Raw genomic sequence first — 49158 nt, forward strand, 5'->3', positions numbered from 1 at the left:
ACCATGGCGATTCCCAGTCAGAAAGGCAGTAAGTGTAAACTTACCTGCCAGGCGCAAAAATCGTGCCAAAACCGGGTTTTTGGGACCGCGCCACCCGATAGGGTCCAGAATAGGTGGCATTGGGCTCACGCCACCGGCATCCACTCTGCCGGCCCTCCGGGCCTGAAGGGCTTCGCCTATCCGGCAAAATCAGGTACATAGAAAACGTTAGAGTCAGGAGATTTGAGATTTGAGATTGCCCAAATGCATTTCAACGAGATGCCTTGATCAGCCACCTCGATCTCTCCCTTCACCCGATCGCCGCAGTTCATCCGGCACCCATCATCCGGCACCCATCATCCGGCACCCATCATTCTGCCCCGTATCATTCTGCCCCCCCATCATTCTGCCTCCCATCGTCTTGCCCCCATTGTCTTGCCCCCATTGTCTTGCCCCCATCACCCCGCCCGCATCGTGAATGTTTACGTGAACAGTTTTGTTGCCGTTCCCTTGTGTTGATTGACCTTGATGTCGTACTTGTTCTGCTTGCCGACCGCTGCCCATCGTTCGGCCGTTCCGGTGCTTTGCCAGGCGATCAATACCTGCCGCGTTTCGCGAAACCAATGCCCGAGGTTTTTCGCACCGGATTCAATTCGATCCGATGCCGCTTTTGGGGCTTTGGAGGTCCAACGCACGCGTCCGGATGTGTCGAAACGATAATATTCCGTGCGACCAAAGTACTCGATCTTCCACCAGCCTTGAAAATGGTCGGCATCGTTGGCCACGCGGTCGCCGGCGGTGAAGTGGATCAACGTGTACGCGTAGCGACCGTCTTTCAGCCACCACTCCTCGTTCTTGGGCAAGTGCTGATGGCGGCAGATGGTGTGGCAAGCGATCCGGCCGACGCCGCTGGAGTCGATGCCCAGGAACAGCGTGCTGTGGGTGTAATCCGCCTTTCCGCCGTAGTCGCCCTGGGGATCAATATTGAAGTAAACGATCACGTCGCCTCCCTTAAACACTCCCAGGTCGATGATCTGCTGAGCGGCGGTGCGGGACAGTTTCATCCCCAGCGTCTTGACGTCCGATTGCGCCCGCAGTTTTTTGACGAGTTTCGGCACGGACATCTCGTGGACGCTGACGTTGCCCGTTTTGAGACACTGGCAGATGTAGTGTGCACAGTCCGCCAAACCGTCCCAGCCGTGGATCAAGATTTCGTCACCGTTGGGTTTCTGGAAAACCGCAGACTCACCGACCATGTGACCATCACTGGAAAACTCGGGAACGAAGCGTGCTTCCCAACCGTCACTTTCCGGGGCCTTCAGTTCCTTGCGTTTTTGACTGATCCGGACTGCCTTGTCGCTCAACATGAAGTAGCCGTCGCTGCACGGCTTGTTCCAATATTTCGCGGCGTATTCCAGCGCCGCCGAACGATTCAGAGCCATTGTCGTTCTCCGTGTCGAGTGTTGAACATGCACGAACGTTTTCGGAAGCGTCACCCCCTTCTGTGATCGTCTCCAGTTGCGGAATGTTGTCTGATCCAGCGAAGGAATCGCAAACTTTTCGGTCGCTCGGCTGATTATCAGCCGTTTGACGCGAGCCTACGGGCCCTGCGCTGGTCAAAACCTTTTCGATATAGCGGTATTGGGCGTAAGCCCCTCCCGAATGGCGGACACGTCCGCCGATGCGTTCAAACGTGACCGCATATTGGTCCGGCGTGTAGCGATAACCGTAATCGGGGGCCTCGTTGCGAATCATGTCGTAGATGCCATTTCGCTGCGGATAGCGACCGGTCAGCAGGCTCGCCCTGGACGGTGTGCACGCCGGCCAAGCGACATAGAAGTTCGTCAGCCGAGTCCCCTCCGTCGCGATCCGGTCCAGATTCGGTGTGATGATCCCATTACCGAGCACACCCAAGTCGTTGTATCCCTGGTCGTCGGAAACGATCAACAACACATTGGGCTGTTCTGCGAGAGCGATGTTGCCGAACAGGATTCCAGAGAGCAGCCATAAATACAGACGATTCATCTTCAAGTGATGCTTGTTGGGGAAGCGGGACGAAGGATTTCTTTTCGCGGAGGTCGTGTTACCGTTTTCGGATTGCGGTCAACGTTTTTCGTCGCGGCTTGTTTATAACCACCGCCCCGCCATGAGTCTTCGCTGCCGGCGACATTCCGTCTGAAAACCATCGGCGAATTGATCCACGGGGATTCATTTCAACACGCGGCGTGAGCCAGTGGCCAGTGTCGGGTTGCGAGGTCAACACGCGCCGGTCGCTGACGCTTCCCGCTGGGATGCCGGTCGCTGACGCGTCCCGCTGGGATGTCGCTCGCGGGCGTCTCGCGTGTTACGCCAGGATCGGTTTGATCACGTGGCCGTGAACATCGGTCAGACGACGCTCGATGCCGTTGTGGTAATACGTCAGTCGCGTGTGATCGATGCCCAGCAGGTGCAGCGCGGTGGCATGCAGATCGTAGCTGTAGGTCGGGTTTTCGACCGCTTTGAAACCTAACTCGTCGGTTGCCCCAAATCCGATCCCTCCCCGGACACCGCCCCCGGCCAACCATGCCGTGAAGGCTCCGGCATTGTGGTCGCGCCCCAGGCCATTGCCCTGCGCCGCCGGCTGACGTCCGAATTCGGTCGTGCAGATGACCAACGTCTCGTCCAGCATGCCACGCTGTTTCAGGTCCTGCAGCAACGCCGAGGCGCCGCCGTCCAGAACGGCGCCCCAGTAGCCGTGGTCGCGGGGCAAGTCTTCGTGGCTGTCCCAATTGGGACGGATCTTCTTGGCCGTCGTGTTCTCGGCCCCACAATAGAGTTGGACAAATCTCACGCCGCGCTCGACCAGTCGTCGCGCCAACAAGCACTGCCGTCCGAACGGACCGATGTCTGGATGATCGGTCTGGTAAAGGTTTCGCGTTGTTTGACTTTCCCGGCTCAGGTCGGTCGCTTCGGGAGCACTCAGCTGCAACCGGGCCGCCATTTCATACGCCTTGATCCGCGCGTCCAGCTCCGTGTCGCCGGGTCGGGTTTGGCGGTGCAGTTCATTCAACCGCTGCAGAAAACTCAACCCGGCTCGATCGCCGGCCGGCGAGACCTGGGCAAAGTCCTTGGGCGGAAACAGATCGGCGATCGGGTGTTGTGGGTAGGTGGTGTCCAGCGTGGTCGCCTGATGTTGCGCCGGCAGGAACCCCGCACCCCAGTTGATGATCCCGCCGGGCGGCAGCCCGCGCGGATCGGGCAACACCACAAACGCAGGCAAATCCTCGGCTTCGCTGCCCAGGCCGTACGTCACCCAGGCACCCATGCTGGGAAAACCGGGCAACGTGAATCCCGTATTCATCATGAAACAGGCCGGGCCATGCAGTGCCGTCTTGCTGTGCATGGAGTAAAGAAACGCCATGTCGTCGATGCAGGTGGCCAACTGTGGAAACAGATCGCTCATCCACAGTCCGGACTGCCCGTGACGGCGGAATTTCCAGTGGCTGCCGCGACAGTTGCCCGGCTTGGACGCAAAGAATTGCAACTGACCATCGGGATCGAACGCCGATCCGTCGCGTTTGTCCAGTTCGGGTTTGTAGTCAAACGTGTCCACCTGACTCATCCCACCCGGACAGAAGATCTGGATGACACGCTTGGCCTTGGCCGCATGATGCAATTGACCGTGTCCTGCGCCGTGTCCTTCGCCGGCGAGCATGGCCGTCAGCGCCAGCGAGCCGATTCCACCGGCCGCCGATTGCAAGAACTGGCGGCGCGAGTGGTTCGGAAGCCTTAAAATCGCGTCATGATTGGGGTCAATCGACATACACGAACTCATTCAAATTAAAAATCGATCGACACAGGGCGAACAAGCCTTGCCGATCAACAAACTCCGTCGCCCATCGGGCCTCCTGTTGCGACGGCTGCCGTCCCAGCGCGAGTGCGAAGGCGTGGTGAACCTGTGCCGCCGGGTCGCTTCCAGCCTCGCGGCCGATCCGCTCGGCAAAATAGCGAGCCTGCCGGAGCATGAAGTCGTTGTTGAACAGGGCCAGCGATTGCAGCGGGGTGGTGGTCGTGATCCGCTTCGGTGTCAGGTTGGCCGGATCGGGACAGTCGAGCGTGGTGAGGAATCGATCGGGGGTTGTCCGGACGATGTAACGATAGATGCTCCGTCGCCACAATTCCGGACGGTCGGCGGTGGTGTAAGTGTAGATGGGTGCGTAGGCATCCTGGTATTGAAAATCTTCGAATCCCGGTCCGCCGCGGCGATCGTTCAGTTTGCCGCTGACAAACAACACGGCGTCGCGAATCGCTTCCGCTTCGATGCGTTGGCGATTCTGTCGCCACAGCAGTCGATTCTCGGCGTCAACATTGGCCGCCGGTTCGCGGTACCGGCTGGACTGTTTGTAGGTGTCGCTGGTCACGATCAATCGGTGCATGGCCTTGAGCGACCAGTCATGATGCAGCAATGCTTCGGCGAGCCAATCGAGCAGTTCGGGATGCGACGGACGACCTCCGCCGAAGCCAAAATCACTGGGCGTGTCGACTAAACCTTGACCGAAATGCCAGTGCCAGAGTCGGTTGACGATGACGCGTCGCACAAGGGGATTGTCGATCGACGTGATCCATCGCGCCAGTGCCACCCGACGTTGCCCTTCGTCCGTCGCGATCGTCCCGAGTTCAGGATTTAACATCGCTAGAGCCGACAAGGCGGCCGGTGGCAGCACGTCACCGCTGGGGGTTTCCGGATTGCCGCGAATCAACAAACGCACCTCCGGCAAGCCTTTTTCGGCGACCACCCCATAAAATCGCGGCGGTGGGCCGAGTGCATCCAGTTCTGCTGTGACCACGTTGCGTTTGCTGCGGAGCGTTTCGATGCGATCGACCTCGGCATCGGAGCGAGTCGGCGACGTTTTCGGGCGGATGCGCGGGTCACCGAAACCGATCTGATCATGCCCGATTCCGTTGCCGCCGTCGGTCGAAACGAGTGTCAGAAAACGGACCTCCGGGGACAGCTCGATGTCGATGGGCTGTAAACCATCGTCGCGGCCGAGTTGTTTGAACTCCGCCACGATCTGTCCGTCGACAAAGACCCACACGTCGGCACGATGCGAACCGGAGGCCCCGAAGTAACCGAGTTGTGCGGTGAAGCGAAGCGGCGTTTCGGCACTCTTGCCGGCAGCGTCATCCGCCAGACTCTGGCGGATCGCGGAAAGGTCGAACGTGATCCCCGCGTTGGCATGCAATCCCAGCAGGCTGTGACCGTCCTGGGTGAAATCGATTCCGTCGAGTGAGGGGGAATGCTGGCTGGCGACAGGACCGTTGCGAATCATGTCCCAGGCTTCGCCAGACGTCGTGGGCAAGCCGTTGAGGGTGATGCCCGTCGAGGAGACGGGAATCTTGGCCCGAGCCTCCTCGCCGTCGGGGACAAAGACGCCATCGACAAAAGTAAAGTCTGACGCGGCGAATCGATTGGTCACGACGTTGCCAAGTCTTCCAAAGTCGCGGGTCTGCACTTTGGCATTGCGGACGTCGATGCCCTGGCGAAACGCCCCGGTGCCGCTTCCGTTTCCACCGCCGACGATGTCGGCCAGGTCGAGTCCATCACCTTCAAGCCGGGCGAGTTCAAAGTCGATCTGGTTGCGACGTCGGACCAATTGCTGCTTTGCCGATTCGTAGGCCTTCAGGGACGAATCGCTGACGACGCGTGCTTCTCGCCGCACGCCGGCGAAGACGGATTGCAATTGGTAATATTCACGCTGCGAGATCGGGTCCAGCTTGTGATCGTGGCAGCGGGCACAATTGACCGTCATCGCCATGGTGGTGGTCATGACCTGCGTGGTCATGTCATCCAAGTCCAGCACGCGAGCCGACCGGCGCAGTTGGTCGCTTTTGGTTTCGACTTGCCCGACATAGTCCCAGGGACCGGCGGACAGAAAGCCGGTCGCGATTACCGCCTGATCGTCGTCCGGCCACAAGACATCTCCCGCGATCTGTTCTTGAACAAAGCGGTCATACGGTTTGTCTTCGTTGAACGATTCGATCACGTAGTCTCGATACCGCCAGGCGTTGTCGCGTCGCATGTCGCGTTCAAATCCATGCGTGTCCGCGTAGTGCGCCAGATCCAGCCAGTGCCGTGCGTACCGTTCGCCGTAATGGGGTGACGCCAACAATCGATCGACCAGTTTTTCATAAGCCATCGGGTCGGAATCCTGGACGAACGATTCCACGTCTCGCGGTGTCGGCGGCAATCCGATCAGATCGAACGTCACGCGTCGAATCAGCGTGCGGCGGTCGGCCGGCGGATTCATCTCAAGTTGTTTGTCGGCGAGCTTGGCGCGAATAAACGCGTCGATCGTGGCGGGGGAACGGGGCGCGTCGGAGATGTTCGAATCCGACGGCATACGTTTCGCGACACGCAGCGGTTGCAGCGACCACCATGTCTCATCCGCCTTGGATTGCTCTTTGACGACAACGTCGCTCGGCCACGCCGCCCCCTGAACGATCCATTGCCGAATCAATGCGACTTCGGCATCCGATAGCGGATTTGACTCCTGGGGCATCGCAGCCGGTTGGCCATCGGTCGATGTGATCAATTCCAGCAGATAACTGCTTGCTGGGTCACCCGCGATGACGTACTCGTTCGCACGCAAATCGTCGCTCGTCGCCAACGAAAGTTCACCCTGGTTGTTGTTCGGCGAATGACACCGAATGCAGTGACGCTGCAGAATCGGCGCGACCTGCGACTGAAAATCCAACGGTGAGTCAGCGCCGCGCAAGGAGGAACTCACCGCCAGCAACACCATCACGATCGCCGGCAGTCGAATCCGCAGCATCTTCTTCGCTCCAAAAACTATCGCTGCCAATCGATCCGCGCCTTTCGGTTGGCCAAATCGACCCAGACCGATGCGTGTTCAAATTCGCGTGTGGCGGTCAATCCCTGCCATGTGGCATCGGCCTTGGGAGGACCCAGCGGACGCTCCAGCTCCGGATACGAATCCAGCATGCCGTGGGAGTGGGTGTAGCCCCAGGAATAGCAGAAGTGCGATCCGGGTTGCGCGGCGACCAAGTAACACGCCAGCGGGAACGTGATCCGTTGTCGCGCAAGTTCCAACAGTTCGTCATGGGGGCGGTTCATCATGTCTCGATCCAGCCAGTTGAATCCCGGCCAACCTTTCAGGACAACAAACTTGCCCTTGGCAGCCGCGATCGCGATCGAGTCCAGGTCGGCCTTCAGATCTTCCGGCTCGGCGGTCTTGAACGCGCCGAAGTGTTCGATCATCACGCCGTCGATTCCGTCCCAATCCAGGATTTGGCGGAAATCCGTGGTCCGTATTCCGTTGACCAGGACAATCTTGTCGGGGCCGAGTTTGCGTTTCGTCAGCCTGATCATTTCGCGGAGTCCGTGCACGACCGCGCAGGCCTTGGCGTCACCGACTTGCTGTGCCAGGCCGGGCGAAAGGGCTTGTGGCAGCGCGTCGATGAAGACACCGCCAAGTGGGGCTGAACGGTTGGCCGAGACGACGACATCGGACCACCACTTGCGAAACTCGGCGTTGGACGGATCCGGCCGCGGGGTACCGGAAGGGTGTTTGACGATTTCGCCGTCCGCCGTTCGCAGTGTCCACTCGGGGCGATAGGTCTCAAACGCCTCGTAGCCTGGCCAGTTGATGAAGGCGTTGAAATAAAACAACACCTTCGCATCGGGGTTGCGTGCCGTGATGCGTCTGGCCGTGTCTGCGATCCCCGCCTCGGTGCTGCCATGGACGCGAGCCCCGTGACTTTTTTCCAAACAGATCAACCGACTTCGACTGGCCACAAAGTTGATTTCCGAATCGGTCAAGTCCGTCGTTCGTTTTCCGAAGTGAAGGTTCAACGGCACGCGATCCCAGCTGAAACCGGGAACGGTAGCGACGGTAGCGGACGTTTCGGGGACCGGTTCCGTTGCGACGGTGATGGCCTGGGCCGAAACAATCAACATGGCGGCAAACAAACGGGCCGAGCGTTTCATCAGGTGGAGTCCGTTATCGCGGGAGATCACAGTGGTCGGACGACCGAGGTGCTGCGGTAGTAATCCATCAGCGTTTCGAACGACAGCACGCCGCCGCCCATTCCGCTCAGGTTCACACCGCCGTAGGGAACCCCGTGAGCGAACACGTTGTGGGCATTGATCCAACTGTTGCCCGCGATCATCGACTCGGCAACCCGAGCGGCACGTGCCAAGTCAGACGTCCAGACGCTGTTGGCCAGTCCGTAGTGGGTGTGGTTGGCCATCTCGATCGCTTGGCTTTCGGTTTGAAACGGTGCTAGATAAGCGACCGGCCCAAAGATTTCTTCCTGGGCGGCGACGTTGTCGAGCGAACCGGCAAGCAGGGCTGGTTTGACGAAATGACCGTCGTACCCTTCCACTTTGGCGGCACCACCGGGCAGCAGGCATTCGGCGCCTTCGGATTGCCCCTTCTCCAGGTAGCTGAGCACGCGTTGGCGTTGTTTGGCGTTAACGACCGGTCCCATTTGCGTCTGGCCGTCGAGCTGGTAGCCGATTTTGACTTGGGAAAGTTGGTCCACGCATTGATTGACGAATTCGTCGTAGATGTCTTGGTGCACCAACCAACGTGTCGCGTCGCAGCAGACCTGTCCGGTGTGGAACGTGATCGCACCGGCCAGCTTTTGCGCCGTATCGGCGACATCGACGTCGTTGAAAATCACCGCGGCTCCCTTGCCGCCGAGTTCCAATTTGACGGGAACCAGGTTGCGTCCGCAGGCTTCGCCCACCAGTCGTCCGACCTCGGGCGAACCGGTGAAGGACATGCGTTTGATTTGGGTGTTGCCTGAAAGTGCCGACCCCACCGTGGCGCCTCCGCCGGTGACCACGTTGATCACGCCGTCGGGGATACCGACTTCTTTCGCCAATTCCGCCAGATAGATCGCCGACAAGGGCGTGTCTTCGGCGGGCTTGATCACGACGGTGTTGCCGGCAGCCAGCGCGGGGGCGATTCCCCAGCCGATCAACAGGAACGGGAAATTCCAGGGAAAGATAAACGCGCAAACACCCCAGGGCTGACGCACCGTCCACGCTTCGTGGGCTTTGACCGCCAACGTGGTGCGGGGATTCACATGCTGGGCCATGTCGGCGAAGTAGCGAATCGTGTCGGCAAAGTTTTGGACGTCGCCTTGAGCCTGAGACTGGACCTTGCCGGCGTCGAGCGATTCGATTTGGCCGATGATCGCTTTGTGCTTCTCGACCGCGTCGGCCAAGCGGTGCAGCAACGCGGCGCGCTCGTTGACCGGCATCGTTGCCCACGACGATTGCTTGAACGCGGCATCGGCAACGCCGACCGCCTCCTCGACCTGCTCGGCAGTCAACTCGACCACGTCGGCGAGTTTGTCGCCGGACCCCGGATCGGTCGTCGCGATGCTATTGTCGTTTTCCGAACCCATCGTTTTGCCGCCGACGAAGCTGGCCAAACGCCCTCGTCCCAAGAACGCTTCGACTTCGGGCAGGAGTGAAGGTTTGATGGCGGTGCTCATGGAGGGCCTCTCGAAAAAAAGGGGGACGGTTGTGTAGGCGCGAGATCAGGCGATGAATGCCCGTTCGGTGCTGGTTCATTCCTCGTTGCAGTTTAGCAGGATGGCAGACAACGCGTTGTGTAACCTGTCAAAAACCGACGCGGCGCGATGGGAATTCGCGATCGTTCGCGGGCGCAGCGTCAACCCTTGCGCCCGCCTGGACGGGATCGTTGGCCTAGGGGATCTGGAAAAACAGATCCAACGGCAACGGTGGACAACTGAACTTCAGGGGAGTTGTAAGGGGCAAGTGCTTGACAATGCCGAGCCGGTAATCGACGATGCAGGACTTCGTGGCGGTCGGCTTCTACCTCTGTGTCGCAGTTGCCGTCTCCCTTTGTTGTCATTCACCTTCCGCTAGATCATTTGAACCGATCATGAAACGCACCCTCTCTCTCTCCTTGTTTGGTTTGTTGTTCGCTACTGCCATCTCGATCACCGGCTGTGGTGGCGGTGGCGAAGCGGAATTCACACCCACCGATGCCCAAACCGCGGACGAACTTGCCGAAGAAGAAGCTTACGACAAGGCAATGAACGCAGCCGCTCAAGAAACGGCTTCGCAAGGCAACTAAGTCGTCTGCGGCGACTCGCGTTTCGGGTAGGCGGTAGTGGACGAGGCGACGAGTCCTGTGCCAATACGCCCACTGCAGAGGACTCGTCGCCTCGTCCACTACCCGAACGACGGAGGGCCTCTCCGCGAGGCCTTCCATGTTTCGGTGGTTGCAGCCCCCGCCATCCACATTTCACCTTGAAAAAACCTTCACAGCCCGCGAGCCCTCCGGTGTTTCGGGAACGATGAGGGACCGGAAGGCTCGCGCCTTGCCGCTATCCAGAAACGCCCCGTTTGGCTCGTCAGTGTCGGCCGGGTTTGCCCGATGCCGTCCCCGCCGGTCCAGATACGACCGAATTGTGATCCATCGGACGTCGAAACCATTCGACACGCCCGTAACACCGCAGTGTGCATTTCGGATCCATAAAAGTTGGCACAGTGGCGTGGATTGTAGTTGAATCTGCCGACTTGCTCCCATAGACTCTACCCTTGGTGGCGATAGATTTGTAGATCGGGTGGGGCTCACCCGGCACGCTTCGCTCTCCTGTGCGACGCGGTACAGTCGCGTCTCTCTCATCCTCATTCCCGGAGTTTTTTTATGATTGGAAGCCGTAGTCGGCGAGCCGGTTTTACGCTCGTCGAGCTTTTGGTGGTGATCGCCATCATTGGAATTTTGGTCGGCTTGTTGTTGCCGGCCGTCCAGGCTGCCCGTGAGGCGGCACGACGCATGAGTTGCAGTAACAACTTCAAGCAAATCGGCTTGGCGTTGCACAACTATCACTCGGCGTACAAGAATCTGCCGATGAACGCAGGCGGAACGTACAACAACAACCTGCCGAACAATGGGAATTTGAACAATTCTCACTGGCTCAGCTGGATGGTGGGTGTGTTGCCGTTCATCGAGCAACAGGGTCTGTGGGATCAAATCTCCAACCCGTTCAACAGAGACCGAGCCGGCAACGTCATCAACCCGCCGTTCGCGGCAATGGGACCGCGTCCCTGGAACCAGAACTATCAGCCTTGGCTGACTCAGGTTCCCGGGTATCGTTGTCCGAGTGATCCGACCCAGCCGGTCAACAACCGAGTCGCGTTTACGAATTACTCGGCCTGTATCGGCGATGCAATTTTTGAACAGCAGCACGGTGGGGTCAACGACCGGGGTGTTCCCAACGGCAGTGGGACCTGGGGTGATGAAGCCGGTCAACGATGGGCCCGAGGGGTCTTCCGAGCTCGTCACTTCACCAAGTTTCGTGACATCAAAGACGGTCTTTCCAACACCATTGCGTGTGGCGAGAACGTCGTTGGTGATCGAACCAACTTGGCCAAAGCCACGCTCATCGTTCGAAAGAACAACGTGTGGGATTTGCCGCCGTCGCAAGGCCGAGCGTTCCTGGACCCCGAGCGTCCGCAGTACGTTAACACCGACACCAACAACGGCGGTCTGCCGCCTTGTACCGGTTGCTGCGGTAGCGGCATGGGGCCGGACCCGTGTTACGATCAATCGGCCAACCACCAACGCGGTCGTCGTTGGTCCGATGGACGGCCGATGTTCAGTGTGTTTACCACGATCTCGCCGCCCAACAGCTACAACATGCAGCGTTGGCACGGTGGGGGTGGTGTGATGAGTGCCTCCAGTTTCCACCAAGGTGGTGCTCACGTGCTGATGGCCGATGGAGCTGTCGTGTTCATCACGGACTCGATCGAGTCGGGTGACCAGAACCACGTTCCCTACGGTCGCGACAATGGTGACGGCCGTGGTGCCAACGGTGGTGCAGGTCGGGAAAGTCCCTACGGTCTGTGGGGTGCTCTGGGTACCAAGGCAAGTGCCGAAACGATCCAAGAGCAGCTGAACCAGTAAGGATTTTCAACGTCCGTTGAAATCAATGCCTGCGGGCGTGGTCACTCGACCACGCCCGCTTTTTCAATGAAGGAACGGGCATGCGTGTTGGTGTGCAGGCTTTAGCCGCCCACTGTCGCTGCGTCGCAGCGTCCAGGAATCGCCAGCAGGCTACACACCAACGGTAGCTGAATTTATTTTACTTTGACCTACCCGCGTTTCCGCGGCACCCTGATCCCCATGACTGACCCTCGGCACGTCGTCTTCCTGTTTATCGCGACCACGCTCTTGTTTACCGCGTGTGACCGCACGGCGGTCGATCCGACCGAACAAGCGCCGCGAGAACAGATCAGCGATCGCGAGACCGAAACGCAAGCCGAGGTTCCGTCCCCGCCGCCGGTCGAAAAACCGTTCGATCGCGATCAGGCGATTGATGCCGCACTAGCGTTGATCCAAGCCGGCAAGGTGGACGCGGCTGCGGCGGAGTATCGCAAGGTGCTGATGACCGACCCCAGCGACGCGGAGGTCTTGTTTCGATTGGCCCGGTTGAACGCCGATCGCGGGAATCTTGTCGATGCAGTCGAATACCTGGACTCGATCCCGGTGACTGATCCGGAAGCCGGGCTACCGTCGCTGGGACAGGCAGCCGATTGGTACATGCAGTTGGAACGATATGACGAGGCTGAATCGAGGTATCTGAAGGTCCTCGAATTGGCCGGCGATGTCCCGGTCGCCCACCGACAACTCGCGTACCTGTACAACCGTCAGGGGCGGCGACACGAAGCGGCGGATCATTTGCATGCGCTTTGTCGCTTGGGCAATATTCAAGAAGACGAGTTGCATGCGTTGATGGTGTTGGGGCACGCGATTTTTGACGACCCGAACAAGCCTCCGCCGCGTCCCCGTCCCAACTTCCCGATCGGTCCGGCGGCCACCGCGCGGATGCTGTTTACCGCCAGCCGAAACGTCGAGGCGGTCGAGGCCCTTGATGAAACGGTGCGCGCGGGCGAAGCGGTTCCTTCGATCGTCGCCTTTTACGGGTTGCTGGCGATCGAAGCCCAGGACAACGAACGTTTTCAGTGGTGGCTGACCCAAGCCGACCAACCGGTTCAAGAATTTGCCGAATATTGGGCCGCGATCGGAGCCTATTTGGTTTCGGAACGACGGTTCGAGGAAGCGGTCCGGGCGCTCGGCGAAGCACTGGCACGCGATCCCACCAATGTCGGCGCGATGCGGCGAATCAACCAGGCGTTGACGGCGCTCGGCCAGACCGAACAAGCTGGACGTTGGGAGAAGCGATACGACACCATCAGGGATGTCGTCTCGGCCAGTAACGCGATCGGAAAATCCCAGACGCCCGAATCGGCGCCGATCGACAACTACGCCACCATCGCCGACGGTCTGGATCAGCTGCATCGCCCGCTCGAAGCGATGACGTGGCGGATCTTTGGGGCCTTCCATCGCAAGGCTTCGCAGGAAGAGATCGAGTCATTGAACGAGCGCCGCGCGGCGCTGTTTCGTGCGCCCGATGCCTTCGCTAGCCGCCAAGAACGCGTCTGCGGGCTCGACCTGGCCGAGTACCCGCTGCCGAAATTGGAGATCCCCGCCGCGATCGATGTTTCACCGCCACAAACCGCTCCATCGACCGATGACTTTCACATCCCCGCGTTTGAAAACATCGCCGAATCGGTGGGGCTCAACCACACGTACTTCGTTGCCAGTGAGCCACAGCCGTTTCGGTTCGCGCTCTACCAGTCTCTCGGTGGCGGCATCGCTGTGCTGGACTACGACCTGGACGGTGCCGTCGATCTTTATCTGGCCCAAGGCGCCGCCGACGTCCCGTCCATGGTGGGTGAACGATCGAACCAGTTGTATCGCGGCGTCGACGGCAAACTCGTCGACCGGACGCAGTCCGCCGCGGTGACCGACACTCGCTATTCGGTCGGTCTGGGCAGCGGAGATTGGAACCAGGACGGGTTCGCCGATCTTGTCGTCGCCAACATCGGCAATAAGGTGTTGCTGATCAACAATGGCGACGGCACGTTCCGGCGCCAGGTCTTTGACGAAGACCCCGGGCACCAAGTGTTGACCAGTTCGGTGGCGTTGGGCGACATCACCGGAGATGCGTTGCCGGATCTGTATGCGTTGCACTATGTCGAAGATCCGACGATGGTGAACCGTCCGGAAATGAATGAAAAGGGCGAGATCCTGACCATCTCGCCGGCCTCGTTTCAGCCCGGGATCGATTCCATTGCGGTCAACGATGGCCGCGGCGGCATGTTGCATCAACGGGTCAGCGACTCTCAAGGCGACGCCAGCACGGGCCTGGGCGTCGTGATCGCTGACTGGGACGGCCGACCCGGCAATGACGTCTTTGTCGGCAACGACATTCGCGCCAACCAATTGTGGACACGGTCGCCCGACCAGGACCGATGGATCGATGTCGCGGCGGTCCGCGGTTGCGCGCTCGGCATCGGCGGAGTCGAAACTGCGTCGATGGGGATTGCGGTCGCCGACTTCGATGGCAACGGGATGCGGGACATTCACATCACCAACTTTTACCTGGAACCGGTCAGCCTGTTCATGAATCAAGGCGGCGTGTTCGAAGACCGATGCGTGCAGTATCGGCTGCACCGCGACAGTTCCGACGTGCTCGGATTCGGTTGCCAAGCACTCGATTACGACCTCGATGGGCGTCCCGATTTGGCGGTCACCAACGGCAATATCGAAAAAGCTCCCGGGGAACCGTTGGAGCAGTCGCCGCAGTTCTTCGTCAACCTTGGCCGCCAATTTCGCCTTTCACCGGTCGATGATGCCTCGAATTACTGGACCGGAAAATACCTCGGCCGCGGTCTGGCGCGTTTGGATTTTAATGCCGATGGTCGACAGGACATGGTGATCTCGCACATCGGATCGCCGTCGGCACTGTTGATCAATCGCACCGAGACCTCCAACCATTGGTTGACGTTCCAATTGGTGGGCACCGAGTCGGAACGTGATGCCATCGGCGCGCAGGTCGAAGTGCATCAGGGACAGCGCACGTTGACCAATTGGATCGTCGGCGGAGATGGATACCTGTGTCACAACGAATCCACCGTGTCATTCGGGTTAGGCGAGTCCGGCGATGACGTCCGCGTGACCGTCAGCTGGCCGAGTGGAACGCGGCAAGAGTTCGAGGGCATCGGAGTCGATCAACGACTGTTGCTGGTCGAAGGCCAAGACGAGCCGATCACCCAGCGGGTGCCACCCGGTCGCTAGTGCTTCGGCACATTTAATGTTGGGGTTTTGACCGGGCTAACGATCGAGAATGATACCCACCGATAGCAGCGCGAACCCACGGATGACAGGGTGTAATCATCCGTGGGTTCGCGCTGCTATCGGTGGGCTCAGCGGGCACTTCATCGCTCCGCAAGTTACAGCCAGAATGTTGTGCATGGCCGTTGGCCAAAGTTTACCTCATTGCGATGCGGTTCCTGGGGCGGCGCAACCCTCGCAAATGCTCGGTTTGCTTGCCCCAGGCTATGGATATGCATGCCCTTTGGGCAAAAAGCGACTTGCGTAGATACCAGGGCCCTGGCAGGGAGGGTCGAGCGCGGCGAGGGGAGGGGCGCCGGTCATCGCTGACCACGAGTGAGAGCAGACCCGTCGACGAGGCCGCGAGACTTGGAGGCGGGCCTCGCAGACTGTTTTGGGAATCTTCGACGTTCGCCGTCGGGTTTGGATCCCGAATTCGAGAGGCGAGGGTTACAATGGAGGCGCAACGACTGGAAGCCCCGAGTTCAATGTGGATCGGTTGTTTGTCGTGGATCCGGGTGGCCACCAACCCGAAACATGATGTAGCAAATCGATCGCAGTCGCCCCCACCGACGTCGGGCTTGCGTGTTGCCCCCGCCTGATTTGTCCCCCGCCTGTCCATCCCCAGACCGTCGATGCGTTTGTTGTTTTTTGTCGCACTGTTGATGTGTTCTGTTTCCCTCGTTTCGGGTGCCGAAGATCTGGAGGGAGCGTTTGACGGTACGGTTCGTCCGTTTCTGAAGACCTATTGTGTGTCCTGTCACAACGCGGACGATGCCGAAGGGGATTTGGACCTGGAGTCGGATCGTGATGTCACGTCGGTCGTGACCCATTTCAGAAAGTGGATGGTCGTGATGGATCGTCTGGAGGCGGGCGACATGCCGCCCGAAGACGCCGAGGCGCATCCCACACCGGAGGCTCGCAAGCGTGTCATCGAGTGGATCGCCGGCGTGCGGCAAAAAGAGGCGAAACGCCGGGCGGGCGATCCCGGGATCGTCTTGGCTCGCCGACTGAGCAACGCAGAATACAACTACACGATCCGAGACCTGACCGGATTTGACTTGCAACCGGCCAAGGCGTTTCCGATCGATCCGGCCAACCAGGAGGGGTTTGACAACTCGGGCGAATCACTCGCCATGTCACCTTCGTTGCTGAAGAAATATCTGGACGCGGCACGTCACGTTTCCGAGCATCTGGTGCTGACACCGTCCGGTATCGATTTCGCCCCCCACCCGGTGATCACCGAAACCGACCGCGACAAGTACTGTGTCAACCGGATCATCGATTTCTATCGGCGACAACGTTTGCAGTACGTCGATTTCTTTTACGCCCTCTGGCAATACCAACTGCAACACACAGCCGGTGATGCCGAAACACGTTCGCTGCGTGAATTTGCATCCAGCCAGGGATTGAGTCCTCGGTACATGGAAATGCTTTGGAACATCTTGAACGTCGACGCAGCGCAAGACCAAGCGACAGACCAAGCCGCGGACGTTGGTCCGCTGGCGGCACTGCGGATCATGTGGCGTCGATTGCCCAGCGGCAATACGCCGGACGATGCCGATCAAGCCAAACGTCAATGCCAGCGGATGGAGGATTTTGTGCAGACGCTCCGTGGGCGTTTGGTCCCCGAAGTCGAAAACCTGACGACGCCCGAGGTCCACCAGGGTTCGCAGCCGTTGGTGTTGTGGAAGAATCGCCAATTCGTTGCCAACCGTCGTCGTTACGCCGGAGGGATCTCCGACGTCGGCGATCTGGGATCGTTGCTGGAATTGAAGCCGGGTTCGGCCGAGGCACGTGCGATGGCGTTGCCGGACGACGAGCCTCGGTTGCAAGGGTACGAGCGGACGCTGGAAACGTTCTGCTCGGTCTTCCCGGATACCTTCCTCGTTTCCGAGCGGGCGCGTGTCTACTTGGACCCCAAGGAAGAGAAGGAGCGCACGGGGCGGTTCTTGAGCGCCGGATTCCACAGCCAGATGGGATACTTCCGTGACGACGGCCCGCTGGTTGAGTTGATCTTGAGCGACGAGGAGCGGAAAGAACTGGATCGTTTGTGGCTGGAGCTCGATTTCGTGACGTCGGCGCCGATGCGTCAGTACGCCGGGTTCATCTGGTTCGACCGCACCGATTCTCGTTTCATGCGTGATTCGCAATTCGATCGATTCCGTGCCGAAGACAAAGATTGCACGTCGGAGGCCAAAGTTCGGGCGCTGGCGGAAGCCTATTTAGCCAAAGCGGAACGTGTCGGCGGCAATCCCCCAGCCCTCGAAGCGATCGCGTTCTACTTCGAGGACCTGTCGCGAACATTCCGTCGTTTGGAACGCCTGAAGCGAGAATCGGAATCGGTTCAGTTGGATGCCGTCGTTCGGTTCGCCGAGCGGGCGTATCGTCGTCCGCTGACCGATGCACAGCGGCAGAGCATCCGATCGTTCTATCGGCATCTGCGCGAGTCGGACGGGTTGGAGCACGAGGACGCGATTCGGGACAGCGTTGTGGCGGTCTTGATGTCGCCCAACTTTTGTTATCGCTTGGATCTGCCGCAACAGCGAGTCGCCGATGCGGCGCATCAAGACGTCGAACCGTTGGATGATTTTGCGTTGGCCAGCCGGTTGAGCTACTTTCTGTGGGCCAGCATGCCCGACCAGCAGCTCCGTGACTTGGCAGCGTCGGGCCATTTGCATCAACGTGATGTGCTGAGGTCGCAAGTGGTCCGCATGCTTGTCGACGAGCGGTCCCAAGGCTTTGTCAACGAGTTTGTGGGCAGCTGGTTGGGCTTTCGTCAATTCCAGCAGCACAACGGCGTCGATCGCAATCGTTTCCCACAATTCACCGACGAGCTGCGTCAATCGATGTACGAAGAACCGATTCGGTTGTTCAACGAGATTGTGCGCACGGACGGCTCGATCCTGGATCTGTTGTACGCCAATTACACCTTCGTCGACCGCGCGCTTGCCGAGCACTACCAGTTTCCGACCGACCGGTTGGACGACCAACAGGACGGCTGGGCCAAGGTTGACGGCGTCGATCGGTATGGCCGTGGCGGGTTGATGCCGATGGCTGTCTTCTTGACCAAGAATTCACCCGGATTGCGAACCAGTCCGGTGCAGCGCGGCAATTGGTTGGTCAAGTACGTGCTCGGCGAACACATCCCGGCCCCGCCCGCCGCGGTGCCCGAGTTGCCGAGTGACGAGTCTCAGTTGGGCGAGTTGACGTTGCGGGAGGCACTGCAGCGGCACCGAGCCGATCCTAGCTGCGCGGCCTGCCACGACAAAATTGATTCGTTCGGACTGGTGTTTGAGCAATACGGGCCGATCGGTGAGCGGCGTGAAACCGATTTCGGCGGTCGTCAGGTGGACAGTCATGTTCGATTCCCCGACGAGAGCGAGGGGACCGGGATCGAAGGGCTGCGGGACTACATTCGACGTTCCCGGCAATCCGATTTTGTCGATAATTTTTGCCGCAAACTTCTCGCCTATGCCCTTGGGCGTTCGTTAGAGTTGTCGGATGAGACGGCGATCGATCAGATGACCGCCTCGCTTGCGTCCAACGGGTATCGATTGCAACATGCGATTGAGATGATCGTCACCAGCCCGGCGTTCTTGAACAAACGTGTGAAAGCAGAGTTTTAAGTTGGTGGGAAAGGCTTTCCGTCTGTCGCCTTGGCATCGACAGTCTGGAAGTCTCTCCCACAGTGATGTTCCGACCGTTTCTTCGCCCACCACCGTCCATCCGATGAACACTTCTACCAGATCCGACGCTCCGTCTTCTCGCCAGACTCCGTCTTCTCAAACGTTATCGCGTCGTACGGTCTTGCGAGGCGTCGGCGTATCGATGGCACTTCCGTGGATGGAATCGATTCCCGTTTGGGGCACCGAAACCGTCGTCGGCGAGGATCCGGTTGCACCGCCCAAGCGATTTGCCGCGTTGTTCATGGGGTGCGGGATCAATCGCAAACATTGGTGGGCCAAGGGCGGTGGCAAGGAGATGGAGTTGGGCAAGAGTCTGGCGCCGATGGAGCCGCTGAAGGAGAAGATGAACTTCATCACCGGCCTGTTCAACGAGAATGCGACGTCGGTCGGCATTCACCCCGGCCAAACCGGCAATATCCTTTCCGGGGCGTCGCTGCAGAAGGGTTCGGAGCTGCGCGGCGATATCAGCATGGACCAGGTGCTGGCGAATCATTTCCAGGAGGAAACGGTCGTTCCCAGTTTGGTGCTCGGTTGTGAACAGCCCGTGACGGGGTATCACGAAACGAATTTTTCGATGGCCTACAGTTCGCACATCTCCTGGCAGAACAAGACGTCGCCGGTGCCGATGGAAGTCTACCCGTCGCTGGCCTTTGACAGTTTGTTCGACAACCGGGGGAGCCGTCGCGACGAAAGCATTTTGGACCGCGTGGGGGAAGAGGCGGCGTCGTTGAGCCGGCGGGTCAGCAAGAGCGATCAGGTCAAGTTAGAGGAATACTTGAGCAGCGTTCGTGAGGTGGAAAAACGAGCCGCGTCAATGAGAGCCGCCCGAGAGAAAGCACGGCAACGGGCCAACGACCGCGGCAAGCCGCTGGCCAGGATGCAGCGGCCCGATGACGGATTGCCCGAGGACATTCGCGAGCACATGCGGTTGATGTGCGACATCGTGGCGATCGGGTTCCAGAGCGACAAATCACGTGTCGCATCGTTGCTGCTCAATCGCGATTTGTCGGGACTGTTTTATCCCTTCCTGAATGTCGAGAGCACGCACCACTCGGCCTCGCACAACGATCTGTCCGACGAGTATGAACGGATTTCACGGTACTACTGTAGCCAATACGCCTACTTGGCCGAACGATTGAACGCGATGCCGGAAGCCGGCGGGACGGTGCTGGACCATTCGTGTTTGTTGTTCATTTCCAGCATGTGGTCGGGCAATGCCCACGATTCCAGCAAGGTCCCCGTGCTGTTGACCGGCGGCTTGGGCGGCACGCTCGAAACCGGACGCGTGCTCGACTACGTCGGCCAGGACGATCACGATCGAAAGCTGTGCAGCATGTACTTGTCGATCATGGATCGCATGGGCGTTCAGCTGGACCGCTTCGGCGACGCCGAAAAACGGCTGGCCCGTTTGTAACGCGAGTGGCGTAAGCTCCCAGCTTGCGTCGTCGGCCCGCTCGCGGGCGTGTCCAGCTTGCGTCGTCGTCCCGCTCGCGGGCGCGTCCAGCTTGCGTCGTCGGCCCGCTTGCGGGCGCGTCCAGCTTGCGTGAACGACCGGAATTTACGTCATCACCGAAGCGTCCGGCGATGCGTTCAATCGTTCCACGGAGAAAAAGTCTTCGTGGATTTCCTGGCCGATCGTATTGAGCTGTCTTTGGAATTGGTCGATGTATTCGTGCAGTCCGTCTTGCAGGATGTCATCGATGACCGCATAGTCGAGACTGGAGCAGAGACGGCCGAGCAGTTGTTCGGAGTGATAGCAGTAGGAGTTCAGCTCGCTGCCGGTGATCACCCGCATCGAATCGCGCGCCCGCATGGCGGCGAAATGCATCGCTCGGGGGAACTTGCGATCCAACATCAGAAATTCGGCGACGCGTTGCGGGACGATCTTGCCTCGCAATCGGCGATACGATTCCAGGGCGCTGGCTGAACGCAGCAGTGCCGACCAACGCACGACGTCCAGCGAGGAACCGACGTTGCCGCCGTCGGGCAACAGGTTGTAATACTGCACGTCCAGCAGACGTGATGTTTTGTCACCACGTTCGATCATCCTGCCCAAGCGTGAGAAGTGCCAGGCCTCGTCATGCGACATGGTGGCGTCCATCGCGCCGACCAACAAATGGCTGGTCAAGCGAACCTGTTCACAGAACGCTTGCGGTTGCTCCAGCGTCTTGGGCGAGTGCCCGGCGGCTTGGACCAACAGGTGAAACGTGTTGAGTTGCTCCCAAACCACACTCGAAATCACTTCGCGAATGGTCCGGGCGTTCTCGCGAGCCCTGGCGACGCAACTGATCATCGAATTACCGTTTTCTTCGTCAAAGGACAAAAACTGCAACACGTTTTCGCGTGTGGGGCTGTCGTATCGTTTGACGAATTCGTTCTGGTCCGCGGTGGTTTCCAAGAGCGGTGTCCACTGCTTGCTCAGCGATTCGGTTTCGCCGAGGGTCAGGTTGTAATTGACGTCGATGAATCGTGCGATGTTTTCTGCCCGCTCGACGTATCGGCTGAGCCAATAAACGGTTTCTGCGACTCGACTTAGCATGATGACGACTCCTTCGTGTTCGAGACTGGTTTTGGCTGAGCCGTCGCGCCGTTGCGCAACACCCACGTGTCTTTGCTGCCGCCACCCTGCGACGAGTTGACGATCATCGAACCTTTTTTCAGCGCGACCCGCGTCAGTCCGCCGGGCATCACGTAGACGTCTTTGCCGCACAAGACGAACGGTCGAAGGTCGACATGACGGGGTTTCAATTCGTCGCCGACCAGGGTGGGCACGGTCGACAGATTCAACATTGGTTGTGCGATCCAATCACGTGGATTCTTCTGGATCGCTTCGGCACACTCGGCCCGTTCGTTGGCCGAGGCGTGTGGGCCCATCAAGATGCCGTAGCCACCCGACTCATTGGTCGGTTTGACGACCAATTGATCCAGGTGGGACAGGACATGTTCACGTTGTTTGTCATCGTCGCACAGGAACGTCGGCACGTTCGGCAAGATCGGGTCTTCGCCAAAGTAGTAACGAATGATGTCCGGCACGTACGCATACACCGCCTTGTCGTCGGCAACGCCGGTTCCCGGTGCATTGGCCAAGGAAACACGGCCGGCACGATAAACGTCCATCAGATGCTTGACTCCCAAACACGAATCGGCGCGGAAGTGGGCGGGGTCCAAGAAATCGTCGTCGATGCGGCGGTAGATCACATCGACTCGCCTGAGCCCGCGTGTCGTGATCATGTGGACGAATCCGTCCTTGACAATTAAATCCGAACCGTGGACGAGTTCGATTCCCATTTGCTGGGCCAGAAAGGAATGTTCAAAGTAGGCCGAATTGTGAACACCCGGTGTCAGCAACACCGCGACCGGATCCGATACACCCGTTGGGGCACAGTCCAGAAGTGTTTTCAGCAACTGCTCCGGGTACTCTTCGATCGGTTCGACCGACATCCCCTCAAAGACGTGCGCGAAGGTTCGTTTCATGAGTTCGCGATTTTCCAGCACGTACGAAACGCCCGACGGGCAACGCATGTTGTCTTCCAACACATACAGTTGACCGTCGGCGTCACGAATCAAATCCACGCCGGTGATGTGGCACCACACACGTTGTGCCGGCTGAAGACCGACGCACTGTTTGCGAAGCGTCTTGGACGACGCGATCAACGATTCCGGGACGGCTTTGTCTTTGATGATTTTTTGATCGTTGTAGATATCATCGACAAACTGATTGAGCGCCCGAATCCGCTGTTCCAGCCCCTTCGCGATCATCGACCATTCCTCCGCGTCGATGATTCGAGGCAGCAGGTCAAATGGCCAGACCTTTTCGGTGCCGGCTTGATGGCTATACACGTTGAACGTGATGCCCATGTTTTGCAGATTCAGTTCCGCCGATTTCTGTCGCTCGCGCAGGTTCCCTTCGGCCAGGGCTTCCAGTCGCCGAACAAAACGTTCGCCGCTGGCCCTGGGTCTGCCGTCGGGAGCGAACATCTCGTCAAATCCACCATCCATCTCATAGGGTAAAAGCAGCATCGCCCGTTCTCTGAAGTGATTGAGACACACCGATTGTCATTTCAAGAACGCTGGATCCGCCCATCGCAGCGACGACGCAATCGCCGTCATCGAGTGATGTCAGCTGCGTCGTGCCAGTTTCCACCGGCCGAGGGTTTCCCGTCGGCACATGGCGCGCCACCGGATCATGGGATTCGCCACCGGGATCTTGGGCTCCGTAAAAGGCGGCTTAAAGGTGATCGGGCAAGTCGCATCGTCGAAGCCGCGATCCGGAACACTGTTCAAAAATCCACAAAGAACAAACGAAACGGGGCGTCCGGGAATTCAACGGTGTCGTCGACGATCCCGGACCGGACGCCTGCCATGTCTCTGCCCGTTACCTGTGCGGATTCGCTCGATGGAGTCGTGTTTTGATCCAGGCTACCGTCAGGTCCCCAGAATGACCGACCTGAGTGGATTTCTGACGGATTCCAATTTTGACAAATATGCACAGGTGGCACGGTAAATTTCCGGGATGATGGAATATCAAAAGTGAACCACCTTTCGTGAAAAAAGCACGCCATGGATCCTCTCGCGACACCTGATTTCGATACCCCCGCGGCCCGCGAAGCTCGCTACGGCGAATTCGTCAGTCTGCTGGCGCGGCATGACCAGTCGATTCGTCGATTCGTGCGTTCGTTATTGCCCTCCAATCAAGGGGTCGACGACGTGATGCAGGAGACGGCATTGGAGTGTTGGAAGAAATTTGAATCCTTCACGCCTGCAACGGCGGACGACGCGGTCGACGAATTCATTCGCTGGGCCTGCGTGATCGCACGGTACAAAGTGCTCAGCTGGCAGCGAGACAGTTCCCGAGACCGCTTGGTGTTCCGCGAAAGTGTGATCGAACGATTAGCGCAGGACGCGATGCAAGATTTGGAACAGCGCGATCGAGAACGCAAGGCGATCGAGAGGTGTTTGGGGGAATTGGACGACGATCATCGACGGCTCGTGTTGAGCGTTCACTCGCCGGGCGAGTCGATTGCCAAGATCGCGGAAGAGACCGGCGTCAAAACGCGGCGGCTGTACAGCAGAGTCAACGCGTTGCGCAAACAGCTTCTGGACTGTGTTCAGGGGCGGCTCGTTGAGGAGTGTTGAAGTGGACGACAAGATTCGCAACCTGATTTTCCAAGCCATCGACCAAACCATTTCGGCCGACGATTTCGATGTGTTGCAGGACGCGATCGAGCGACGTGAAGAGGTTCGATCGGAGTATTTGCGGGCGGTCAGCCTGTGTGAATCTCTGGGCGAGATCGCGACCGAGTCCGGTGGCGATTTGCACGCGGGGCAATCCCCGCGAAACGACTCGCCGGCCAGTGTGCTCGATGACGCGACGGGATGGACGTGGCAACGCTTGGCGATTGCGGCAACCGTTCTCGCTCTGGTCGGCGGCGTCGCGTACTGGTTCGGACAAAGCAACGATGGTGACGATCCCCAACGGGTCGAGATCGCACAAGTCGCATCGGACGAACCAGCGGAGGCTTTGATTGCGGGCCATGCGACGCTGCGAAGTGCTGTCGATTTGCAGTGGTCTAGCGATTCACTTGCGTTCCGCGAAGGCGATGTGTTGCCCAACGGTGTCTTGCAGTTCGACGAAGGGATCGCGGAAATCGACTTCTTTTGCGGTGCGACCTTGATCGTCGAGGGACCCGCGGCGCTCGATGTCGAATCGGATTGGTCGGTTCGCGTGGTCAAGGGGCGGTTGCGGGCCAGTGTTCCGCCGGCGGCGCGTGGGTTTATCGTCAAGGCGGCCGACTCAGAGATCATCGACTTGGGGACCGAATTTGCAGTGGAGGTCGGCGCCGACGAAGCGCGTGTCGAGGTGATCGATGGCGAAGTGGAATTGCGCGGTGGCCGGCACGACGGCGACCATCTGGTCACCGGAGAACGGCAATGGTTGAAGGGATCGCAGTCTCGCCCGGATGCGTTCGAGGGACTCAGTACGGTCAATGATTTGCAACGTCGACGTGAAGACGCCCAATCGCAACAGTTCGAACAATGGAAAACCTACTCGCGGCAGTTGAGGACCGACGATCGGTTGATCGCGTATTACCCGATCGCTGAATCGGACGCTGAACGCTTCATTCCGAACCGCGCCGCGTCGGGGTCAGAACTCGACGGCATTCTGGTCGGCCCCGTGACGCGAGCCGACGGTCGATTCGGGGCCGCGTCGACCGCGTTGGAATTTGACCGTCCGGGATCGCGTGTGCGAACCCGGATCGATGGAGCATTCGACGCGTTCACGTTCGCCTGCTGGGTCAGAATTGACAGTTTGGAGCATCGTTACAATTCGCTGTTCATGGGCGACGGCTATGAGAACGGCGAACCGCATTGGCAAATTCACGAAGACGGTCGGCTGATGTTTTCGGTGATGGTCGATGACACGCCCGGAGCGGGACTCGGCCCCGCAGAAGATTCCAGGTTGCACCGGATCTATTACACCGAACCGATTTGGGATGTGTCCGAGAGCGGCAAGTGGCTGCACATCGCGGCGGTCTATGACCCCGTCGCTCGACAAGTCAACCAGTTCGTCAACGGTGAACTGATCAGCAGTGAACCGATCACGGATCAGTTCCATGTCCAAACGCTTCGGATCGGGACAGCTGAAATCGGAAACTGGGGACAGCCGCTGAGAAATTCACCTTGGTTCGCCGTCCGTAACTTGAACGGTGCGATCGACGAACTGGCGATCTTTAACGCCGCACTCGGCCGCGAAGAAATTCAGACGCTGTACGAACAAGGCAAGCCGCTCGGGTATTAGTCACTGTCGGATTCAACACCACGGTCTCGACACGACGGTCGACTTCAATCGTTCTCCGATCAAATCGAATTGATGCAACACACCTTTTATAGAATCGCGTTTTCCGTTGGGATGCTCGCCACGTTCGCAGCCCTCGGCCATGCCGGGGATCAAGACCGTCCGAACATCGTCGTGATCCTCTGCGACGACCTGGGCTACGCCGATGTGGGCTTCAACGGCGCCACCGACATCGCGACGCCGCAGTTGGATCAGCTGGCCGCGGCCGGTACGATTTTTACATCGGCCTATGTCACGCACCCCTTCTGTGGTCCCAGTCGGATGGGGCTGATGTCGGGCCGCTATCCGCATTCGTTCGGGGCGCCGTACAACCTGCCCAACAGCGGTCTCGGTATTCAGGCCTACAACCGCGAAGGGATCGATGTCAATGAAACCCTGATCAGCACGGTGTTGCAGGACGCGGGGTACCGAACCGGCGCGATCGGTAAATGGCACATGGGGTACGAGCACCCGTTCCATCCCAACCAACGCGGGTTCGACGAGTTTTACGGGTTTCTCGGCGGAGGCCATCAGTACTTCCCGGATCGATACCGGCCGATTTACGAGCGGCAGATTCGGGCCGGCAAGACAACAATCAATGACTACATCGCCCCGCTGGAACACAACGGCAAAACGGTCAATGAAACGGAGTACATCACCGACGGGCTGTCGCGCGAGGCGGTGCGTTTTGTCCAATCAGCGGGCGACAAAGACCAACCGTTTTTTCTGTACCTGGCCTACAACGCGCCGCACAGTCCGCTCGAAGCGAAGGTCGAGGATTTGGCGAGGTTTGCCGGTATCAAGGACAAGAAGCGGCAAACCTACGCTGCGATGGTTTACGCCGTCGACCGCGGCGTCGGTCGACTGGTACAATCGCTGAAGGATTCCGGTGAGTTCGATGACACGTTGATCGTCTTCCTGAGCGACAACGGCGGAAAACTCGGTCTGGGCGCCGACAATGGACCCCTTCGCGAAGGCAAGGGCAGCACGCACGAGGGCGGTTATCGCGTTCCGATGTTCTTCCATTGGCCCGGAAAAGTCCCTGCCGGCGATCGTTATCACCACCCCGTTTCCGCACTCGATTTCTACCCGACGTTCGCACGCTTGGCCAAGGCGGAGATCCCGGCGACCAAGACGTTGAACGGCAAAGACATTTGGGACGACTTGCTAGCCGGTCGTAGCGCACGCCAAGGTGAGATGATTTTCGCACTCCGCCATCGCAGCGGTTACAGTGACGTAGGGGCTCGACGCGACGCCTGGAAAATCTGTCGAACGGCCCAAACGCCCTGGAAACTGTTTAACTTGGACGATGATCTCGGAGAAACGCAGGATCTGAGTGACGCGTATCCCGAGAAAGTTGCGGCAATGGTGGAGGAGGCCGAACGCTGGAGTCGCGACCACACCACGCCTCGGTGGTTCGACGATGAGGAGGCGGAGCAACAATGGCATCAAACGGGAATGCCGAATTACAAAGCCACCTTACAAGTGAAATGATGCGTGATGGACCTCGCATTCGCATCGACGAAGTTGAATCCCAGTTCGCAGGAAGGCAACCGCTGAAAACCAAATGAACCGAATGATCAAACCACTTCTTACCCTCGCCTGCGTTGTGGGCCTGGCTTCCACGTGCCGCGCGGCGGACAAACCGAACGTCCTGTTTATCGCTATCGATGATCTGCGACCGGAGCTGGGATGTTACGGATCCGAGATCGCGGTGTCGCCGAACCTGGATGCGCTGGCTAACGACGGTTTGCTGTTCAATCGGGCCTATTGCCAACAGGCGATCTGTCGGCCTTCGCGGGCGAGCCTGATGACCGGTGCTCGACCGGAGACGACCGGGTTGTTTCACAACTATGTCTCGTTGCGTGAGCTTCAGCCCGACATTGTCACGTTGCCCCAACACTTCATCGCACACGGTTATGAAACGGCCTACTGTGGAAAAATCTTTCACCAGGGCGATACCGACGAAGAGAACTCTTGGAGTCGAAGCCCCGTCAAATGGATCAAGGGGATCGAAAAGCCGGTCGGTGGCTACGCGTTGCCGGAAAACAACAAGATCAAAAGTGACAACATGAAGGAGATGTTGGCCAAGTACGGCGAGGCCGCACGCCGTGGTTTGGGCAGCGGACCGGCATACGAAAATGCCGACGTCCCCGATACCGCCTACGGTGACGGCTACAACACCCGGCTCGCGATCGAGACGATGAAGCAGATGGCCAAGGCGGACAAGCCGTTCTTCCTGGGGCTCGGGTTCAAAAAACCCCACCTGAACTGGACCGCGCCCAAACGCTACTGGGATCTGTACGATCCCGACAAAATCCCGATGGCAGCCCACAGCGATGCACCCGAGGGCGGTGCCGCGATGGGGCTTCACGCGTCCTTTGAATTGCGAACGCGTGCGGGGATCCCCAAGATCGGACCGTTGGGTCCCGAGCTGTCGCGAACACTCAAGCACGCCTACTTGGCATGCGTCAGTTACGTCGACGCCCAAGTCGGTTTGATGGTTCGTGCCCTGGAAGATGCCGGGGTTCGCGACAACACGATCATCATCGTCTGGGGCGACCACGGTTGGCATCTCGGAGACCTCGGCGTCTGGGGCAAAGCGACCAACTACGAAATTGCCACCCGCGTGCCGTTGATGATTTGGACGCCGGGCATGAAGTCGCGGGGCAAGCCGACCGATGCGTTGGTCGAGTTAGTCGACATGTACCCGACCCTTTGCGAACTGGCCGGATTGCCGATCCCCGATCACGTCGAAGGCCACAGTTTTGTCCCCTTGTTGGATGATCCCGACCGGGCCTGGAAAAAGGCTGCGTTCAGTCAGTATCCCAACCCGGCGCTCCGCGAGTGGGCCGCCAACCCGCTGTCGCAAGGAATGCGTGAGACATGGTTCGGACCGCTGATCCGAGAAGTCGAAAGCCGGATCATCGAGCAGATGGGTGACACGTGGGACCGTGAGCTGTTTGAACAACATTTGATGGGGTACACGATGCGGACCGACCGCTATCGGCTGGTCGTGTGGCGCGATCATCGCAATCCCCAAGCCGATCCCGTGTTCGTCGAGTTGTTCGATCACCAAAGCGACCCCGGCGAAACCAAGAACGTTGCCCTCGATAACCCAAACGTCGTCGCCAGACTGACCCAACAACTCGACGCCGGTTGGAAAGCCGCGCTGTAGTTGAGCGACACAGACCAAGATTGGATATGATCCAAGAACCCTCCATGCCAATGTCAAATTGGAAGCCATCCATCATGATTCGACGATTTCTGCTCCTGTTTTGCCTGTTGGCACCGCAAAGGTTGCCTGCCGAAGAGATCGATTTCGAGGAACAGATCCTGCCGATTCTCGAAGAACGTTGCTTGTATTGCCACGGCGAAGACGAGCAAGAATCGGGGCTACGGCTAGATTTGCGTGCCCGCATGCTTCGCGGCGGCGATTCAGGCTTGGCGGCCGTCGTGCCCGGCAAGCCCGAAAAGAGCTACCTGATCGAAGTGATCAACCATGTCGATGAAGACATGGCGATGCCGCCGGATGATGACAAGCTGCCGGATGAAGAAATTGATTTGCTGACGCGTTGGATCAAAGCGGGCGCCGTCGTACCCGGACAAATGGACGACGTGGTCAACGAAGAAATCGATCACTGGGCGTTCAAACCCGTCGTCCGACCCGAGATCCCCCAAAGTGGCGTAAGCTTCCAGCTTGCGAATCGGCCACAAGGTGGCGGAAGCAACCAGCTTGCGATGCAGCCCACCGTCATCGATGCCTTTTTGCTGAGGAAACTGGGCGAACAGGGACTCTCGTACTCACCGCCGGCCGATCCCCGTTCGCTGATCCGACGCGTCTCGATCGTGTTGACGGGGATCGCCCCGACGCCGGAACAGACCGATGAATTCATCGAGGCGTTTGCGATCGATTCCGAGCAGGCATATTCAAAGCTGGTTGATCGGTTGCTGCAATCACCGCATTTCGGTGAACGTTGGGCCCAGCATTGGCTGGACGTGATTCGATGGGCGGAAACAAATGGATCCGAAGCCAATTTGTATCGGAAGAACGCGTGGATCTATCGCGATTACGTGGTCCGCTCGTTCAATGAAGACACGCCCTACAACGAGTTTGTGCAGGAACAGATTGCCGGCGATTCGATGGGTGCCGGCGAAGCGACCGGTTTTCTGGTCGCCGGACCTCACGTACCCGCGGCGACGGTGGGTCGCGAACCGACGGCGATTCGCCAAGCCCGCGCCGATCGGATGGACGAGATCATGCAAACCGTCGGTGCCTCGGTGATGGGCGTCACGATCGGATGCGCGCGGTGTCACAATCACAAGTTCGATCCGATCACGATCAAAGATTACTACTCAATGACGGGCGTATTCCAAGACGTCGAATTCGGCAGTCGCCATCCCGAATTCGCGCCCGATCATCCGCGTCGCAAACGCGGCGAAGAGATCTGGAAAGAGATCGCCAAACAACGCGCGGTGCTGCGCCCGATCGGCGGTTGGGAAGAGGATTGGGGGGCGTTTCGTGAAATGCACTTCAAACCCGTCACGACCAAAGCAATCCGTGTCCGGTTCAAGATGGGCAACGTCGGCTTGGACGAATTGGAAGTGTTCGGTCCCGACAACTATGGCGAAAACCTTGCCCACAAACGCCGCGGCACCAAGGTTACCGGATTCCCCGAAGACGGATTCGAAGGCCGCAATCCGATTCGACGCGTCAATGATGGCGAATATGGCACGATGACATGGCGGGCAAAGAAGGACAAGGATTCCGACGAGCAGCCCTACGTGCAGTTCGATTTTGAACAGCCAGAAAAGATCAGTCGGCTTCGTTTGAGCAGCAATCGCGAGTATTTCTACGACACCGATTATCTGGACAAGAAACCGTACCTGCCGCGTTACGAGTACGATGTCGATGTGCTCCAAAGTGACGGGACCTGGCAGCCTTGGGTTGGGACTTGGTTCGTCAACACTCAGTTGGACAAAGAGCATCCCGAACGCAAAGCGGCGCTCGAGGAGATTCAGAATCAAATCGAAACCTTGGCCGAAGAAGGGCCGCGTCCGAGCTTTGTCGGCCGATTCGTCCGCCCCGATGTGACCCGCGTGCTGCTTCGTGGCAGCCCGGAGAACCCGCGTGATGAAGTCGACCCGGCGGGACCGGCCATCTTTGATGGCGACTTGGGGCTGACACAGGATGCACCCGGCCCCAAACGGCGGGCCGAGTTCGCCAAATGGATCAGCAGCGAAGAAAACCCGTTGACCGCACGCGTGATGGTCAACCGGCTCTGGCACCACATTTTCGGCAGCGGCATTGTTCCAACGACCAGCGACTTCGGCAAAGCGGGCGCCGCGCCGACGCATCCGGAACTGTTGGATTGGTTGGCCGCGGAGTTTGTTCAGCCGACGGTCTCGGGTAACGAAGCGTGGTCCACCAAATCGATGATCCGCCAAATGGTGATGTCGGCGGCCTTCCGTCAGTCCAGTGCGCCGCGGCCAGAGGGCATCGCCAAGGACGCCGGTTCGGCGCTGTTGTGGCGTTTTCCGCCCAAGCGCGTGGAGGCGGAAGTGATTCGCGATTCGATCCTGCAGGCGTCGGGATCACTGGACCGAACCATCGGCGGTCGCAGCTACCGAATTCACAACGAAAAGAAAACCTACGCCCAGTGGGAAGTCGTCAAGAATTACGGTCCGGAAACGTGGCGCCGCATGCTGTACCAAGAACGCATGCGTCGTGTCGACGACCAGATGTTCACGGCATTCGACTTTCCCGATTGCGGTCAGGTGCGTGCCAAGCGTCCCGTCTCGACGACTCCCTTGCAAGCGTTGAACTTGATGAACAGCGACTTTGTGATCCACCAATCCGAGTTGATTGCTGAGCGTGCGAAGAAAGAATCGGGTGGAGAGTTGAAAGCGGCGATCGTCCGCTCCTTTGAACTGTTGTTGTCACGCCAGCCCGAGACCGACGAACTGGATTCTTGTTTGGAACTTGCCCGGCAAACGAGCTTGTCGCTCGTCTGCCGAACGTTATTGAACACCAACGAATTTGCGTTTTTACCATGACCAATCCCGAAAAACTTTCGCCCCTGGGCAGACGTTTGCTTGATCGCCGCGGGTTCCTACACACCGCCGGTTTGTCCACCAGCGCGTTGGCGCTGGCCAGCTTGCTCGACGCTGACGGATTGTTGGCCGCCGATGTGAAAACGGTCAGCGGAAAGACGCCGATTCGGCCTGCCATCGATCCGAGTCAGCCGTATGCCCCGCGTCCGGGACACTTCGACATGCCTGCCAAACAGGTGTTGGTGATCTATTGCCCCGGCGCGGTCAGCCATGTCGACACGTTTGATTACAAACCGGCGCTCTGGGAGCTGCACGGGCAGAAGCCGCCGGGGATCCCCGAAGTGACCTTTGAAGGCCCGACCGGGAACATCGCCAAGCCGTTTTGGGAGTTCAAACCCCGCGGCGAAACGGGCAAGATGGTTTCCGATCTGCTGCCGCATCTCGCCCAGCACGTCGACGATTTCGCGTTCATCCACTCGCTGACAACCGACACGAGTGCGCACCCCCAGGGCGAGAACTTCATGAACACCGGTTTCACGATGGAAGGGTTTCCGTCGTTCGGAGCCTGGGTCACGTATGCACTGGGGACGGAAAACCAAGAGCTGCCGGCTTTCGTCGCCATCAATGATCCACGTGGGTTGGCGCGAAGTGGCAAGAACAATTTCGGCAACGGGTTTTTGCCTGCCGCGTTCCAAGGCACCGATTTCAGCGCCGCGGCGCCGCCGAACAATCTGCGCCGCCCCGACGTGCTTTCGGCCCAAGAAGATCGTCTCAGCGTCGACCTGTTGGCCCGGCTCAATGCGAAACACTTGGAACAATTCCCCGGCGACGCCGATCTGGCCGGGCGGATCGCCAGTTATGAACTGGCCGGGAAAATGCAGACCACCGTCCCGGACGTGATGGACATCTCCGGCGAAACCGCCGAGACCTTGAAAGCGTACGGCGTCGAAGGCGGCAGCGAGTTGCGTGGCCAGTATGCACGCAACTGTATTCTCGCTCGACGGTTGCTCGAAAAGGGTGTCCGCGTCGTGCAATTGTTCAACGGAAGCGATCCGGCCGGCGGCAACGGTATCACCAACTGGGATTCGCACGCCAATATTCTGGAAACGCACGCGATGCAGGCGGAGATCATGGATCAGCCGACCGCGGCGTTGTTCGCGGATCTGAAGCAGCGTGGGATGTTGGAGAACACCTTGGTCGTGTGGGCGACCGAGTTCGGACGGATGCCGTTCTTGCAGGGCAACGGAACCGGCCGCGATCACAACCCCGACGCGTTCACCTGTTTCCTGGCCGGTGCCGGTGTCAAGAAAGGGATCAGCTATGGTGAAAGCGATGAGTTCGGGTTCAAGGCGGCCGCCAACACGACCAGCGTCTACGACTTCAACGCAACGCTGTTGCATCTGATGGGGCTCGACCACGAGCGTTTGACGTTCTACCACAACGGGCTGGAAAGACGGTTGACCAACGTTCACGGACACGTGGTCAAGGACGTGCTGGCATAACGGGGACGGTTGTTGATACCGGACGGCGTGGTTCGACGAAGCGATGGTGCATGACCTGTTCCTGGTTTCCACAGGTGCCGTGCCGTGACAGCATTTTTCGTCTCTGGCGGGATGTCTTCTTGGCCTGGTCAGCGCCAAACGCACGGTACGATTATTGCAGCGCGTTATCGCCGCGGCCGGTCGGGTGCCAACTTGGCTGTTGCACGTCGCAGATTTCTGGCACGCACGAGTCGTGGGACATTCAACATGAACGTTTTGCGGTGGAGTGTGATCGGCCTTTCGCTGCTCGTCGCTTCTTCGGTGACGCGGGCGGACGACGTCGTTGTGATCGGCCCCGACGCGGGTGAGCAAACGGCTGCGGATCGCTCAGCCGCCACTCTCGGCGCGGTGGAAGGCGGCGGGTTTGTCGAACCGAAACCCGGCCAGGGATCGGGTAATCCGATTGTCGGCGGTTGGTATTTAGGCGTCTATGGCAGCTACAGTGCGAACGGGTTGTTGTTGACCCAGGTCTATCCGGGGACGGCGGCGGCCAGAGTCGGATTGGAAGTGGGCGACCGGATCCTCGCCGTCAATGGACATCCGATTGGAATAGGAACCCATCGGACGCTGCGGATCGACACGGCGCTCGAGCGCTACGCCAATCGTTTCGGTTGGGTGCGTTTGCTGGTCAAAGACAAACGCAGCGGGCGGTTGATCAACGTCGACGTCAAACTCAGCCGGGGAACGGTTCACTTTTGATCAGGCCGTCGTTCAAGGGCTGAGTCGACAAACGCTGGCGACGGCGTGGGGGTGTTTCAGAAAATCGACGTTTTCTTAGCAACTCGACGCGGCATGGTGCGATGACGGAACCGTTGGTCGAACTCCGCTACCCTGCTTCAGGTCCAGTGATGTTTCAGCGCGATGGCACGATTACCGCGAGATCCAACTATCGTCCGCCAAACTGGAAGGAGTGGCCGAGGGCGGGCGTCTACCATCACCTGATTCCTTACCAGGTGTTACGGGACCTCTGGAATCGTATGACGCAGATCGGCATGACGGATCACCGAAACCTGTATCTGCAACAGGTGGCCCAGGCGTCTCCTGCTGGAAACCCCATGCCGATCGGCGAGTTTTTAGATGCGTCTAGCAAAAACCTTGCCAACGAAAATCGATTTGATTTTCTAGAGATTGCTGTGGTCTGGCAGGCGTACAACATGGCGGTGGGACCGAAGCATCGGCCGGCCTTGCCCGATCCTCCGCAAGGCGAATTCGACCACGTCTCGGTGATCCCGGTACACGTCCAACGCGTTTATCGTCTGCGTGAGGTCAGCCGACAGATGAGCGATTTCCTTGCCGCCAGTGAGGGTGGAAAGGTGACGCCTCGTGCGGATCAACGGCTCGGCGACACCATCGAAGGACTCGGTGACATGACCCATTACGGAATCATCACGCCTCAAGATGTCAATTGGTACGGCTTACCGCGTCGGATGTGGATTCAAATGTCCGCCAACGACCGGCAAACCTTTGATCAGTACATGAATCAATCGGGGATTGCCACGCTGGACAAAGAGGATTCGGAGCGACAAGAGACCCAACAATACGCGCAGGCGGCACTAGAGTCCTTGGTTCGAGATGGGCAAATCGTTCCGCCCCCCGGTTTCACCGACTCGGAAAGCTGACTCGAAACACTGACTCGCCCCGCTTTTCATCCCGGCGGCCCTCTCGAGCATCCAATGGGTCGGTGGCATGGGATACAATGGGGCTTTGGTGAATCCGTCCACACCAACAACTTCCCCGGTTGTGATCCCCCTGGACCGGACGTGCACACGGCTGCCAGTGATCGGGCATGCTTCGAGGCGGTCGGTCGACCAAAACGCATGAAAGAGTCGGCACGCTACATTCTGCAGATTCTTGTTTTCGTCGCGTTGGTTCTGTCGATCGGGACCGGCGGGTATCTGATCATCGAAGACGGGATCACGGTCGGCGATGCGTTCTACATGACCGTCACGGCCATCACGCCGACCCAGTTTGATGAGATCCATGAATTGTCGGTCCCCGGACGGTACTTCACCGTCGTCCTGGTGTTTTGCGGATTCGGCGCCGTCGTCGCCTTCGCCACACAGTTCGCTCGCTGGGTGATTCAAAGTGAATTGGAAGGGGTCGGGGTCATTACGCGGAAACAGATGCGCAGAAGGATCAGTCGAATGAGAGAGCATTACATTGTGTGCGGCTACGGAAAGATCGGGGGCGCGATTTGCAAGGAGCTGAAGGACCACCAGCTGCCGTTCGTCGTGATCACCGACGATGAAGCCTCGATCGCGGCCGTGGAACGTGAAGGGTTTGCGTTGGTCCGGGGCAACCCGACCGCGGATACGACGTTGAAGGAGGCGGCGATCGAGCGGGCTCAGGGCGTGATCGCGGTGCTGACCGACGACTCGAACAACCTGTTCATTTCATTGGCGGCGCGGGAGTTAAACCCCAAGATCTTCATCATCGCGCGGGGCGAAGACTCGGGCGTCGAGGACCGGATTCTGAGGGCCGGGGCGGACATCGTCGTCTCCCCGATGAAACTCGGCGGTCGTCAAATCGCCGAGCTGATCAAGCAACAGGCCGATAGTTCATCCGTCGTAACCGGCGTCTCCGAACATTCCAGCCTGTTGGGCGTGTCGTTGAAACCGCATCGTCACGACGCCGAACAGGCGACAACCGTCGACGAAATTCTGAACGAATCGACGGCCGTCGGGGTCGCGGGTATCCAACGCTGTGATGGAACCTTTGACCCGACGCCGCCACCCGAGACTGCCGTCCATCAAGGCGACACCGTGATCTTGGTCACGCGCACCAGCCAGGCCGGCGACTCCTTCAACAAACCGCCGTCGGGCAAGACGATCTTGCTGGCCGACGACCATCGGGCGCTACGGTTGCTGTTCACTCGCAAGCTCGCTGCGGCCGGACATGATGTCATCCAAGCGGCCAACGGTGACGACGCGTTGGCGATGGCGCGGGCGACCACGCCGGATTTGATCGTTTTAGACGTCAACATGCCCGCGCGCGATGGGTACCAGGTTTGTCACGAACTGCGTCAATCCAAGCAGTTTGCCACCACGCCCATCATTCTGTATTCCGGCAACGATACCGCCGAATTCGCCCAACGCGGTCGTGCCGCGGGAGCGAACACCTGTGTCCGCAAGACAAGCAAGAGTTCCGAATTGTTGGCAAGCATCGAAGCGATCTTCTCTGAGCGGCAACAGGATCGCGACGCCGAGGACCGATCCGAACGACCACGCGAGGGATCCAGTTCCACCGAGTCTGCCACCGTGAGCGAAGGCCCGCCGCCACACAGCCGGCCCTTCGATTTCGAGACGGCGATGGAGAATGCCGGAGGTGACGAAGAGCTGTTGAGCGAATTGATCACGGCGATGGAGGAAGAGACGCCGCGGATGATGAATGAAATTCAAACCGCGGTCGCCGCGACGGACTACAAGTCGCTGGAACGCGCCGCGCACGCGCTGAAGGGATCGCTGGTGGTGTTCGGCGCCGACGAAGCCAGCGAGGCGGCGACGCAGTTGGAGATCGCGGCGCGGCAACAGGACGCATCGAGCATCGAGCGATTAACAGGAAATCTCCAGACGCAGATTGCCGAAGTGACGCGCGCTTTACAACAGCACGCCCGATCGCTCGCGCGAATCGACTGATCTTGGTGCCTCGCCTTGAGGCGATTGCCTGTCGCTGCTCTGCAGCGACCCGAGCGGCTAAAGCCTGCACACCAGCGCACGTTGGTGTCTAGCCTTTAGGCGATTCCCTCTCGCTGCTCTGCAGCGACCCGAGCGGCTAAAGCCTGCACACCAGCGCGTGTTGGTGTCTAGCCTTCAGGTGATTCCTTCTCGCTGCTCTGCAGCGACCCGGGCGGCTAAAGCCTGCACACCAGCGCGTGTTGGTGTCTAGCCTTCAGGTGATTCCTTCTCGCTGCTCTGCAGCGACCCGGGCGGCTAAAGCCTGCACACCAGCGCGTGTTGGTGTCCAGCCTTTAGGCGATTCCTTCTCGCTGCTCTGCAGCGACCCGGGCGGCTAACCCGGATATTGCATCCGCTGACTGGTTGACTCTGATTTTAGACTGAGTTACGGCGAGGCTGTCCACGATAGCCGGTTTTTGCTGCAATCGATTCGCTGCGGGCAGAGGGCCCCCTACCCCCAGACGACCGGAAGTCGCTGCGCGGTGCCACACGATGCGATGGGAGTGGCTAATCGCTACGGCACAGACGTGCCAGCACCTGATTGAACAGCGGTTCCCAGGGGCAATGGCTGCAAAGATGAAATACCACCCGACGACAAGTCACTCGAACTCGGGCTGCTATTTTCAACAGTCGCAATCGAATCGTGTCCACACGTAGACGACTCTGTTTCGTTCCACTCAGGCCCAGGCGACGCAACCCATCGAGTAGAACGTAAGCAAATGATGAAAGCATCACGCGGAACTGATTGGCAATAAAACGGGTGCAACTGGTGCGATCAGCGAACAGACAAAGCTGTTGCTCTTTGATCCGATTCTCCATCTCGCCACGCATGCAGTAGTGCTCTCGATAAAACTTCTCCGGGTCATAAGCGACAGAGCACCATGTCCCTGGAGTCTTAACTTGTAGCGGCTGCCTTTTGCCATCGACCATCGGTCGATGGTAGGTCGTGTCGACAATGTCGTCACTTGAGAAACAGTTTGTTACGACGAAGCGAGGATTGGGGCCTTTGGCGGTATACTCTGCTTTGCCGACCACCCAGCGATGGCGGTCCCACGTCCTGCCGGTGCGATAGCGAAACCACTTGTAAAAGGCTTGTTTGCCACCACGGTGGAATCTCTCGACTCTTGCGCGAGTCATTTCGCAGGCAATTTGCTTGACCAAAACCTTATTCTTGGGCAAACCAAAGACGTAGTGGACATCGTTTTTGTCGCACCAGCGCATGAGGCGTTCGATCGCAAAACCTCCGTCACCACGAAGGGTGATTTTGACCCGAGGCCATCGTTGGCGGATCCTTGCAACAAGCAATTTTGTGATTCCGCGTGCGTGATGGCCATCACCGAGGTTGGCTGGACGAAGATACGAGACGAGAAGTTGGTCGCCGCAAAACACGTACAGAGGTTGGAAGCAATAGCTGTCGTAGTAGGCATTGAAAGCCTTTTTATCTTGATCGCCGTGTACCTTGTCGTCCGTTGCGTCTAGATCGAGTGTGATTTCATCAGGCGGGGTGTCGAAGCTGTCAAGAAAAATGTCGACGAGGATCTTGCTGAGTTCGAAGAGTTCTTTTTTGGTGATTCGGTTTTCAAATCGGGAATGAGTCGAGGGGCTCGCCAGAGTGGGATCCCAATCGTCATCCGACCTGTCATTGATTCGAGGGGGCCGTCCGGCGGCGACTTGAAAGGCGGCATCATCGCGAAGCTGCTGTTGATCGTTTGCGTCTTCGTATCCGGCCGCGATCGCAAAGATTCGACTGATAAGGATTTCCGCTTGAGAATGAACGGTGTGAATCGGATCACGCGGGTCGTGAATCGCTTGGTCGATCCGCTTGATCAAATTGAGCTTTTTGTCGACTTCGCGAAGCAGGACGAGGCCCCCATCGGAAGTGAGCGATCCGCCGTCGAAATCTACCTCAACGGCCTGCCTTCTGAGGCGTTTCAATGCGGGACGATTTCGTTTACGCTTTGTCATTGCCGAAAGCCTTGGTTTTGTGGTCTATGAAGTGTCGTAACTCCAATAGATACACGAACTAAGGCTTTCGCGCTATAGGGGCAGTCGAATAAGCGGATGCAATATCCGGGCTAAAGCCTGCACACCAGCGCACGTTGGTGTCTAGCCTTGAGGCGATTCCCTCTCGCTGCTCTGCAGCGACCCGGGCGGCTAAAGCCTGCACACCAGCGCACCTCAACAAAAAATCCGCAACACGCATGGAACGCGTGTTGCGGATCGATTTGACGGGTCGCTGGCGAGTTACTTGGCGTTGATCTTGATCCGCTTGGGCAACACTTCGGATCGCTTTTTCAACAGCAAGTGCAACACGCCGTTCTGATAGTCGGCTTCGATCGACTCGGGGTCGACGGAATCGGGGATGGAAACCAATCGGCTGAAGTCGCCCCAATGGCGTTCGTCATGCAGGTAGGATCGCTTCTCGGATTCTGGTCGCGTTCGGCTGGCCGCAATCTTCAGGCGTCCCTCTTCGAAGGTCACCTCGATGTCATCGTTCGCCAGACCGGGAAGGTCCAGTTCCAGATGGTAGTGGTCGCCCTCTTCCCAGACGGACATCAGAGGCCACCAGGGTTTTGTTTTGCCGTTACCACCGGACGCGAAAAGTCGATCAAACAATTCGTCCATCTCGCGGCTCGCGACGCCGAGCACGCTGGGGCCGATCGAACGAGAAAGGGTTGAACTGAAACCGCTCATGGCCATAGCCTCCAGATCACACGTTAAAAACCGTGAAACGAAAAACTGACCGGCAGACTCGCGAACACGCTTTGCAAAATTGACAGTCAGCGAAACGATTTAGGTCAAAAGCAACCGGCGTGCCAAAAAGCGAGGCCGCGGCGTTAACCGCGGCCTTCGAGGGAAAATGACGACGCGGATCACCCGCGCTGTCGTCAACCAAGGTTCGGTTCAATCGAAACCAATTCGACTTCGAAAATCAACAACGTATTGGGGCCGATCTTGTCGCCCGAGCCACGCTCGCCATAGGCCAATTTCGGTGGGATGTACAGTTTCCATTTCGCTCCCGGTTTCATCAGCTGGAGCGCTTCGGTCCAACCCGGAATCACCTGGTTGACTCCGAACTCCACCGCGGAGTCACCGGATTGGTCAAACACGGTACCGTCCATCAACGTGCCCTTGTAGCGAACCTTGACCCGACTGTCTTCACCCGGCGACTCGCCTTCACCCTCGGTCAACACTTCATATTGCAATCCACTCTCCGTGGTGATGACGCCGTCCTTGGACCGATTCTCTGCCAGGAACTCGTCCGCGGCGGCTTGGTTGGCTGCCGCCGTTTCCTCGGTCGACGATTGCGGTTGGGTCTCCGACTCGGGGTCGGACTCGGACTCCGACGTTGACTCCGACTCCGGTTCTTTCACTTCCTCTTTCGCTTCGACCAGATCGCTGCGAGAGAGGGCAAGTTTGTCGTAGTCCTCGCCGGCGATGACATAGTACCACTGTGCAAAACGACGGTTCAACGACTCGGCTTTCTCCTTGCCCTGCTCGATCTTGTCTTGATACGACTGCCACTCTTCCAGAGCGTCGTTGTAGGCTTCCATCTCTGCATCGTAGCTCTCACGCAGTTCCTTCAAGCGGTCGGCTTGTTCGTCGGACGATTCGCTGTCGTCGGATGCTTCGCTGTCGTCAGATGCTTCGCTGTCGTCAGGCGATTCGGACTCGGTCGAGGTGGCTTCCTCGGTCTCCACTTCGGCTGCACTCAGCTCTTCCGGCATTTCCGGCTTGGTCGGTTTCTCGGGAGCTTCACCAAGGAACTGCTGGTCAAAATTGACGGTGACGAACACGTAGCGGCCGGGTTTTCCAGAGTTGCCGGTTTCGTTTTCGTCACTGCCTTCGTTTTCGTCACCGCTATCAGTTTCAGCGCTGTTCTCGTTTTCGCCTTCGGCGGAATCGGAGTCACCCGCATCCTCTGATGCTTGGTCGGGTTGGTTTGCGAATCCCAATTCGAGTTCTTCCTGGCTGCCGGTGAACACGCGGCCGAAGTACAGGTTGTACACCAGCCCATCGTTGGTCGCCGTCGCCAGTTCTCCTTCACGCGAAATCAGCTTCAGCGTGTCAGGATTGTCTTGCACCGGTTGCAGCAAGAAGCCTCGCGAGAGTAGATCGGATTGCAAACGGTCGACATCTCGTTGCGAACCGAGGGCGTCGCGGTCGAGTTTCAGGTCGGGCGTCAACCCGGTTTGCTTGGGCCGGACACCGACGATGTCAAGATTGGCGATGGCGTTGACGGTGTCTCGAATCGCATCCTTGTTGACTTGCTCGGTTGCATCGTCAATGCCGTCCATCTTCCAGTCGTCGAGCGACGTTTCTCGATGCAGCGTCGTGACTTCACGTTGCGTCACCGTTCCTTTTAGCTCATCAAATTGATAATCGTTCAGTGAAACGTTGACGACGTCACTTTGGCTGATGTCAAACAGATCGGTGTTGATCCAATCGCTGAATCGCGTGGACAGGTCGATGTTGAGTGTCGCCACGTACACTTCGTCTTCATCGGGGTGCCGGACGTAGTACTGGTCAAATTCATCTTCGACCTGTTTGCCGATGATGTAGTCGGCCAAAACCGAATCGTCTTCGCCACGCAGGGTGAGCCGTTTTCCGACTCCTTCCACCTGACCGACCTCCAACGTGTCCGTCTTTGGATCGACGACTCCATAGCGTGCGTGGTCGGCTTGCCAGCGCGTCACCATCGCCCCTCGCTTGATCCCGATCACGCTGCTGGCGGTTCGGGCCAATTGGTCTTCCGCATCCGCGGGGTAATTGTGGTGTGACGGGATCACCCACTGACCGTTTTCGGTTCGTTCCACACTGAATTGTTTGGCTTCGACTTGGTCGGGATCGATGACCGCCACGTTCAGCGCCGAGGCCAGGGTGGGGTCGCGGAATTCGGGAAAGAACTCTTTGCCGACCTTTCCGTATTCGGCGATCACCGCCGGCCGAGTCGCCAATTCGATCACGCCGGTGATCAGCAGACAGAGGATTGCGGCGGCGGCGTACAGAACCGTCCGACGAGTCTCTTCGGCCAAGCCCAGCCAGCGACTTTTGACAGCCGCGGTGGTGGCTTCGATGGTTTCCTTGGTTTGTCCGCCGGGCCGACTGTCGGCGTTGGGTTGCGTCTGGTCTTGGGTTACTGTGGACATGGGAATTGGTCGGTGTTGTATTCCGGTGGTTGGTGTGGATGGGGTGTCGGTGGGCAGAACGCAAGCTGGAAGCTTACGCCACGGTTTTGCGACGGCGTGAGTCGATGACCGTCGACTTCTCATCGCGGACTCGTTGGGCAAAGACGAAGGCACCGAGGGCAAACGCCGGGATCGCGGGCAGACAAACCGACCAGAATCGGATCTTCGATTCGAGCGACTTGATCTGGCGGTTGGTGGTGGCGCGAATCTTGCGGATTTCGTCGTTCTTCTTCTGTTCGATTTGCGCTTCGGCCAGCGACAACCGTTTTTGTTCGGCCTCTTGAGCTTGCTTGAGCATTTGCGCTTTGGCGATCGGGTCGAGATCGCTGTTCTCTTGGATCTCCTTGACGCGTTTGCCGAGCTGCTCGCGGCGTTGCTCCAATTCCTCTTCGGCCTGCTGGTCCGCTTCCCGTTCGGCTTGGTTTGCCGCTTCAAGGAAGTGGCGTTTCTGTTGTTCGACGCGAACCAGCGTTCGGTGGGCGGGGCGTCGGCTGCGGAGTTCGATGAAGGAGTCGTCGCCGACCAGCGAATCGACGGCGTTGAGCACGAAGGTGACGTTGTCAAAGCTGGTGCTCAGGTTTCCGAGGTTGCGTTCCTCGAAGAAGAAATCGGAGATCATGTCGACGTCGGCGACAAAGATGGCGTTGACCTTGTGATCATCCGATTCGCCGGTCACGCGCGCGGCCAGGGTGTGGGCGGCACTGTCGATCACGCGGAACGGATTGCGTCGCGGGTTGGCCGTTCCCTGCATCGAAAAGAAATTGAAGCCTCCTTCATCGACAAATTCTTCCCACTGCAAGACGCCCGATTGACGGCTGCTGGTCAGTAGCGGTTGGAAATCAAACTCACCGCCGCGTTTTTCCACTTCGCCGGGATACAACGCAATCAGTTCTTGCAGCCCCTTGGTGATCTCATCGTTCAGATTGAACGATTCGACGTCGGTCCCGCTGTTGGTCACGAAGACGTATTCCGGGGGAAGCATCGCGAATTCGGGGTGTGGATTGTTGAAATCAAACACACAGGCGTCGTACTGCCAATCGATCCCCAGGGCTTCCAGCAAACGCGTTGCCCGTCCGCCATCGGCCTTTTGCTCTGGCGGCGGACCGCCTTGACCCATGAATCCCGAATGACCGGAGCGTTTGGGTTGACGCGGGGCACCAGTCACACCAAACCCGTTGCTGCCCAAGGACAGTGGGAAGGGATCGTCGAACACCAGCAGTGGACGGCCGGTCTTGGCGTAGGTCACCAGATGGTCCATTTCTTCGCTGGTCAGCGATGATGGCATGACGGCCAACAGCACATCGAAGGCGTCGGCATCAATTTCGGTCGAGGGCGACACCGATTTGACGTTGTATTGTTTTTTCAGTTCACGCACGATCTGCCAGTCGCGGGTGCCTTCCATCAAGTTCGCGTCGGTCCGCAGCACGCCGACGGTGTGGCGTTTCTCGTTGGCGACGGTCTGGATCGAACGCGTCAGTTCGTATTCGATCGGCAGGCCTTTGCCGAAGAACGGCACGACGACTTTATCAAAGCTGCTGATCACGACCGCACCGAGGTACACGTCGGCCTCGCTGCGTCGGCCGTCGACTTCGCTCATCACCTGGACCGGTTCGATGCCAAAATGTTCGGCTTCGTCGGCTTGCTGGCTAAACGGTTGGACATCGACATAGCGGACTTCCAAGCTCTTTCCACCGAGTTCGTCGAACTGACGCAGCAGTCCGATCAATCGTTTTCGCGTTTCGACGTAATCCCGCGGCACGTCAGGGCTAAGGAAGGCCTGGATTTCGATCGGTCGTTCCGAATCGAGTTGGTCGAGGATGTCGTGCGTTGCGTCGGAGAGGCTGAAGAGGCGTTCGCCGGTGGCGTCCACACGCAACACGCTGTACCCCGCCCAAGTCGTCACGCAGGACAAAACGACGGCGACGCTGATCGCCCGCACCGCATATTGAAAACCGATCGCCGGTTCGCGACGTGTCTGCCAGTGACGTCGTGTCATCAGGGTGTGATTCAGGTACAGCATCACCACGGTGAAAGCGACAAAGTATAGCAATGCCGTCAGCGGGATCACCCCCATGCCGAAGTCGCGGAATTGTTCTTGCAAGCTGAAACGTTCCAGCAAATCACCCAGGCCCAGCATGCCGCCGATCTGTCCGACGAACACCGGGATCGCACAGATGACGATTCCCAAGACGAATGCGACGGTCATGTTTGCCGTCAACATCGATGCCAACATGCCCGCACTCAACATCGCCGCGCCGGCCAACCAATAGCCGAAGTACGTGGTCGCGATCAGCCCCCAGTCGGGATTGCCCAGGAACGTCAAAACGAAAACATGTGCCATCGAGAACACCAGTGCGACACTGTAGACCGCGACGACCGAAAGGTATTTGCCGAGCAGGATTTCGATTTCGGTCGCCGGCAGGGTGAATAAAAGCTCGTCCGTTCCCGATTTGCGTTCATCCGCCCAAACGCTCATCGTGACCGCCGGCACAAAGAACAATAGCAACAACGGGTACCACGCGGTCAGTTGATCGAGGTTGGGTTCGTTGCCGGTAAAGAACCGCGCGTTGAACGCCAGGGCTCCGCCGAGCACCACAAACACCACAATGAACAGGTAGCCCAATACGCCCGAAAAGTAGCTCGCGAAATTGCGTTGAAAGACGGCCCGGATCACTTGGGGACGGATTTGCATGGTGGGATCTCTGAAAGTCAAACTTGGATAGGTGTTGGTTCGTTACGGCTTGCTACGCGGCGACGGTCAGTTCTCGGAACTTCTGTTCCATCGCATCACTCTGTTGGCCGAGTTCGTCGGTCGGTCCATCGAACACCAACCGCCCCTCGTTGATCATCACGACGCGACTGCACACCGCGTGGACTTCTTGCAAGATGTGCGTGGACAGCAACACGGTTTTGGTTTCACCCAACGCGGTGATCAACTCACGGACGCCGTGCACCTGGTTGGGATCCAGGCCGCTGGTCGGTTCATCCAGAATCAACACGTCGGGGTCGTGCAACAACGCTTGGGCCATCCCGACCCGTTGGCGATACCCACGCGAGAGTTTACCGATCGCTTTGCCCCAGACATCGCTGAGCGAACATTGCTCGCGGACCCAGTCCAAGCGCGCCTGCAGTCGGTCGCCGGACAGCATGCGGGCTTGGCCGACGTAATTCAGGAACGCATGGGGTGTCATTTCGGAATAGAGCGGCCCATTTTCGGGAAGGTATCCCAGACGCTCGGCCGCGTTGATCCGATCGCGGTGCACGTCGTGTCCGGCGATCTTGGCGGTGCCGGCGTTGGGCGACAGATAGCCCGTCAGCATTTTCATCGTGGTCGACTTTCCCGCCCCGTTGGGTCCCAGAAAGGCACACACTTGTCCGACCGGTACGGTGAATGAGATCGCTTCGGCCGCGGCAAAGTCGCCATAGTATTTACACAAACCGTCGGCTTCGATCATCCAGGGAGTGTCAGTCGGGGCTTCGGCCATCGAGTGGTTTCCTTGTGGCTATGGTGGCGGTGGGGAGGAGTCCTGCGTCGCCGCACGCGTGGCAAGGTTCGTGCCAATCGTGAAGATTTGATCCCGCCCGCAGATTTGCGTGGTCGACCGCATCGCAGCACCGAAGTGGTGGGCGACAAAGTGTCGTGATCCAGGACAAGTTGACGTGGTGGCTGAGTCGAAACGAAGCAAATTGCCGAACGTTTTTGCGGTCGGTTGATGGGGAATCATCAATGGGGAGGCCGCTCGCGCTGGCGCGAACCGGCTGATGTCAATTGACGATCAGCCGTTTGGCGCAACGGCCTGTGGATTGAGCGGCATGGGGCGCGATCCGCGGCGCTGGCACGCCGGTTGCAAGTTTCCAGCCACCGCTGTCATTCGACTCTCACCCATCCGCGTTCGTCAGTTGGAGGAGAATCAATCGTGAATGGTTTGCCTGGAATCTTGGAACTGGTGGGCATCGATCCGTCGCGTTATGACGAATTGGATGTCGCCCGCTGTGTCGCTCAACTCGGCGGATCCATGATCGGAAGACAGATCGTGTTTAGCGATACGTCGCGGCGAGACGCGGCGATCGAAGTCTTGTTTGAGAAATTCGGCGCGCATGCGTTTGCCTGGGGTGACGCGTTGCGCCGCGAGTCCGAACACCCGATGGAGCTTTCCCATGCCTGAAATGCCTGAGAATCTTCTTTCCTTGGCGCTGCTGTCCGCCGGCGCGTTCGCTTCGCTCGGTCTGGTCGCTCTGGTGACCTACATGGCGTTCTTTCAAAAACATTGACGTTCCGATCGCGTGAAACGCCACGCCGGTGCGTTGTCAACGTTTCGGGGTCAGCGTTTCAAACTTACGGTAGGGGAACTCGCCAACGGCATGTTGATCGAGTGGGCCGTGACGCGTGCGTGGCCGGGCCTGGTATTTCGCCGCACCTTGGTTTTCGCGTAGGCGGTAGTGGACGAGGCGACGAGTCCTCTGTAGTCGGCATATTGACAGAGGATTCGTCGCCTCGTCCACTACCCGAAAACTGAGCTGCGATAGACTACGAGCGGAATGCCCATCGTGCGGGTCTTCTGAATCGATCGACAAAGTCCCAAGTGTTTCGTGTTGGCGGCGTCTGCTACCGATTGGATTCCAAGTCGAATTCTTTTAATTTACGTTGCAGCGTGCGGACGCTAATGCCCAACAGTTCTGCGGCTCTTGTCCGATGGCCGCTGGTGTGTTCGAGCGTCCGGCGGATCGCTTCACGCTCGATCTCCGCGAGCGTCATTCCGGGTTGGATGATCGCCTGTGCGGACTCGGCGCCGGTGATGTGTGGCGGCAGGTGTTGTTCATCGATGATTTCGTCCAGCGTCAACACAATGATGCCTTCGAGGGTGTTTCTCAGTTCGCGGACATTTCCGGGCCACTTGTAAGCCTTCATCGCCTCGAGCGCCGCGGTGGAAATGTCTTTGACCGGTCGCTCGTTCTCGGTGGAGATTTGGTCGATGAAGTGGCGGATCAGCAGCGGGATGTCGTCTTTGCGTTCCCGCAGCGGCGGTAGCGCCAGTTCGACGACTTTGAGTCGAAAGTAGAGGTCCTCGCGGAATTCCTTGTTCTGGACCTGCTGGAGCAATTCGCGATTGGTCGCGGCGACCAGGCGGACATCGACGTCGATCTCTTTGGATCCGCCGATCGGCATGACCGTCCGGTTCTCCAGCGCCCGCAAGAATTTCGCTTGCAGCGACAGGTCCAGTTCACCGATCTCGTCCACAAAAAGGGTCCCGCCGCCGGCCGTTTCGAACAGGCCCTTGCGGTCGGCGGTGGCGCCGGTAAACGCCCCCTTCTTGTGGCCAAACAGTTCGCTCTCGACGAGCGATTCCGGGAGCGCGGCACAGTTGACCGCGATCAGTGGTTTGGCGGCGCGGCGGCTGAGTCGGTGGATCGAGCGAGCGACCAGCTCCTTCCCGGTGCCGCTTTCTCCCGTGATCAACACTGTGCTTTTCGTGTCCGCGACGAGCCGGATTTTTTCGAACAGGGCGCGGATCGAAGCGCTGGTGCCGATCATGTTGTCCAGGCCACGTTGCTGGGTCAGCTGGGACTGGAGTTCCGCGATCTGTTCGGCCATCGCGCGGCGGCGCAGCGACGATTCGATCCGCTCGGTCAGTTCATTCAAGTTCACGGGCTTGGGCAAAAAATCGTCGGCGCCCGCTTTGAGCGCCGCGATGGCCGCGTTGACGCTTTCGACCCCGGAGACGACGATGACGATGGCGTGAGGGGCTTTTCGTTTGGCAACGTCCAACAGTGCCAGTCCGTCGGTCTTGGGCATCTTCAGATCGGTGACGACCACCGCCACGCCCTCTTCGATCATCTCCATCGCCGACTCGCCATCGGCGACCGTCACCGGGTTGTAGCCGCGCCGCTGGAGCCACTGCGCCGTCGACGCGCGGCTGTCCGCGTCGTCATCGACAATCAGAATTTTCCAGGCTCGTTGTTCGGTCATGTTGGGGGCGAGATCCTCGAGGGGGCCACAGACGCTGCCGGGTAAGGCGTGGTACGCCTTGGCGTGGTGTCAAGTTCATCGGACATTTTGTCATGTCGGCCGCCGTTGATGAAGTCAACTTGACGTGATTTGCTGGCGTCTGTCGGTCAACCTCGGGGCCGAACGCGAATCCGTCTTCGGCACAAAAATTGCTCGGCGAACTCGTTGATACGAAGTGGACGCCCTTCGCACTTGCCCCGAGCGTAACATCGTCACCCACCAATCTGAACAGTTCCATGTCCAAGTCAAACGGGACACAACGACCGAGTCGTCATCGTCTGCCGGAGTTGCAGGAAGCGTCGCTGGAGGAGGGGCGTAGCGAACGGGTCAGGATCCTGATGGCCAGCCACCGAACCGAGGCGTGTTTGACGGCCCCCGCACCGGGACGCGAGCATGATTGGAAGGACGCGGTTCAACAGTCCCTCAGCTTGCTGCGCGCGTCGCTCGGCGAAGCGAGCCAGCGCGGGGAATCTGCCGGCGGCTTGATTGCAGAATTAAAAACGGCGGGCGGCAAGTACTACCACCGCGTCGATCGTCTGCAACAGGAATTTGACGAGATGGTGCGGCGCTGCGATGCCACGATCGAGCATCTGCGATCTCAGGGCGAAGGCGAGTCGATCGACTATGCTGACATCCGCCAGCGGGTCACCTGGCTACTCACCTCCCTGAAACACCACCAAGCAAGGGAAGCCGATCTCGTGTACGAGGCACACGGATTGGACATCGGTATCGGCGAGTAGCGTTTGGCCGACCATGTCGAAACCTGCTGACTCTAACGTTTTCTATGTTTGTTCGCGATGAAGCCCGGAGGGCTGGCACAATGCTTGCCGGTGGCGTTAGCCCAATGCCACCTACTTTGTGGTCATTCGGGTGGTATATCATCGGGCTGCTGTTTTTTTCTTCGAAGTGACTTCTGGAATTTCGTTGTCTTTTGGCGCCGCGGGTGGGCTATGCGTGGGTAGCTGC

The 49158-nt window shown here is 58.8% G+C and carries 30 protein-coding genes; 17 read left to right on the forward strand and 13 right to left on the reverse strand.

What is annotated here, in order from left to right; all coding sequences use genetic code 11:
- Nucleotides 1-1281 precede the first annotated feature (1281 nt).
- From TBK1r_RS39495 to TBK1r_RS24015, 5 genes are all read right to left on the reverse strand, one after another.
- Nucleotides 1282-2004, reverse strand: a complete 723-nt coding sequence (locus TBK1r_RS39495) for a sulfatase family protein (RefSeq protein WP_473772452.1) — start codon at nt 2002-2004, stop codon at nt 1282-1284.
- 319 nt (nt 2005-2323) lie between these two features.
- A complete protein-coding gene (locus TBK1r_RS24000; RefSeq protein WP_145216516.1) occupies nt 2324-3781 on the reverse strand; it encodes a DUF1501 domain-containing protein in 1458 nt (485 codons plus the stop codon).
- Nucleotides 3771-6791: a DUF1553 domain-containing protein gene (locus TBK1r_RS24005; RefSeq protein WP_145216519.1), complete on the reverse strand. Its 3021-nt coding sequence runs from the start codon at nt 6789-6791 to the stop codon at nt 3771-3773. The genes TBK1r_RS24000 and TBK1r_RS24005 overlap by 11 nt, the downstream gene beginning before the upstream one ends.
- 17 nt (nt 6792-6808) lie before the next feature.
- Nucleotides 6809-7966: a putative glycoside hydrolase gene (locus tag TBK1r_RS24010; protein ID WP_145216522.1), complete on the reverse strand. Its 1158-nt coding sequence runs from the start codon at nt 7964-7966 to the stop codon at nt 6809-6811.
- A gap of 26 nt (nt 7967-7992) precedes the next feature.
- Nucleotides 7993-9486 (reverse strand): aldehyde dehydrogenase family protein, encoded by a 1494-nt coding sequence (locus TBK1r_RS24015; protein WP_145216525.1) that lies wholly within the window; start codon nt 9484-9486, stop codon nt 7993-7995.
- Nucleotides 9487-9899: 413 nt separating this feature from the next.
- Here TBK1r_RS24015 and TBK1r_RS24020 point away from each other — a divergent pair, with 413 nt between their 5' ends.
- The 5 genes from TBK1r_RS24020 (at nt 9900) to TBK1r_RS24040 (ending at nt 20306) form a co-directional block, all read left to right on the forward strand.
- Complete coding sequence (locus tag TBK1r_RS24020; RefSeq protein WP_145216528.1) at nt 9900-10094, forward strand: hypothetical protein; 195 nt, start codon at nt 9900-9902, stop codon at nt 10092-10094.
- A gap of 576 nt (nt 10095-10670) precedes the next feature.
- Complete coding sequence (locus tag TBK1r_RS24025) at nt 10671-11930, forward strand: DUF1559 domain-containing protein (RefSeq protein WP_145216532.1); 1260 nt, start codon at nt 10671-10673, stop codon at nt 11928-11930.
- 219 nt (nt 11931-12149) lie between these two features.
- Nucleotides 12150-15167, forward strand: a complete 3018-nt coding sequence (locus TBK1r_RS24030) for a CRTAC1 family protein (RefSeq protein WP_145216534.1) — start codon at nt 12150-12152, stop codon at nt 15165-15167.
- Between the two features lie 671 nt (nt 15168-15838).
- Nucleotides 15839-18832 carry a DUF1592 domain-containing protein gene (locus tag TBK1r_RS24035; protein ID WP_145216537.1) on the forward strand — a complete coding sequence of 998 codons (2994 nt, stop codon included), beginning with the start codon at nt 15839-15841 and terminating at the stop codon, nt 18830-18832.
- A 202-nt stretch (nt 18833-19034) separates the two neighbouring features.
- Nucleotides 19035-20306, forward strand: coding sequence for a DUF1552 domain-containing protein (locus TBK1r_RS24040; RefSeq protein ID WP_419580338.1), 1272 nt, complete (start codon nt 19035-19037; stop codon nt 20304-20306).
- Between the two features lie 144 nt (nt 20307-20450).
- On the opposite strand, the gene TBK1r_RS24045 is transcribed toward TBK1r_RS24040, so the two are convergent.
- Both TBK1r_RS24045 and TBK1r_RS24050 read right to left on the reverse strand, forming a co-directional pair.
- Entirely contained in the window at nt 20451-21431 is a 981-nt protein-coding gene (locus TBK1r_RS24045; RefSeq protein WP_145216543.1) for an alpha-E domain-containing protein, read from the reverse strand.
- Nucleotides 21425-22912, reverse strand: a complete 1488-nt coding sequence (locus TBK1r_RS24050; RefSeq protein WP_145216546.1) for a circularly permuted type 2 ATP-grasp protein — start codon at nt 22910-22912, stop codon at nt 21425-21427. Before TBK1r_RS24050 ends, TBK1r_RS24045 begins: the two co-directional genes overlap by 7 nt.
- A 540-nt stretch (nt 22913-23452) precedes the next feature.
- Between TBK1r_RS24050 and TBK1r_RS24055 the strand changes: the two genes are divergently transcribed.
- The 9 genes from TBK1r_RS24055 (at nt 23453) to TBK1r_RS24095 (ending at nt 36957) form a co-directional block, all read left to right on the forward strand.
- Nucleotides 23453-24028, forward strand: coding sequence for a sigma-70 family RNA polymerase sigma factor (locus TBK1r_RS24055; protein WP_145216549.1), 576 nt, complete (start codon nt 23453-23455; stop codon nt 24026-24028).
- A 1-nt stretch (nt 24029) separates the two neighbouring features.
- Nucleotides 24030-25691, forward strand: a complete 1662-nt coding sequence (locus TBK1r_RS24060) for a LamG-like jellyroll fold domain-containing protein (protein ID WP_145216552.1) — start codon at nt 24030-24032, stop codon at nt 25689-25691.
- A 72-nt stretch (nt 25692-25763) separates the two neighbouring features.
- Complete coding sequence (locus TBK1r_RS24065) at nt 25764-27221, forward strand: sulfatase-like hydrolase/transferase (RefSeq protein WP_145216556.1); 1458 nt, start codon at nt 25764-25766, stop codon at nt 27219-27221.
- An 82-nt stretch (nt 27222-27303) separates the two neighbouring features.
- Nucleotides 27304-28905, forward strand: coding sequence for a sulfatase (locus TBK1r_RS24070; protein ID WP_145216559.1), 1602 nt, complete (start codon nt 27304-27306; stop codon nt 28903-28905).
- A 74-nt stretch (nt 28906-28979) separates the two neighbouring features.
- Nucleotides 28980-31784 (forward strand): PSD1 and planctomycete cytochrome C domain-containing protein, encoded by a 2805-nt coding sequence (locus tag TBK1r_RS24075; RefSeq protein ID WP_145216562.1) that lies wholly within the window; start codon nt 28980-28982, stop codon nt 31782-31784.
- Complete coding sequence (locus TBK1r_RS24080) at nt 31781-33283, forward strand: DUF1501 domain-containing protein (protein WP_145216565.1); 1503 nt, start codon at nt 31781-31783, stop codon at nt 33281-33283. Before TBK1r_RS24075 ends, TBK1r_RS24080 begins: the two co-directional genes overlap by 4 nt.
- Nucleotides 33284-33529: 246 nt before the next feature.
- The gene (locus tag TBK1r_RS24085; RefSeq protein ID WP_145216568.1) at nt 33530-34021 is read left to right on the forward strand and encodes a PDZ domain-containing protein; all 492 of its coding nucleotides are present in this window, start codon (nt 33530-33532) and stop codon (nt 34019-34021) included.
- Between the two features lie 149 nt (nt 34022-34170).
- Complete coding sequence (locus TBK1r_RS24090; protein WP_145216571.1) at nt 34171-34941, forward strand: hypothetical protein; 771 nt, start codon at nt 34171-34173, stop codon at nt 34939-34941.
- 198 nt (nt 34942-35139) lie between these two features.
- Nucleotides 35140-36957, forward strand: a complete 1818-nt coding sequence (locus TBK1r_RS24095) for an NAD-binding protein (protein ID WP_419580339.1) — start codon at nt 35140-35142, stop codon at nt 36955-36957.
- A gap of 546 nt (nt 36958-37503) precedes the next feature.
- On the opposite strand, the gene TBK1r_RS24100 is transcribed toward TBK1r_RS24095, so the two are convergent.
- The 5 genes from TBK1r_RS24100 to TBK1r_RS24120 all read right to left on the reverse strand — a co-directional run bounded on the left by TBK1r_RS24100 (nt 37504) and on the right by TBK1r_RS24120 (nt 45670).
- Nucleotides 37504-38961 (reverse strand): IS1380 family transposase, encoded by a 1458-nt coding sequence (locus TBK1r_RS24100; RefSeq protein ID WP_145208447.1) that lies wholly within the window; start codon nt 38959-38961, stop codon nt 37504-37506.
- Nucleotides 38962-39240: 279 nt separating this feature from the next.
- Complete coding sequence (locus TBK1r_RS24105; protein ID WP_419580340.1) at nt 39241-39690, reverse strand: Hsp20/alpha crystallin family protein; 450 nt, start codon at nt 39688-39690, stop codon at nt 39241-39243.
- 194 nt (nt 39691-39884) lie between these two features.
- On the reverse strand, nt 39885-42146 hold the full coding sequence (locus tag TBK1r_RS24110; RefSeq protein WP_419580341.1) for a DUF4340 domain-containing protein: 2262 nt from the start codon (nt 42144-42146) through the stop codon (nt 39885-39887).
- Nucleotides 42147-42219: 73 nt separating this feature from the next.
- Nucleotides 42220-44877, reverse strand: coding sequence for a Gldg family protein (locus TBK1r_RS24115; RefSeq protein WP_145216584.1), 2658 nt, complete (start codon nt 44875-44877; stop codon nt 42220-42222).
- Between the two features lie 52 nt (nt 44878-44929).
- Complete coding sequence (locus tag TBK1r_RS24120; RefSeq protein ID WP_145216587.1) at nt 44930-45670, reverse strand: ABC transporter ATP-binding protein; 741 nt, start codon at nt 45668-45670, stop codon at nt 44930-44932.
- Nucleotides 45671-45947: 277 nt separating this feature from the next.
- On the opposite strand from TBK1r_RS24120, the gene TBK1r_RS39050 reads away from it, so the two are divergent.
- A complete protein-coding gene (locus TBK1r_RS39050; RefSeq protein ID WP_419580342.1) occupies nt 45948-46106 on the forward strand; it encodes a hypothetical protein in 159 nt (52 codons plus the stop codon).
- Entirely contained in the window at nt 46103-46351 is a 249-nt protein-coding gene (locus TBK1r_RS24125) for a hypothetical protein (RefSeq protein ID WP_145216590.1), read from the forward strand. Before TBK1r_RS39050 ends, TBK1r_RS24125 begins: the two co-directional genes overlap by 4 nt.
- A 440-nt stretch (nt 46352-46791) precedes the next feature.
- Here TBK1r_RS24125 and TBK1r_RS24130 read toward each other — a convergent pair whose 3' ends face one another.
- Nucleotides 46792-48153 carry a sigma-54-dependent transcriptional regulator gene (locus TBK1r_RS24130; RefSeq protein WP_145216593.1) on the reverse strand — a complete coding sequence of 454 codons (1362 nt, stop codon included), beginning with the start codon at nt 48151-48153 and terminating at the stop codon, nt 46792-46794.
- A 275-nt stretch (nt 48154-48428) separates the two neighbouring features.
- On the opposite strand from TBK1r_RS24130, the gene TBK1r_RS24135 reads away from it, so the two are divergent.
- On the forward strand, nt 48429-48932 hold the full coding sequence (locus TBK1r_RS24135) for a hypothetical protein (protein ID WP_145216596.1): 504 nt from the start codon (nt 48429-48431) through the stop codon (nt 48930-48932).
- Nucleotides 48933-49158: the final 226 nt, after the last annotated feature.

The organism is Stieleria magnilauensis, assembly GCA_007753675.1.
In the GTDB taxonomy this organism is placed as follows: domain Bacteria; phylum Planctomycetota; class Planctomycetia; order Pirellulales; family Pirellulaceae; genus Stieleria; species Stieleria magnilauensis.

Coding starts and splice junctions, on each gene's coding strand:
- TBK1r_RS39495 (WP_473772452.1), bottom strand. CDS start 2,004: ATGAATCGTCTGTATTTATGGCTGCTCTCTGGAATCCTGTTCGGCAAC.
- TBK1r_RS24000 (WP_145216516.1), bottom strand. CDS start 3,781: ATGTCGATTGACCCCAATCATGACGCGATTTTAAGGCTTCCGAACCAC.
- TBK1r_RS24005 (WP_145216519.1), bottom strand. CDS start 6,791: ATGCTGCGGATTCGACTGCCGGCGATCGTGATGGTGTTGCTGGCGGTG.
- TBK1r_RS24010 (WP_145216522.1), bottom strand. CDS start 7,966: ATGAAACGCTCGGCCCGTTTGTTTGCCGCCATGTTGATTGTTTCGGCC.
- TBK1r_RS24015 (WP_145216525.1), bottom strand. CDS start 9,486: ATGAGCACCGCCATCAAACCTTCACTCCTGCCCGAAGTCGAAGCGTTC.
- TBK1r_RS24020 (WP_145216528.1), top strand. CDS start 9,900: ATGAAACGCACCCTCTCTCTCTCCTTGTTTGGTTTGTTGTTCGCTACT.
- TBK1r_RS24025 (WP_145216532.1), top strand. CDS start 10,671: ATGATTGGAAGCCGTAGTCGGCGAGCCGGTTTTACGCTCGTCGAGCTT.
- TBK1r_RS24030 (WP_145216534.1), top strand. CDS start 12,150: ATGACTGACCCTCGGCACGTCGTCTTCCTGTTTATCGCGACCACGCTC.
- TBK1r_RS24035 (WP_145216537.1), top strand. CDS start 15,839: ATGCGTTTGTTGTTTTTTGTCGCACTGTTGATGTGTTCTGTTTCCCTC.
- TBK1r_RS24040 (WP_419580338.1), top strand. CDS start 19,035: ATGGCACTTCCGTGGATGGAATCGATTCCCGTTTGGGGCACCGAAACC.
- TBK1r_RS24045 (WP_145216543.1), bottom strand. CDS start 21,431: ATGCTAAGTCGAGTCGCAGAAACCGTTTATTGGCTCAGCCGATACGTC.
- TBK1r_RS24050 (WP_145216546.1), bottom strand. CDS start 22,912: ATGCTGCTTTTACCCTATGAGATGGATGGTGGATTTGACGAGATGTTC.
- TBK1r_RS24055 (WP_145216549.1), top strand. CDS start 23,453: ATGGATCCTCTCGCGACACCTGATTTCGATACCCCCGCGGCCCGCGAA.
- TBK1r_RS24065 (WP_145216556.1), top strand. CDS start 25,764: ATGCAACACACCTTTTATAGAATCGCGTTTTCCGTTGGGATGCTCGCC.
- TBK1r_RS24070 (WP_145216559.1), top strand. CDS start 27,304: ATGATCAAACCACTTCTTACCCTCGCCTGCGTTGTGGGCCTGGCTTCC.
- TBK1r_RS24075 (WP_145216562.1), top strand. CDS start 28,980: ATGATTCGACGATTTCTGCTCCTGTTTTGCCTGTTGGCACCGCAAAGG.
- TBK1r_RS24080 (WP_145216565.1), top strand. CDS start 31,781: ATGACCAATCCCGAAAAACTTTCGCCCCTGGGCAGACGTTTGCTTGAT.
- TBK1r_RS24085 (WP_145216568.1), top strand. CDS start 33,530: ATGAACGTTTTGCGGTGGAGTGTGATCGGCCTTTCGCTGCTCGTCGCT.
- TBK1r_RS24090 (WP_145216571.1), top strand. CDS start 34,171: ATGTTTCAGCGCGATGGCACGATTACCGCGAGATCCAACTATCGTCCG.
- TBK1r_RS24095 (WP_419580339.1), top strand. CDS start 35,140: ATGAAAGAGTCGGCACGCTACATTCTGCAGATTCTTGTTTTCGTCGCG.
- TBK1r_RS24100 (WP_145208447.1), bottom strand. CDS start 38,961: ATGACAAAGCGTAAACGAAATCGTCCCGCATTGAAACGCCTCAGAAGG.
- TBK1r_RS24105 (WP_419580340.1), bottom strand. CDS start 39,690: ATGAGCGGTTTCAGTTCAACCCTTTCTCGTTCGATCGGCCCCAGCGTG.
- TBK1r_RS24110 (WP_419580341.1), bottom strand. CDS start 42,146: ATGTCCACAGTAACCCAAGACCAGACGCAACCCAACGCCGACAGTCGG.
- TBK1r_RS24115 (WP_145216584.1), bottom strand. CDS start 44,877: ATGCAAATCCGTCCCCAAGTGATCCGGGCCGTCTTTCAACGCAATTTC.
- TBK1r_RS24120 (WP_145216587.1), bottom strand. CDS start 45,670: ATGGCCGAAGCCCCGACTGACACTCCCTGGATGATCGAAGCCGACGGT.
- TBK1r_RS39050 (WP_419580342.1), top strand. CDS start 45,948: ATGTCAATTGACGATCAGCCGTTTGGCGCAACGGCCTGTGGATTGAGC.
- TBK1r_RS24130 (WP_145216593.1), bottom strand. CDS start 48,153: ATGACCGAACAACGAGCCTGGAAAATTCTGATTGTCGATGACGACGCG.
- TBK1r_RS24135 (WP_145216596.1), top strand. CDS start 48,429: ATGTCCAAGTCAAACGGGACACAACGACCGAGTCGTCATCGTCTGCCG.